This is a genomic window from bacterium endosymbiont of Pedicinus badii (genome assembly GCF_002075085.1).
Lineage (GTDB): Bacteria > Pseudomonadota > Gammaproteobacteria > Enterobacterales > Enterobacteriaceae > PRUG.
In genome coordinates this window covers 1-57,671 of sequence record NZ_LKAS01000001.1, presented here as the reverse complement: position 1 = coordinate 57,671, position 57,671 = coordinate 1, and the positions used below count along the sequence as shown (strand labels likewise).

General features: G+C 24.3%; 50 protein-coding genes, 5 tRNA genes, 3 rRNA genes, 1 other RNA gene and 1 pseudogene (1 of these 60 running past the window's edge). 23 read left to right on the top strand and 37 right to left on the bottom strand.

Annotation, left to right across the window (positions count from 1 at the left end):
• The 9 genes from tolB to AOQ89_RS00265 form a co-directional block, all read right to left on the bottom strand.
• A protein-coding gene (tolB, locus tag AOQ89_RS00305; protein ID WP_195909747.1) for a Tol-Pal system beta propeller repeat protein TolB crosses the window boundary here: on the bottom strand, positions 1 to 1,203 show its 5' portion. Its footprint begins 132 nt before the window's first position; the window shows 1,203 of its 1,335 coding nt (coding positions 1-1,203); the start codon lies at positions 1,201 to 1,203; its stop codon lies off the left edge, out of view.
• Positions 1,184 to 1,468, bottom strand: coding sequence for a cell envelope integrity TolA C-terminal domain-containing protein (locus AOQ89_RS00300; RefSeq protein ID WP_080872160.1), 285 nt, complete (start codon positions 1,466 to 1,468; stop codon positions 1,184 to 1,186). The genes tolB and AOQ89_RS00300 overlap by 20 nt, the downstream gene beginning before the upstream one ends.
• A 298-nt stretch (positions 1,469 to 1,766) precedes the next feature.
• Positions 1,767 to 2,150, bottom strand: coding sequence for an ExbD/TolR family protein (locus AOQ89_RS00295; RefSeq protein WP_080872157.1), 384 nt, complete (start codon positions 2,148 to 2,150; stop codon positions 1,767 to 1,769).
• 35 nt (positions 2,151 to 2,185) lie between these two features.
• A complete protein-coding gene (locus AOQ89_RS00290; RefSeq protein ID WP_080872154.1) occupies positions 2,186 to 2,839 on the bottom strand; it encodes a MotA/TolQ/ExbB proton channel family protein in 654 nt (217 codons plus the stop codon).
• A gap of 119 nt (positions 2,840 to 2,958) precedes the next feature.
• A complete protein-coding gene (gene cydB / locus AOQ89_RS00285) occupies positions 2,959 to 4,071 on the bottom strand; it encodes a cytochrome d ubiquinol oxidase subunit II (protein WP_080872152.1) in 1,113 nt (370 codons plus the stop codon).
• A gap of 5 nt (positions 4,072 to 4,076) precedes the next feature.
• Positions 4,077 to 5,618 carry a cytochrome ubiquinol oxidase subunit I gene (locus tag AOQ89_RS00280; protein WP_080872150.1) on the bottom strand — a complete coding sequence of 514 codons (1,542 nt, stop codon included), beginning with the start codon at positions 5,616 to 5,618 and terminating at the stop codon, positions 4,077 to 4,079.
• Between the two features lies 1 nt (position 5,619).
• Complete coding sequence (sucD, locus tag AOQ89_RS00275) at positions 5,620 to 6,513, bottom strand: succinate--CoA ligase subunit alpha (protein WP_080872148.1); 894 nt, start codon at positions 6,511 to 6,513, stop codon at positions 5,620 to 5,622.
• Complete coding sequence (locus tag AOQ89_RS00270) at positions 6,497 to 7,669, bottom strand: ATP-grasp domain-containing protein (protein ID WP_080872146.1); 1,173 nt, start codon at positions 7,667 to 7,669, stop codon at positions 6,497 to 6,499. Before AOQ89_RS00270 ends, sucD begins: the two co-directional genes overlap by 17 nt.
• Before the next feature lies 1 nt (position 7,670).
• Positions 7,671 to 9,080 carry a cryptochrome/photolyase family protein gene (locus AOQ89_RS00265; RefSeq protein WP_080872145.1) on the bottom strand — a complete coding sequence of 470 codons (1,410 nt, stop codon included), beginning with the start codon at positions 9,078 to 9,080 and terminating at the stop codon, positions 7,671 to 7,673.
• Between the two features lie 127 nt (positions 9,081 to 9,207).
• Between AOQ89_RS00265 and fldA the strand changes: the two genes are divergently transcribed.
• Complete coding sequence (fldA, locus tag AOQ89_RS00260; RefSeq protein WP_080872612.1) at positions 9,208 to 9,729, top strand: flavodoxin FldA; 522 nt, start codon at positions 9,208 to 9,210, stop codon at positions 9,727 to 9,729.
• Here the strand turns inward: fldA and glnS are convergent.
• On the bottom strand, positions 9,726 to 11,345 hold the full coding sequence (gene glnS / locus AOQ89_RS00255; RefSeq protein ID WP_080872143.1) for a glutamine--tRNA ligase: 1,620 nt from the start codon (positions 11,343 to 11,345) through the stop codon (positions 9,726 to 9,728). The genes fldA and glnS overlap by 4 nt on opposite strands.
• 112 nt (positions 11,346 to 11,457) lie before the next feature.
• Here glnS and AOQ89_RS00250 point away from each other — a divergent pair.
• The 3 genes from AOQ89_RS00250 to AOQ89_RS00240 all read left to right on the top strand — a co-directional run bounded on the left by AOQ89_RS00250 (position 11,458) and on the right by AOQ89_RS00240 (position 11,704).
• Positions 11,458 to 11,531, top strand: a tRNA-Met gene (locus AOQ89_RS00250).
• A 3-nt stretch (positions 11,532 to 11,534) separates the two neighbouring features.
• Positions 11,535 to 11,620 (top strand) — tRNA-Leu (locus AOQ89_RS00245).
• A gap of 12 nt (positions 11,621 to 11,632) precedes the next feature.
• Positions 11,633 to 11,704: transfer RNA gene (locus AOQ89_RS00240), tRNA-Gln, on the top strand.
• 6 nt (positions 11,705 to 11,710) lie between these two features.
• On the opposite strand, the gene AOQ89_RS00235 is transcribed toward AOQ89_RS00240, so the two are convergent.
• Positions 11,711 to 12,862, bottom strand: coding sequence for an FAD-dependent monooxygenase (locus AOQ89_RS00235; protein ID WP_195909746.1), 1,152 nt, complete (start codon positions 12,860 to 12,862; stop codon positions 11,711 to 11,713).
• A 75-nt stretch (positions 12,863 to 12,937) separates the two neighbouring features.
• On the opposite strand from AOQ89_RS00235, the gene ybeY reads away from it, so the two are divergent.
• The 11 genes and pseudogenes from ybeY (at position 12,938) to lipA (ending at position 24,843) form a co-directional block, all read left to right on the top strand.
• A complete protein-coding gene (ybeY, locus tag AOQ89_RS00230; protein WP_080872140.1) occupies positions 12,938 to 13,423 on the top strand; it encodes an rRNA maturation RNase YbeY in 486 nt (161 codons plus the stop codon).
• A 27-nt stretch (positions 13,424 to 13,450) separates the two neighbouring features.
• A complete protein-coding gene (locus AOQ89_RS00225; protein WP_080872139.1) occupies positions 13,451 to 14,311 on the top strand; it encodes a transporter associated domain-containing protein in 861 nt (286 codons plus the stop codon).
• Positions 14,308 to 15,834 (top strand): apolipoprotein N-acyltransferase, encoded by a 1,527-nt coding sequence (gene lnt / locus AOQ89_RS00220; protein WP_080872137.1) that lies wholly within the window; start codon positions 14,308 to 14,310, stop codon positions 15,832 to 15,834. Before AOQ89_RS00225 ends, lnt begins: the two co-directional genes overlap by 4 nt.
• Positions 15,831 to 18,236, top strand: coding sequence for a class I tRNA ligase family protein (locus AOQ89_RS00215; protein WP_080872135.1), 2,406 nt, complete (start codon positions 15,831 to 15,833; stop codon positions 18,234 to 18,236). The genes lnt and AOQ89_RS00215 overlap by 4 nt, the downstream gene beginning before the upstream one ends.
• A 14-nt stretch (positions 18,237 to 18,250) precedes the next feature.
• Positions 18,251 to 18,757, top strand: a complete 507-nt coding sequence (locus AOQ89_RS00210) for an LPS-assembly lipoprotein LptE (protein WP_080872133.1) — start codon at positions 18,251 to 18,253, stop codon at positions 18,755 to 18,757.
• Positions 18,754 to 19,734: a DNA polymerase III subunit delta gene (gene holA, locus AOQ89_RS00205; protein ID WP_080872131.1), complete on the top strand. Its 981-nt coding sequence runs from the start codon at positions 18,754 to 18,756 to the stop codon at positions 19,732 to 19,734. The genes AOQ89_RS00210 and holA overlap by 4 nt, the downstream gene beginning before the upstream one ends.
• 6 nt (positions 19,735 to 19,740) lie before the next feature.
• Complete coding sequence (nadD, locus tag AOQ89_RS00200) at positions 19,741 to 20,346, top strand: nicotinate (nicotinamide) nucleotide adenylyltransferase (protein WP_080872129.1); 606 nt, start codon at positions 19,741 to 19,743, stop codon at positions 20,344 to 20,346.
• 10 nt (positions 20,347 to 20,356) lie between these two features.
• The gene (mrdA, locus tag AOQ89_RS00195) at positions 20,357 to 22,240 is read left to right on the top strand and encodes a penicillin-binding protein 2 (protein WP_425356348.1); all 1,884 of its coding nucleotides are present in this window, start codon (positions 20,357 to 20,359) and stop codon (positions 22,238 to 22,240) included.
• Entirely contained in the window at positions 22,221 to 23,366 is a 1,146-nt protein-coding gene (gene rodA, locus AOQ89_RS00190; RefSeq protein ID WP_080872125.1) for a rod shape-determining protein RodA, read from the top strand. Before mrdA ends, rodA begins: the two co-directional genes overlap by 20 nt.
• Positions 23,359 to 23,999, top strand: a pseudogene (lipB, locus tag AOQ89_RS03090) (lipoyl(octanoyl) transferase LipB). The gene rodA and the pseudogene lipB overlap by 8 nt, the downstream one beginning before the upstream one ends.
• Positions 23,965 to 24,843 (top strand): lipoyl synthase, encoded by an 879-nt coding sequence (gene lipA, locus AOQ89_RS00175; protein WP_080872119.1) that lies wholly within the window; start codon positions 23,965 to 23,967, stop codon positions 24,841 to 24,843. The pseudogene lipB and the gene lipA overlap by 35 nt, the downstream one beginning before the upstream one ends.
• Here the strand turns inward: lipA and AOQ89_RS00170 are convergent.
• Positions 24,838 to 25,803: a DMT family transporter gene (locus AOQ89_RS00170; protein ID WP_080872117.1), complete on the bottom strand. Its 966-nt coding sequence runs from the start codon at positions 25,801 to 25,803 to the stop codon at positions 24,838 to 24,840. The genes lipA and AOQ89_RS00170 overlap by 6 nt on opposite strands.
• Positions 25,804 to 25,823: 20 nt before the next feature.
• Positions 25,824 to 25,896, bottom strand: a tRNA-Arg gene (locus AOQ89_RS00165).
• A gap of 58 nt (positions 25,897 to 25,954) precedes the next feature.
• Here AOQ89_RS00165 and folD point away from each other — a divergent pair.
• Positions 25,955 to 26,806: a bifunctional methylenetetrahydrofolate dehydrogenase/methenyltetrahydrofolate cyclohydrolase FolD gene (gene folD, locus AOQ89_RS00160; protein ID WP_080872115.1), complete on the top strand. Its 852-nt coding sequence runs from the start codon at positions 25,955 to 25,957 to the stop codon at positions 26,804 to 26,806.
• On the opposite strand, the gene cysS is transcribed toward folD, so the two are convergent.
• Positions 26,778 to 28,043, bottom strand: coding sequence for a cysteine--tRNA ligase (gene cysS / locus AOQ89_RS00155; RefSeq protein WP_143715363.1), 1,266 nt, complete (start codon positions 28,041 to 28,043; stop codon positions 26,778 to 26,780). The genes folD and cysS overlap by 29 nt on opposite strands.
• Here cysS and AOQ89_RS00150 point away from each other — a divergent pair.
• Positions 28,033 to 28,740, top strand: coding sequence for a UDP-2,3-diacylglucosamine diphosphatase (locus AOQ89_RS00150; protein WP_080872109.1), 708 nt, complete (start codon positions 28,033 to 28,035; stop codon positions 28,738 to 28,740). The two genes, cysS and AOQ89_RS00150, sit on opposite strands and share 11 nt — an antisense overlap.
• Here the strand turns inward: AOQ89_RS00150 and AOQ89_RS00145 are convergent.
• The 9 genes from AOQ89_RS00145 to clpP form a co-directional block, all read right to left on the bottom strand.
• Complete coding sequence (locus tag AOQ89_RS00145; RefSeq protein ID WP_080872105.1) at positions 28,733 to 29,380, bottom strand: nucleoside monophosphate kinase; 648 nt, start codon at positions 29,378 to 29,380, stop codon at positions 28,733 to 28,735. The two genes, AOQ89_RS00150 and AOQ89_RS00145, sit on opposite strands and share 8 nt — an antisense overlap.
• A gap of 2 nt (positions 29,381 to 29,382) precedes the next feature.
• Complete coding sequence (gene htpG / locus AOQ89_RS00140) at positions 29,383 to 31,260, bottom strand: molecular chaperone HtpG (RefSeq protein WP_080872103.1); 1,878 nt, start codon at positions 31,258 to 31,260, stop codon at positions 29,383 to 29,385.
• 25 nt (positions 31,261 to 31,285) lie between these two features.
• Positions 31,286 to 31,594 carry a YbaB/EbfC family nucleoid-associated protein gene (locus tag AOQ89_RS00135; RefSeq protein WP_080872102.1) on the bottom strand — a complete coding sequence of 103 codons (309 nt, stop codon included), beginning with the start codon at positions 31,592 to 31,594 and terminating at the stop codon, positions 31,286 to 31,288.
• A gap of 10 nt (positions 31,595 to 31,604) precedes the next feature.
• Complete coding sequence (gene dnaX / locus AOQ89_RS00130; protein WP_080872101.1) at positions 31,605 to 32,696, bottom strand: DNA polymerase III subunit gamma/tau; 1,092 nt, start codon at positions 32,694 to 32,696, stop codon at positions 31,605 to 31,607.
• 1 nt (position 32,697) lies between these two features.
• An RNA gene (ffs, locus tag AOQ89_RS00125) (signal recognition particle sRNA small type) lies at positions 32,698 to 32,784 on the bottom strand.
• A 20-nt stretch (positions 32,785 to 32,804) separates the two neighbouring features.
• Positions 32,805 to 34,613, bottom strand: coding sequence for a SurA N-terminal domain-containing protein (locus AOQ89_RS00120; RefSeq protein ID WP_080872099.1), 1,809 nt, complete (start codon positions 34,611 to 34,613; stop codon positions 32,805 to 32,807).
• A gap of 29 nt (positions 34,614 to 34,642) precedes the next feature.
• Entirely contained in the window at positions 34,643 to 36,979 is a 2,337-nt protein-coding gene (gene lon, locus AOQ89_RS00115) for an endopeptidase La (RefSeq protein ID WP_080872098.1), read from the bottom strand.
• Positions 36,980 to 37,056: 77 nt separating this feature from the next.
• Positions 37,057 to 38,307, bottom strand: coding sequence for an ATP-dependent Clp protease ATP-binding subunit ClpX (clpX, locus tag AOQ89_RS00110; protein ID WP_080872096.1), 1,251 nt, complete (start codon positions 38,305 to 38,307; stop codon positions 37,057 to 37,059).
• Positions 38,308 to 38,327: 20 nt separating this feature from the next.
• Entirely contained in the window at positions 38,328 to 38,948 is a 621-nt protein-coding gene (gene clpP / locus AOQ89_RS00105; protein ID WP_080872094.1) for an ATP-dependent Clp endopeptidase proteolytic subunit ClpP, read from the bottom strand.
• Positions 38,949 to 39,185: 237 nt separating this feature from the next.
• Between clpP and AOQ89_RS00100 the strand changes: the two genes are divergently transcribed.
• Positions 39,186 to 40,082, top strand: coding sequence for a ketopantoate reductase family protein (locus AOQ89_RS00100; protein ID WP_080872092.1), 897 nt, complete (start codon positions 39,186 to 39,188; stop codon positions 40,080 to 40,082).
• Between the two features lie 23 nt (positions 40,083 to 40,105).
• Positions 40,106 to 41,914 carry a 1-deoxy-D-xylulose-5-phosphate synthase gene (gene dxs / locus AOQ89_RS00095; protein ID WP_080872090.1) on the top strand — a complete coding sequence of 603 codons (1,809 nt, stop codon included), beginning with the start codon at positions 40,106 to 40,108 and terminating at the stop codon, positions 41,912 to 41,914.
• Here the strand turns inward: dxs and AOQ89_RS00090 are convergent.
• The 8 genes from AOQ89_RS00090 to yajC all read right to left on the bottom strand — a co-directional run bounded on the left by AOQ89_RS00090 (position 41,907) and on the right by yajC (position 48,438).
• Positions 41,907 to 42,404 carry a phosphatidylglycerophosphatase A family protein gene (locus tag AOQ89_RS00090; protein ID WP_080872086.1) on the bottom strand — a complete coding sequence of 166 codons (498 nt, stop codon included), beginning with the start codon at positions 42,402 to 42,404 and terminating at the stop codon, positions 41,907 to 41,909. The genes dxs and AOQ89_RS00090 overlap by 8 nt on opposite strands.
• Positions 42,385 to 43,278 (bottom strand): thiamine-phosphate kinase, encoded by an 894-nt coding sequence (thiL, locus tag AOQ89_RS00085; RefSeq protein ID WP_342585750.1) that lies wholly within the window; start codon positions 43,276 to 43,278, stop codon positions 42,385 to 42,387. Before thiL ends, AOQ89_RS00090 begins: the two co-directional genes overlap by 20 nt.
• A 64-nt stretch (positions 43,279 to 43,342) precedes the next feature.
• Complete coding sequence (nusB, locus tag AOQ89_RS00080; protein ID WP_080872082.1) at positions 43,343 to 43,747, bottom strand: transcription antitermination factor NusB; 405 nt, start codon at positions 43,745 to 43,747, stop codon at positions 43,343 to 43,345.
• Between the two features lie 8 nt (positions 43,748 to 43,755).
• A complete protein-coding gene (ribH, locus tag AOQ89_RS00075) occupies positions 43,756 to 44,214 on the bottom strand; it encodes a 6,7-dimethyl-8-ribityllumazine synthase (protein WP_080872080.1) in 459 nt (152 codons plus the stop codon).
• A 22-nt stretch (positions 44,215 to 44,236) separates the two neighbouring features.
• Positions 44,237 to 45,361, bottom strand: a complete 1,125-nt coding sequence (gene ribD / locus AOQ89_RS00070) for a bifunctional diaminohydroxyphosphoribosylaminopyrimidine deaminase/5-amino-6-(5-phosphoribosylamino)uracil reductase RibD (protein ID WP_080872078.1) — start codon at positions 45,359 to 45,361, stop codon at positions 44,237 to 44,239.
• 17 nt (positions 45,362 to 45,378) lie between these two features.
• Complete coding sequence (gene secF, locus AOQ89_RS00065) at positions 45,379 to 46,293, bottom strand: protein translocase subunit SecF (protein WP_080872076.1); 915 nt, start codon at positions 46,291 to 46,293, stop codon at positions 45,379 to 45,381.
• Positions 46,290 to 48,083, bottom strand: a complete 1,794-nt coding sequence (gene secD / locus AOQ89_RS00060) for a protein translocase subunit SecD (protein ID WP_080872074.1) — start codon at positions 48,081 to 48,083, stop codon at positions 46,290 to 46,292. The genes secF and secD overlap by 4 nt, the downstream gene beginning before the upstream one ends.
• Positions 48,084 to 48,102: 19 nt before the next feature.
• Positions 48,103 to 48,438: a preprotein translocase subunit YajC gene (gene yajC, locus AOQ89_RS00055; RefSeq protein ID WP_080872072.1), complete on the bottom strand. Its 336-nt coding sequence runs from the start codon at positions 48,436 to 48,438 to the stop codon at positions 48,103 to 48,105.
• A gap of 151 nt (positions 48,439 to 48,589) precedes the next feature.
• On the opposite strand from yajC, the gene AOQ89_RS00050 reads away from it, so the two are divergent.
• Positions 48,590 to 49,192, top strand: a complete 603-nt coding sequence (locus AOQ89_RS00050; RefSeq protein ID WP_080872071.1) for a peroxiredoxin — start codon at positions 48,590 to 48,592, stop codon at positions 49,190 to 49,192.
• 41 nt (positions 49,193 to 49,233) lie between these two features.
• Positions 49,234 to 50,196 (top strand): magnesium transporter, encoded by a 963-nt coding sequence (locus AOQ89_RS00045; RefSeq protein WP_080872066.1) that lies wholly within the window; start codon positions 49,234 to 49,236, stop codon positions 50,194 to 50,196.
• Positions 50,197 to 50,200: 4 nt separating this feature from the next.
• Here the strand turns inward: AOQ89_RS00045 and AOQ89_RS00040 are convergent.
• The 3 genes from AOQ89_RS00040 to dnaQ form a co-directional block, all read right to left on the bottom strand.
• A tRNA-Thr gene (locus tag AOQ89_RS00040) sits at positions 50,201 to 50,274 on the bottom strand.
• Between the two features lies 1 nt (position 50,275).
• Positions 50,276 to 50,860, bottom strand: a complete 585-nt coding sequence (gene lpcA / locus AOQ89_RS00035) for a D-sedoheptulose 7-phosphate isomerase (protein WP_080872062.1) — start codon at positions 50,858 to 50,860, stop codon at positions 50,276 to 50,278.
• A gap of 30 nt (positions 50,861 to 50,890) precedes the next feature.
• Complete coding sequence (gene dnaQ / locus AOQ89_RS00030; RefSeq protein ID WP_080872059.1) at positions 50,891 to 51,592, bottom strand: DNA polymerase III subunit epsilon; 702 nt, start codon at positions 51,590 to 51,592, stop codon at positions 50,891 to 50,893.
• A gap of 50 nt (positions 51,593 to 51,642) precedes the next feature.
• Here dnaQ and rnhA point away from each other — a divergent pair, with 50 nt between their 5' ends.
• Positions 51,643 to 52,086, top strand: a complete 444-nt coding sequence (rnhA, locus tag AOQ89_RS00025) for a ribonuclease HI (protein WP_080872056.1) — start codon at positions 51,643 to 51,645, stop codon at positions 52,084 to 52,086.
• Positions 52,083 to 52,820 carry a hydroxyacylglutathione hydrolase gene (gene gloB / locus AOQ89_RS00020; RefSeq protein WP_080872053.1) on the top strand — a complete coding sequence of 246 codons (738 nt, stop codon included), beginning with the start codon at positions 52,083 to 52,085 and terminating at the stop codon, positions 52,818 to 52,820. Before rnhA ends, gloB begins: the two co-directional genes overlap by 4 nt.
• 23 nt (positions 52,821 to 52,843) lie before the next feature.
• On the opposite strand, the gene rrf is transcribed toward gloB, so the two are convergent.
• The 3 genes from rrf to AOQ89_RS00005 all read right to left on the bottom strand — a co-directional run bounded on the left by rrf (position 52,844) and on the right by AOQ89_RS00005 (position 57,583).
• Positions 52,844 to 52,959: ribosomal RNA gene (gene rrf, locus AOQ89_RS00015) — 5S ribosomal RNA — on the bottom strand.
• Positions 52,960 to 52,994: 35 nt separating this feature from the next.
• Positions 52,995 to 55,922 (bottom strand): 23S ribosomal RNA (locus AOQ89_RS00010).
• Between the two features lie 84 nt (positions 55,923 to 56,006).
• A 16S ribosomal RNA gene (locus AOQ89_RS00005) occupies positions 56,007 to 57,583 on the bottom strand.
• The 16S, 23S and 5S rRNA genes sit together here, the layout of an rRNA operon.
• Between the last annotated feature and the right edge of the window lie 88 nt (positions 57,584 to 57,671).

The following is a 57,671-nucleotide window of genomic DNA, read 5'->3' as shown; positions in this document are numbered from 1 at the left end:
ACTACAAATAGCTACCGAATTATTTGGAGCTATGCTTGGGCTTTCATTAAGAGAATTTTCTGTAATTTGTACAATAGATTCTGTTTCCAAATTAATTTTTGTAATACTTTGTAAATTTTTATTTTTACTTACTAAAACAATAAATTTACCGTCTTTGCTAACTTCTGCATTTTGGTTTTGAATGTATTCATTCCAAGAGATTCTTTTAGATTTTTTGTTTCTAATACTAATAGAATAAATTTGAGGTTTTCCTCCTTGATCTGAAGTATAAACTAATCTTTCACTATCAGGAAACCATTTAGGTTCTGTATTAGTGTTTCTATTATTAGTAATTTGTGTTATTTTTTTTTCCTGTAATTCTATTACATATATATTTAAATTTCCATCTTTAGATAAAGAACATGCAATTTTTTTTCCATCTGGTGACCAAGAAGGAGATCCATTGTGCCTTGTAAAATTTGATACTATTTCTATAGATCCATTAGATAGATCTTGTACTACTATCTTTGATCCATTTTCTGAAAAAATAGAATAAGCTATTTTTTTTCCATCTGGAGACCAAGAAGGAGACATAATTGGATATTCAGATTTAAATACTTCTGATTTATTGTATCCGTCATAGTCACAAATTTTTAAAGAATAAAAGTATTTGTCTTTATATTTCATTTGCATAACATACGCAATTTGGTTACAAAAAATTCCTTTTTTACTAGTAATTTCTTGAAATATTTCATTACTTATAGTATGTGCTATCTTTCTAATCATTTTTTTATTCATTTTTATCTGATTAGCTAAAATAGTTTCTTTTTTTTTATTAATTAAATTAGTAAGTTGATAGAAAATTGTTATATTTTCATCATAATTTTCATGCACACTACCTGTTAGTACTAATATACTATTTAAATTTTCTGTTTTATTTAAATTATTTAGATATTTTTCTGTGTTAAATTCACCGGATACTTTTGGGATAAATCTAGAACTATTTAAGAAGTCTTCGTATATAATTTGACATATTTCTTTTCCGTATTGCGAATCCTTTTTACTTTCTTCATAAGAAAAATGTACTATTTCTATTGGATAAATAAATTTCTCTCCTTCTTCTATTTTGATTAAAGTACTAGAATAAGAATCAAAAAATAAGAAAAATAGTATAGTAGTAAAAAAGAATTTATAATTTTTACATTTATTTTGGAGAAAATTCAATAGTTGTATTTTCAAAAATTTTATATATTTCTTCATTATTTGGTATAGGAATATTAGCTGATTTTATAGATTGTAATGCTGATACGCATAAAGAAGATTTTTTCGGTTCAAATTGTACAATAAAGATCTTTCCATTTTTTGAAATTCTTATTTTTACTATACAAGTTTTTCCTAAATGTTTTTTATAGACATAAAAATTCTTTTTTATAGAATTGTACAATTTTTTTTTATAAATTTCTGATTCTTTTCTTAAAGTAGAATTCATTTCTTTCTTAGTATAATGATCTTTTTTATTTTTTTGTTTTATTTCTGATTTTTGAATTCTATTAGAGTTTTTTATTTCTTGTAGGATTTTATTTTTTTCAGTAAAGTTTATGTTTTCTTGATAGTATGTATTTGTTAAATCTATTTTTCTATGCTTATTTTGAATAAAAAAAACTTTAAAATTTTTTATTCTATTTTTAGAAAATATTTTTTCTTCTGAAAAAACATAAAAAAATAAAATAACATGCAGTACTAAAGAAAAAAAAAATCCAAATTAGTTTTTTTATAATAATTAAATTTCATTTATTTTCTGTTTTAGTAACTAAACTAACCGATTGTATTTCAAATTCGTTTATAAAATTTAAGACTTCTATTATCTTATTATAATAAATTTTTCTATCTGCTGCTAATAAAATATTTATTTTTTTTTGATTCTTTATAATATCATTTATTTTTTTGCGTATTTCTTCTAAAGAAATTTTTTGAAGATTTTCTTTTTTATAATAAAAATTGTATTTTTCTTCTAAAAGAATTTCTATTGTAATAAATTTTTCTGAATCTTCATAGAATGTATTTAATTTATTAGAATTTGGCAGATCTACTTGAAATTTTTGCAAATTGAAAGATATACTGGTAAACAGTACGAGAATTAGTACTAAAAGAATATCTAAAAAAGGAATCATATTAATTTCGGAAAATATTTTTTTTTTTTCATATTTTAATTAGAATTTTTGATTTTTCTTTTTATAGCTAAGAGAAATTCTTCTATAAAAAAACTATAAATTTTTTCTATTGTTTCTATTTTAATACTAAAATAATTGAAACCTATAACAGCAGGAATTGAAACAAATAGACCAAAAGCGGTAAATATAAGAGATTCAGCAATATGAGGAGCGATTTCTTTTAGATTAAGTTCATTTTCTAATAAAAAGAAAGTATTTATTATACTAATTACAGTACCTAATAGTCCTATATATGGACTAATTGTACCTATAGTTGCTAAGAAATCTATTTTTTCTTTCATAATTTCTATTTCTTGTTCTGCAGATAATTGCATGTTTTTTTTATATTTACACAAATCAAATGTATTTTGTTTTTTGAAAGAGTAATAGAAATCTTTAAATCCAGAAAAAAAAATTTTATCTATACTATTTAGAGCATTCTTATTTTTTCTAATTTCTTCGTACAAAAAAATTAATTTTTTTTGAGAAAAAAACTTTTTTCTAAAAATTTTTATTTTTTTTTTTACAAATACTAAAATTATTATCTTTTTTATTATAATTGACCATGAATAAATAGAACAGAAAAATAGAATTAGTATATTAATTTGTACAAAAAAATTAGAATTAATAAAAAAATTAAAAAAATTCATACTATTTTAAATATAAAAATTCTCTATTTTTTTTTAATCTTTTTATCTATTCTAAAGAATAAACGTATACTACACAAATTAGAAAAAAAAATTTGAATATTCAAAATAAATTCCACATTTTAGTATAAGGAATTTTGGTTTTTTTTGATGTATTTTTTTGTAATCTTTCTAAACATTTTTTTATAAGACCAAAAAGTATATAATAAAACTAAAGGAAATAATATGCAAGATATTATCATCATATTAAATAAAGTTTTTTGACTTGAAGTAGCGTTCCAAACAGTTAAACTACTATTTGGATATATTTTTGAAGGCATTATAAATGGAAATAGAATGAGAGAAATTGTAAAAATTAAAAAAAATATTGCTAAGCAAGAAAATAAAAAAGAAACTTTATTTTTATTTTTTTTAGAAAAAAAATAAGAAAAGTACAAAAACAAAATAAAAAAAATAGGAATTATACAAAAAATTTTATAATTTTTTAAAGATTTAATCCAAATTCCTTTTTCTATAATAAAAAATTCTTTATTTAAAATTTTATATATAGAAAACCCTAAAATATTTTCTTTTAGTAAAATTCCTATTGCAACAAATACCACTAATATTATTGGAAACAAAAAATTTACAATTTTATGCATTCTATTTTGTATATTTTTTTCAGTATATATTTTTAAAAGTATTGATGCATGAAAAATAAACATACAACAAAATAAAATTCCAAAAAGTACGCTAAAAATACTAAAAAGTTGAAAAAATTTTCCAAAATGCAAAAATTTATTTTCTTGAATTGTAAAAGAGACTCCATTAAATATGTTTCCAATTATTAGTCCTATGGAAAAAGTAGGGAAAAAACTGCTGAAAAAAATTCCGAAATCAAAAAATTTTTTCCAAATTTTACTTTCTATTTTAGATCTGAAATCCAAACTTATAGGCCTTAGAAAAAGAAATATAAGAGAAATCATAACCAATAAGTAGAAATTAGATAGTAAAATAGAGTAAAAAATAGGCCAAGCAGCAAATATAGCTCCTATAGATGTTATCAACCAAACTTGATTTCCATCCCAATGAGGTCCTATTACATTTATCATTATTCTTTTTTCTATTTCTTTATTTTTAGGATGTTGTATGAGCATTCCAACTCCCATGTCAAATCCATCTGTAATGCAAAATCCAAAAAATAGTATATTTATTGTCACAAACCAGAAAATTTTTAGATATTCATATTTAATCATCGTACTTAAATTTTTTTATTTTTTTCAAAAAATTTTGGAGAATTTTTAATTATTTTACATACTACATACAGAACAGCAAAAAAAGAAATAAAATACAGTAAAGAAAATAGTACTAAAGTTGTTAGAACTTCGTATTTTTTGACATTTGAAATTCCTAAAAATGTTGGTAAAATTTCGAAAATAATCCAAGGTTGTCTTCCATACTCTGAAACGAACCATCCAGATTCTGATGCTATCCAAGGAATAGGTAGAGAAAAAATACAAACTTTTTGTAAAAATTTTGCATTTTCTATTTTTCTCTTGATGCATATTGCTAGACAAAATGTAAATAAAAAAAGCATGTAAAATCCACATAGAACCATAATTCTAAAAGAAAAAAATAAAGGTAGTACATTTGGAATTGTATCATTTGCAGCCATTTCAATATCAGTATCTTTCGCTTGTTCTATATTTTTTGTATATTTTTTTAAAAGTAGTGCATATCCTAAATATTTTTTAAGATTCGTAAATCTTTTTTCTTCAAATTCACTAATTTTTTGTTTTTCTTTAATTTTTTTTAGTATTTTATAAGCTACAATTCCTTTTCTAATTTTTACTTTATTATTTTCTATAATATCTTGAATTCCCAAAATTTTTTCTTTTGTAGATCTAGTAGCTATAATTCCCAATAATTTAGGAATTTCAATAGAATAATAATTTTTTTGTTCTTTTTGATTAGGAATAGCAAAAACTTTTAGACTTGAAGGAGGTTTTTCAGTTTTCCATTCTGCCTCTATTGCAGATAATTTGGATTTTTGTAATTTATTAATTTCAAAACCAGATTCATCTCCTAAAAAAATAGCAAATATTATAGCAAAAAATCCAAAGATAGCAGATACAGAAAAAGAGTTTTTTGCAAAATTTACGCATTTCTTTTTGACTAACAAATACGAACTTATACTTAAAATAAAGATAGCAGCTGTACAGTATCCTGAAGAAACAGTATGTAAAAATTTTACTTGCGCATAAGGATTAAAAATAACTTTTGAGATATCTAACATTTCCATACGCATAGCATTGTGGTTGAAATTATAAGATATAGGATTTTGCATCCAACTATTTGCAATTATAATCCATAAAGCAGAAAAATTAGAACCTAAAGTTACCATCCAAGTGACAAATAAATGCTGTAGTTTTCCTAATTTTTTCCAACCAAATAAAAATAATCCTATAAATGTAGATTCTAAAAAAAAAGCCATAAGCCCTTCTATAGCTAGAGGTGCTCCAAAAATATCTCCTACATAATTAGAAAAATATGACCAATTCGTTCCGAATTGAAATTCCATAATAATTCCTGTTGCTACTCCCATAGCAAAATTTATAGCAAATAATTTTCCCCAAAATTGCGTCATATCTCGATACAAAATGTTTCCTCTAATTACATAAATTGTCTCCATAATTGCTAATATTAAAGACATACCTATAGTTAGAGGTACAAATAGAAAATGATACATTGCCGTAAGAGCAAATTGTATTCTTGATAAATCTACTGTATTTAGTATTTCCATATTATGTATTTGTATTAGGTTGTTTTTCTATTGTATTTAAAATAGTATTTTGAATATCAAAAATGTTTTTTACTACAATAATTCCACAAGATTTTAGATTTTTACATTTTTCTTTCCATGTTTCTTGCGATTTTTTAATTATAGCACCTGCATGACCTATAATTCTATATTTTGGTACTTTTTTTCCAACTATATAAGAAATAGTTGGTTTTTTAATTTTATTTTTTTTGTAATATTTTACTACTTTTTCTTCTAAATTTCCTCCGATTTCACCAATTAAAAAAATAATTTTTGTATTTTTATCTTTTTCAAGAAATTTTACTATTTCTAAAAAATCTATTCCAACTATAGGATCTCCTCCTATTCCTATACAAATAGATTGTCCAAGATTCATATTTGTTATTAAATTAGATATTTCGTAAGATAAAGTACCAGATCTAGATACAACTCCTATACTACCTTTTTTGTATATTTGAGAGGGCATAATTCCAACTTTAACTCTTCCTGGAATAATAAATCCTGGAGTATTTGGACCAATCATTTGAACGCATCTTTTTTTTAAATGACTCTTTATAACTAAAATATCCAAAATAGGTATTCCTTCAGTTATACAAACAATTAGTTTAATTCCTGAATAGATTGCTTCAATAATAGCATTTTTACAATTTTTTGCAGGTACGTACACGATAGAAACATTTGCACCAGTTTTTCTAACTGCTTTTTTTATAGAAGAAAAAATTGGAATACCTAAATATTTCTTAATTTTCTTTTTTTTTGAAATTCCAGCTACAATATTTGTTCCATATTTTATACAACTAATAGTATTTATTGTTCCTTGTTTTCCAGTAATACCTTGACAAAGAACTCTTATTTCTTTTTTAAATAGTATTTCCATATTTAGAAAATTTTATGCATTTTTGAATTGCTTTGCTAAATTTCGAAGTAACATATATTTGATTTTTATATTTTTTTATAAGTATTTCTTTTCCTATTTTACAGTTATTTCCAGAAAATCTTACAACTATTGAAGTGTTAATAAAAATATTTTTTTTTTCAAATTTTAAAATACATTTTGCAATAAAATCGCATTTTACAATTCCTCCGAAAATATTAACTATTACAACTTTTATTTTTGTATTTTTTACAATTTCTTCCAAAATTTTTAAAAATTCTTCTTCTTTAATACCTCCTTTTAAATCTAAAAAACTTCTTACTTTTCCTCCAAAAAACATTATGGTATCTATAGTACACATAGCTAAACCAGCTCCATTAGCAATTACTGATATATTTCCACTTTTAAAAAAAATACTTTTTTTTCTTTCTATTCTCCTTTTATTCAATTTTTGAAAGATTCTTGTATGCCTAAAGATAAGTTTTGTAATTTTTTTCTGTCTAAAAAAAGCATTTTCATCTACAGAAGATTTTGCATCCAAACAGAAAAAATTATTTTTATTATCTATAGCTAATGGATTAATTTCTAAAAATAAAAAATCCCTTTCTAAAAAACATCTAATAATTTTTTTTAAAAAATAAAAAAATTTGCTTTTTTGCTCGCTAGAAAAATTTAAATATTTTTCAATTTTTTTTAAATTAAATTTTTTCTTTTTTGTAGGGAAAATTTCAAAAATTTTTACTTTTGTAAAAAAATTTTTTTTTTCTTTTAATTTGTTACCTCCAAATTTACTAAACATGTAAAAAATTTTTTGTTTTTCTCTACTAAAAAAAATGCAAAAATAGATTTCTTTCTTAATTGTTATTTTTTTTTCTACTAAAATAGCACGCACCTTTTCTTCATAGTTATTTATTTTGATATTTCTATCAATCCAAAAGGAGACAAATCCTTTTATTTGATCTAAAGAATGTATTTCTTGTACTGCTTTAATTCGATTTCTACTCTTTAGTAAAACTTGACATTTTGCGACTAATTCTAGTTTTTTAAATTTTTTAAGTATTTTTTTAATTTCATACTTATTTTTAATGACATAGCCTTTTGGGATGCTAATTTTATACTGAGATAATATTTTTTTTGTTTGGTACTCTTGTAATTCCATACTAGATTTTTATTTTATTTTTTTCGTATAAATCAATTATTTCTTCTTTGGAATATTTATCTTTTTCTGGTATTTTAGAATAATTTTTTATTTTTTTTAAAAAATTTTCTTCATGTAAGTGCTCAGTTGAAATTTGATTTAATTCAGGAATCCATTTTTTAATAAATTTTCCTTTTTTATCTATTTTCTTAGATTGATAGTAAGGATTAAAAATCCTATAATAGGGAGAAGAATTAATTCCTGTAGAAGCAATCCACTGCCAATTTCCATTATTCAAAGCAACATCTCCGTCAATTAATTTAGACATAAAGTATTTTTCTCCCATTCTCCAGTCTATAAATAAATTCTTAACTAAAAAACTTGCACAAATCATTCTTAGTCTGTTGTTTATCCATCCCTTTTTTTTAAGCATTCTCATAGAAGCGTCTACAATAGGACATCCTGTTTTTCCATTAGTCCATGATTTAAATATTTTTCTATTTTTTCTCCATCGAATATTTTCTGTCCAAGAAATGTAGTGTTTTACAAAAAAAAATTTTGGATAAAAAAATAGAGTATGCTTATAAAACTCTCTCCAAATTATTTCTTCAATCCATTTTTTTTCTCCTTCTGATAATTGAGAATATTTTTTTCTTTTAGTAACTTCATATAGGCATTTTCTAGGGGAAATAACTCCAATAGATAAAAAAGCAGATATTTGACTATTACGTTCATCATTTACTGTTTTATTTGCTTTATGATAATGTTTTATTTTATATCTGCAAAAATTTTTTAATTTTTTTATAGCTTCTTTTTCTCCAAAATTTTGTAATTTATATCTATTTTTTTGAAAAGATTTATAAAAAGGAGGTATACAATCAGAAAAAAATATTTCTTTTTTCATCTTTGGAACAGGAAAACAAGATATTTTTTTCTTTTTTACTAAAGATATAAAAGATTTTTTAAAAAAGTAGTATTTTTTATAAGGAATATTTTTTTTGCTTAAAATTTTTCCAGGAGAAAAAATTAAATTTCCTCTTAAATCTATTATTTTAATTTTTTTTCTTTTTAAAATTTTTTTGATTTTTTGGTCTCTTTTAATTTCATTCACTGAATATTCTTTATTATAAAAAATTTTTCCTATTTTTTTTTTTAAGCAAAAATAGTAGATTATTTTAATTTGATCTCTATATTTTTTACAAGAAAAATAATTTAATTTTATTCCTATTTTCTGCAAATTTTTGGAGAAAATTTTTAAATTTTTCCATATAAAAAAGCACTGAATTTTACTCATGTTGTGTTCTTTCCATTGCTCTATAGGAGCAATATATACAGATTCTACCTGTGCATTTTTTTCTTGACATGCAAGAAATAAAGCGGGATTGTCGTGTATACGAAGTTCATTTCTAAACCAAACTAAAATTTTTTTCATACTTTATAAATTTTATAATATTTTAATAGATGCAAAAAATATAAAAATTTTATAATTCTAAAATTTTTTTTTATTATAAAAATTTGTTATATTTATAGCATATATGATTAAAATTTTTATTAAATATATGAAAAAAAAAAAAATAGGTATTTTTTTTGGTAGTGATACTGGAAATACTGAAAAAATTGCAAATATTATAAAAAAATTTTTAGGAGAAGAAAAAACAAAAATTTTTGATATATCGGAAACTTCTCAAGAAGACATAGAAAATTATGAAAAAATTATATTTGGCATACCAACATGGTATTATGGAGAATCTCAATGCGATTGGGAAGATTTTTTTCCAACTCTAAAAAAAATAAATTTTTCTAATAAAAAAGTAGCTATTTTTGGCTGTGGAGATCAAGAAGACTATTCAGAATACTTTTGTGATGCTATGATGGAAATATATAAAATAGTAAAAAAAAATAAAGCTAGACTAGTAGGTAAATTTTCTTCCACTGGATACCATTTTGATTCTTCAAAATCTTTAATAGATAAGAATTATTTTTTAGGACTTGCAATTGATGAGGATAGACAACCAGAATTAACAGAAAAAAGAGTAAAATTATGGGTAGAGCAAATTATTGAAGAAATGAAGAAAAATTAAAAAATTTTTTTTTTTATTCCTACAATTTTTCTAAAAACTAATGTTTTATTAATTTTTGAAAGACTTTTATCAAAAATAAAGTAGCCTATTCTTTCAAATTGAAATCTTTTTTTTCTTAAAATTTTACTAGAGATGTCTATAAATCCAAGTTTCTTTACTAAGGAGTTTTTTTTTATTTGCGAACATAAATTTTCTTTATATTCTGGAAATTTTTTGTTGAATAAATTTTTATATATATAAAAAATTGCTTTCTTAGCATATTTTTTTGAAATCCAATGTATTATTCCTATATTTTTTATAGATTTTAAGCTTTTATTTTCATAATGTTTGCATAATATAGTTACTATATTACCAAATTTGTCTTGAATTATCTTTTTTGCTTTAATGATGTAAGAGTATCTTAATTTTACTTTTTTACCTAATACTAATCTCTTATAATTCTTTTTTTCAATAGTAGAAAAATCTGATTTTTCTATGTATATTTCTTTGGTAAAAATTATTTTTCTTTTTCCAAAATCTTTTTTTTTAGGATGGTTGTATACTTCTATAACTTTTACAAAATTATCTGGTATGCTTTCTATAACAACTTTAATAGGATTAATAATCGCCATAACTCTAAAACAATTTTCTAATTTTTTTCTTGCACAATTTTGTAGAACGGAAATGCTAATATTTTTTTCTTTTTTTGTAATTCCTATTTTCTTACAAAATTCTATGATTGTATCAGAAGTATATCCTCTGTTTTTTAAAGAACTTATGGTTAAAATTCTAGGATCTTTCCAATTTTGAATAATTTTATTTTTTATCAATTTTTTGATAAATCTTTTTGAAGTAACGTTATATTCTATATTTAGTCTAGAAAACTCATACTGTTTTGAAAAATTTTGAATTTCTAAATTTTTTAGTATCCAATTGTACAAGTATCGATTTTCTTGAAATTCTATTGTACATAATGAATGTGTAATTCCTTCTATTGCATCAGAAATACAATGAGAAAAATCATAAGTAGGATAAATTATCCAATCTTTTTTTGTTTTATAATGTTCTTTAAATCTTATTCTGTATAAAACAGGATCTCTTAGCACTAAAGAAGGAGAGTGCATATTAATTTTTGCTCTTAAACAAGCTTTTCCTTCTTGTATTTCTCCCATTTTCATTTTTTCGAACATTTGAAGATTTTTTTTTACACTTCTATTTCTGTATGGACTAGCAATTCCTTTTTCTTTTATAGTTCCTCGGAATTTTTTTATTTCTTCTTTTGATAATTCATCAACATAAGCTAGATTTTTTTTTATTAACTTTACTGCATAGTAGTAAAAAATATCAAAATAATCAGATGCATATTTCTCTTTATCATCCCAAGTAAAACCTAACCAATTTATATCTTTTTTTATTGAATTTATATATTTTTTACCATTTACATTTGGATTGGTATCATCAAATCTTAAATAGCATTCTCCTTTAAAATATTTTGCTATTTCAAAGTTTAAAAATATTGATATTGCATGTCCAATATGAAGATAGCCATTTGGTTCAGGAGGGAATCTAGTCTTTATTTTGTGAATTTTTTTATTTAGTAGATCTTTTTTTATAATTTTAGTGATAAAATTTTTCAATCTGTAAAATTTTTTTTAATACTGCATTATATTATTTTATGATACAATAATTATAACAAATAAAATCTATTTTATGAAATTTTTATTTTTAAGAGTTTTATAATTTAATTTCGGCTACGTAGCTCAGTAGGTTAGAGCACAGCACTCATAACGCTGAAGTCGCAGGTTCGAATCCTGTCGTAGCCAAAAGCGGGAATGGCGAAATAGGTAGACGCACCAGATTTAGATTCTGGAGCTTTTTTTATAGCGTGCGAGTTCAAGTCTCGCTTCCCGTACTACAAAATTTTTGGGGTATAGCCAAGTTGGTAAGGCAGCGGGTTTTGATCCCGCGATCCTAGGTTCGAATCCTAGTACCCCAGATAAAATTAGTAAATTCCAGAAAAAAACTTTAATAAAAATTTTTTAGCTTTTTTCTTTTTTTTTAGTACAAAAAATATAAAAAATTTCAAAAAATTAAAAATACCAGATTTTTTATTAAACAAAAAGTACATTGAATTTATAAAAAATTGCATGAATATAGTTTTTTTCCTTTGCATTTTTTGGTAAGTATTTAAAATTTTTTTTTGGTTTATACTATAATTTGATTTTTTTTTCAGTATTTTTGAAATGTTTTGAATTTCTTGAATACTAAAATTTAATCCTTGACCAAAAAAAGGATGAAATGTATGTGCAGCATCTCCTATTAAAAAAATTCCATTTTTTATAAAACTTAAAGAATTTTGAAAATATAAATTATGAAAAGATATTTTTTTTATAAAAAATTTTTTATTTTCCAAAAAAAATTTTTTAGAAATTTTTTTTTTAAAAAAAAGAAGGCTTTTTTTCTTAAAAATTTTAATTTTCTTTCTATCTGTATAAAAAATTAATAAAAAATAATTTTTTCTTATTGGTAAACAAGCATATATTTCACAATAATCAAAAAATTGCCATATTTTTTTTTTATAATTTCCATAAATACGTACAGTAATTAGTATACAACATTGTTTGTATTGAATTTTTACAAAATCAAAGTTAAAAAAATCTCTTATATAAGATTCTTTTCCATCAGCTCCAACAATAATATTAGAAAAAATTTTGAGTTTTTTATGTACTAGAATTTTCCAAAAATTATTTTTTTTATATATTTTTCTTATAGAATGGAAATTAAAAACAAAAAAATTTTTTTGTTTCTTTAGAATTCTTTTAGCTGCTTTCTTAATTTTATTACTTTCTATAAGAAAACCTAAGTGACTAATTTTTAGCAATTTTGCAGAAAGAGAAATATTTATTTTCTCAAAAATAATTTCTATTTCTTTGTAAGTTTTATAATATTTCGGATCAATTTTTTGTAAAATTCCTAAATTTCTTAAAAATTTTTCTGATTTATAATTAATAAATAGTATCTGTTCTTTACTAGTATTTTTTTCTTCTGTACTTTCTACTAAAGCTACTGAATATCCTATTTTTAATAAAGAAATTGCTAGTGTATATCCAATAATTCCGTTTCCAAAAATCGTAATATCAATATTTTTTTTCAAAATTTTTTTATACAATTTTATTAAATAAATTATAATGAATTATTACATACAAAAAATACATAAATTAAATATTAAATAACCTTTTTAATAACAATCTGCTTCAATGAAAAAAAAAAAATAAGAATTTTTATAAATTTACAAATTTTTTGTAAAAATGTTCAAAAAATTCCAAATAAAAAATACTTTGCAAAAATTGCAAATCATGTTAACCCTTTTTTCAAAAAAAATATAGAAGTGAATATCAGATTTGTAGAAGAAAAAGAAATAAGCAAATTAAGTAGATCATACAAAAAAAAGAGTAAAAATGTGCTGACTTTTTCGTACGATAGCACTTTTCCAATAAATCAAGGTGATATTGTAATTTGTCCCAAAATTTTATTTAAGGAATCTAAAGAGCAAAATAAGTCTTTTTTAAATCATTTAACACATATTTTTATACATAGCATGCTTCATTTATCTGGATTTACTCATGAAGAAAAAAAAAAAAGAGAAAAAATGGAAAAAATAGAAATTAAAATTATGAAAAAAATAGGATATCCAAATCCTTATGAAATTTTATAAAATTTGATATAGCAGTTTTAAAAAAAAATGATTCAAAAAAAAATAAAGAATAGTAAAATTTTGAAAAAAAAAAAAATATTAAATTTTATTTCGCAACATTTAGTGTATAAGAAAATTAAGGATAGAAAAAATTTTCTAGAAATTATAAATTATTGTGCTAAAAAAAATCTTATTAGTTTAAAAACTAAAAGAATGATTCAAGGAATTTTCAATATTAACACACTTAAAGTGCGTGATATAATGGTTCCGAAATTAAATATGATTTTTATAAAAAAAAATTTTAGTTTATTGGATTGCTTAAATATAGCTAATAAATTTCTTTATTCTAGATACCCAGTACTTTCTAAAAAAGAAAATCAAGTCGAAGGTATTCTAATACTTAAAGATATACTGCATTTTATAAAAAATACAAATTCTTTTTTTGATATAAAAAAAATTTCTAGGAAACCTATAATAGTACCTGAAAGTACTAGACTAGATAGAATTCTAAATAAATTTCAAATTACTCATAATCACATGGCAATAGTAATTAATGAATTTGGTAATATTACTGGACTTATTACTTTAGAAGATATAATAAAATTAGTTTTTGACAACATAGAAGATGAACATAAGAAAAAAATCAAAAAAAATATAAAAAAACTTAATAAATATACTTTTATAGTTCAAGGATTGACTTTAATAGAAGAATTCAATAATTTCTTTAATACTAAATTTAAAAGTTTAGAAGTTGATACAATAGGTGGATTGATAATGAAATCTTTTGGATATCTTCCTTCTATTGGAGAAATTATACGAATAAAAAATTTTTTATTTACTATTTCAATTTCGGATAGTAAAAGGATTATACAAGTTTTAGTAAAAAAAATGAAAAGTAAGATTTTATGAAAATTAAAAAAATAGAGATTTTATTTGCATTTTTCTCTGGTTTATTAGGAACAATATCATTTTCTCCGTATAAAATATGGATATTTTCTATTTTTTCCTTATTTTTTTTGATTTTGCAACTTAAAAACAAATCAAAAAAAGAATCTTTTTTTATAGGATTTTTATGGGGATTAGGATTTTTTTCTTCTGGAATTAGTTGGTTATATATAAGTTTAAAAAATTTTAGTAATTTATCTCTCTATGTTGGTTCTTTTCTAATTCTTTTTTTGATTTCTTACTTATCTATATATCCCGCAATTTTTTCTTTCTTAATTAAGTATTTTAACGTGTATCAAGAAAGAAAAAAAATAATATTTCTTATCCCAACAATTTGGTCATGCGTTGAATTTTTAAGAGAAAAAATGTTCACTGGATTTCCTTGGATGCAAATTGGTTATGCTCATACAGAAAGTCCTATAAAAAATATTATTCCTATTTTAGGAATTAAAGGAGCAAATTTTTTTGTTTTATTAGTTGCTAGTATACTATTTTATGGAACAATTAAAAAAAAGTATCTTTTTTTAGCAATTGTAGTACTATATTTTCCTAGTATTTTTGAATTTTTACAAAAAAAACAAAATCAAATAAAAAATATCCAAATTACTTTGGTACAAGGAAATATAGAACAAGATACTAAATGGAATAAAAAAAAAATAAAAGAAACTTTACTTAAATATTTTCAAAAAAGCGAAATGTTTTTTGGAAAATCAGAAATTATCATTTGGCCTGAATCTGCAATAGCCGATTTAGAGGAAAATCAAATAGAATTTTTAAAAAAACTAGATGAAAAATTAAAATTTTTTGGTACTAATTTAATTACTGGAATAATTACTCAAAAAAATAAAAAAAAAAATGAATACTATAATAGTATTATTACGTTAGGAAAATTTAAAAAAAAATACCAGTTTCCTATAGAACAAAAATATAAAAAATATAATTTAGTTCTTTTTGGAGAAAAAATACCTTTCAAAAAATTTTTAAAATACTACTTTTATTCAGGAGAATTTTCTGATTTTCATAAAGGTGAATACTTACAAAAACTAATACAAATTTCTAAAATAAATATACTTCCTACCATTTGCTACGAAATAATTTTTGGAGAAAGAATAAGAAAAAATTTTTCGCAAAAAGTAGATTTTATACTTAATATTTCTAATGATGCTTGGTTCGGATCTTCTATAGGTCCTTGGCAGCATATACAAATTTCACAAATAAGAGCCATAGAAATGGGAAGAACCATAGTAAGATGTAGCAATAGTGGAATAACTGCTATTATAAATCCAAGAGGAAAAATTATTTCGATTCTTCCTCAATTCTATAGAGGATCTTTGACATGCAAAGTTCCTATAATCAAAAAGAAAACCATTTATTCAGTATTCGGAAATATACCTATAAACATAGTACAATTTACAATTTTTTTCTTTAGCATAAAAATAAAAATAAGAAAATTTCAATTTTTTTTTAAAAGGTTGTATAAAAAATGAAAAAAGAATACAAAGTGAACAAAATAGAAAAATTTGTACAAAATTTTTGGAAGAAAAATAAAGTTTTTCAGGTTAAAGAAGATAATACAAAAAAAAAATACTACTGTTTATCTATGATTCCTTATCCTTCTGGGGAATTGCACATGGGTCATGTTAGAAATTATACTATAGGAGATGCCATAGCTAGATATCAAAGAATGATAGGAAAAAATGTTTTGCATCCAATAGGATGGGATGCATTTGGATTACCTGCAGAAATCGCTGCTATAAAAAATAAAACTAATCCAAAAATTTGGACGAAAATTAATATTTCTCAAATGAAAAAACAACTGCAAAAACTAGGATTTTCTTATGATTGGAGTAGAGAAATTACTACTTGTGATTCAAATTATTATCGTTGGCAACAATGGTTTTTTCTAAAATTGTACGAAAAAGGTATTGCCTATAAAAAAAAATCTTATGTTAATTGGTGTAAAACAGATCATACTGTTTTAGCAAATGAACAAGTTATCGATTCTAAATGCTGGAGATGCGGTACAAAAATAGAAAAAAAAAAACTATCTCAATGGTTTTTAAAAATTACTAAATATGCACCTAAATTACTCTTAGGATTAAAAAAATTAAAAAATTGGCCAAATGAAGTAAAAGAAATGCAAAAAAATTGGATTGGAAAATACCATATTTTTCAAGTAAAGTTTAAGATTTTTAAAACTTATGAAAGTATTTCCATAGAAATCAATAAATTAAGAGAAATTCAAAAAATTTATTTTATCTGCATAAACAGAAATTCTTATATTTTTCAAAGAATAAAAAAAAAAAGAAAAGAAAAGATCAAATTTTTTGATGAAATAATTTTTTCTAAATTATATGCTATCGATACAATTAACAAAAAATTTATACCAATACTTTTTACAAATAAATCAGAAAAAAAATCTATTTTTATCATTTTTAAAAAAGATGTAAAAAATTCTATTTTTCTAAGAAATTTAAAGAAAAAACTGCAATTTGAAAAAAAAAGAGATTCTATAACATTTTTTGATTCAAACTTTATAGATTACGAAAAATATGAAACTACACTGAAAAAATCAGAAAAATATAAAATACATGATTGGTGTATATCAAGACAAAGATACTGGGGAGCTCCTATACCTGTATTAACAGATAAAAATAATAATATTTTTTTAGAAAAAGAAGAAAATTTACCAATTAATTTTCCAAAAAAAATTAATAAAAAGAGTATAAAAAAATGGAGAAAAAAGAATTCAAAAAAATTTTTACTTAGAGAAACAGATACTTTTGATACTTTTGTAGAATCTTCTTGGTACTATGCAAGATATACTAATCCCTCATATCAAAAAGAAATGTTAGATAAAAAAAGTATGAAGTATTGGATGCCAATAGATCAGTATATAGGAGGAATTGAACATGCTAATATGCATTTAATCTACTTTAGATTTTATCATAAACTGCTCAAGGATTTTGGATTCACTAAATTTTCAGAACCTGTAGATCATCTTTTATGTCAGGGTATGGTTTTGAATGAAGCATATTATTATCTTGATAAGAATAGGAAAAAAATTTGGATTTCTCAAAATGAAATAAAAAAAGAATACAAAAAAGAAAAAAAAATTTCTGATACTTCTAGTAAAAATCTTATATACTATGGAAAAATAAAAATGTCTAAATCAAAAAATAATGGTGTTTCTCCAAATAAAATACTAAAGAAGTACGGAGCCGATGTATTAAGAATGTACATTATATTCGCTGCTCCTACAAGAATGGATATTATTTGGGAAGAATCAGGATTGATAGGTATGCAAAGATTTTTACAAAAATTATGGAAATTCGTGTATGAATATTTGTCTATTAAAAAATGTCATCAAGATAAAGAAAAAAAAATTACAAAAAAACAACTAAAAATGAGAAAAATAATTTATACTACTATTTTGCAAATTACTGAAGATTTTGAAATAAAAAAAAATTTTAATACTTCAATTGCTAAAATTATGTATCTAGTAAATAAATTAATTGAATTCAAAAAAAAAGAAAAAAAATTTATTTCTATTATAGAAGAAGGAATATCTGCAGTTATTAGAATGCTGTATCCTTTTGCGCCTCATATTTGTTTTTTTCTATGGTACAAAATATATAATTCAAAAAATATAGATTTTGTAAGTTGGCCAAAAATTGATAAAAATGCACTAAAATTTTTAGAATATAAAATTATTGTACAAATAAATGGAAAATTTAAAAAACTCATAAAAACTGAAAAAGATATACAAAATAATGAAATAATCGAATTTATATCAAAAATTGAAAAAATTAAAAAGATACTAAAAAAAATAAAAATTAAAAAAATTGTATATATAAAAAACAAACTAATAAACCTAGTTACTTATTAAATTGGAGAAATAAATTGCATATTAAAACTATAATCGCACTATTCTTTTTATCTGTTACTACTTCTGGTTGTAATTTAATGCTTAGAGGTATTGATTCCAAAAATAGACAAAAAGTGGAGTATATTTTTTTAGAAAGTTACGAAAAATACGGAAAATTTACAAAAATATTAACAAAAAATTTAAAGAAATTTTCTATTTCAGCAAAAGATACAAATGAAAAATTTGATAAAACGATTCCTATTATCAAAATATTAGATGTATCTGAAAAAACATTTCCTTCTCTAATTTTGGATAATGGAGAAGTTGGTGTAAAAAAAATGGTAGTATCTGCCAAAATAGTGATTCAATTAGGAGAAAAAAAAATGCCTTATACTATTAAAACAAGCAGATCTTTTCTAACCGAAGAAAATCATCCTACTGGATCTGAATCAGAAAAAGATATACTAAGAGAAGAATCGTATCAGTATATTTCTGAAAAAATAATAAACCAAATTTTTGCTCTTTACTCTTTTAATAGATAAACATTTATGAACTTAAAAAATATAAAAAAAAAATAGAAAATTCTGAATTTGATATATATTTATTATATGGAAGAAATTATTTTTTACTTCAAAAGATAGTACACTTAATTCTTAGAAAATTAAAAAAAAATTATTTTTCTTATAGAAGTTTTTTTATTTTGGAAAAAGCTTCACAATTTAAAAAAATTTTTATAGAAAAAAAAAATTTAGGTCTATTTGAAAAAAAAAAAATAATTCTTGTTCTTCTAAAAAATATAGATGTTTTTTTACAAATTTTTAAATATATAAAAAAAACGAACAAATCTACAAAAATTATTTTTTATTCTTATGAAACTATATTTTTAGATAAAAAAATAAAAAATATTTTCATAAAAAAAGAAAATTTTTTTTTGATTAGTTGTGAAAAATTAAAAAAAAATGATTTTTTAGATTTTATTAAAATAAAATTTAAGGAAAAATCAATTAGTTTAAAAGAAACTATACTGAATAAGATTTGTTATTTTTATGAAGGAAATTTGCAAGAATTTGAACAATTTTTTAAACAAATTATTGTTTTAAAAAATAGAAAAAAAAAAGTAAATTGTTTAGAAATTCTTTCTTTAGCTAAAGATTCAGCAATTTTTACAATTGAAGACTGGATTTTTTCTGTTTTGAATAAAAAATACTACGAAAGTTTAAGAATTTTAAAAAGTTTGTATACGCAAGACATAAATCCTATGTCCATAATTTATTCTTTGCAAAAAATTATTTTGCTTTTTATAAAATTTATGAAAAATCAGTCTAATTTTTATGAAAAATCTTATCTCAAAAATGTACTATTAATTGAAAATGAATCGTCTATACATTCTATTTTAAAAAGAATTAAAATTAAAAAAATAAAAAAAATTATTAGAATCTTAATTAAATCTAATTTACTTTTTAAAAAAACAAATGATAAAAAAATAATTTGGAATCTAATTACAAAAATAGTATTTTAGAAAGGAATAATAATAAAAAAAGAATATATTGGAATATATGGTGGCACTTTTGATCCAATTCATATTGGACACATAAGTTGTCTTCTAGCTATAAAAAATATCAAAAAAATAAAAAAAACATTTTTAATTATTAATAAGAAGTCTTGGTATAAAAAAAAACAATTTTTTAGTTTTTCAGATAGAATAAAAATGTTAAAAATTGCACTATCCGAAATTAGTACAAAAAAATCTGATTTTTTTACAATCTATCAAAAAAATATTTATGAAAAAGAAAGAGAGTATACGATTAATATAGCTAATTATTTACAAAAAAAATATAAAAATAAAAAAATTGTTATATTTATTGGGTTAGATTCTTTTATAAACATAAAAAACTGGTATTTAGGAAAAAAAATTGTCAAAAATTTTGAAATATTTATTTTTAATAGAATCGGATACAAAAAAAATTTTTATAATTTTTACGAAAAAAAATACGAAAAAATACGTATTATAAAAATGTACAAAAATGTCTCTTCTTCTGTGATAAGAAAGAAAATTCAGAAAAAAAAAAATTATAAAAAATTTTTAACACCATCTATTTATAAATATATTAAAAAATTGCTTAAAAAATAGAATTTTTAGTATATTCTTTTATTATAAAAATGAAAAAAAAAATTCTACAGATATCTATTTCTATAATCAAATACAGGAATCAAAAAGATTAGTAAAAAGAATTTTTATATGCTTATTTATAATAGTAATCTTAACTATTTTTTTGATTTTAAATATACTTTATCTGCAAATAATAAAATTTAAAAAATACGAAAAACTTTCTAGCATAAATTCTAGAAAATTGATTTTTATACCACCGAAAAGAGGAATTATTTACGATACAAATGGCATTCCTATAGCTGTAAATAAAAATTCCTATTACTTGGAAGTACTTCCTCAAAAAATACAAAATTTAGAAGAAACTATCAATACTTTAAGAAATTTTCTAAAAATTACAGAAAAGGAATTAGAAATTTTAAAAAAAAATATAAAAAAAAATAAAAATTTAGATAGTATTCTAATCAAAAAAAATTTAACAGAAATTCAAATAGCAAAAATTTTTGTTAATCAGCATAGACTTCATGAAATAAGAATTAAAAAAATGCAAAAAAGGTACTACCCCTATGGTTCTTTTTTATCGCATGTTTTAGGATACGTTTCTAAAGTAGAAAAACAAGATTTAGAAAATTATTTTAAAAAAAACTACAGTATATCGAAAAACTATTTTTCTAATGCAAAGATAGGAAAATCAGGTATAGAAAGATACTATGAAAAATATCTACATGGAATTCCTGGATATCAAGAATTAGAAATTAATAATAAAGGAAAAGTTATAAGAATTAGAAGAGAAAAAGAACCAGAAAATGGAAGTAACATATTTTTGACAATAGATTTAAATTTACAGATGTACATATCTAAGCTATTAGAAGGAAGTAGATCTGCTGTTGTAGTTACCGATCCTAGAGATGGCAGCATAAAAGCTCTAGTTTCCAGTCCAGGATATGATCCAAATTTATTTGTGAAAGGAATTTCTAAAATAGAGTACGAAAAACTTACAAATGATCGTAATCTTCCTTTAATTAATAGAGCAACGCAAGGAATATATCCTCCAGCTTCTACAGTTAAACCTTACGTTTCTGTATCTGCATTAAGTTTAGGGATTATTGATAAAAAATATTCTATGTTTGATCCAGGTTGGTGGAAAATACCTGGATCTAAAAAATGCTATAGAGACTGGAAAAAAATAGGACATGGAAAAATAGATATCATAAAAGCTTTAGAAGAATCTGCAGATACTTTTTTTTATCAAATAGCATATTCTATGGGAATAGAAAATCTTTCTAACTATATGAAAAAATTTGGATACGGGCAGTATACTGGAATCGATCTTAAAGAAGAAAAATCTGGAATTATGCCAAATAAATTTTGGAAAATGAAAAAGTTTAAAAAACCTTGGTATATAGGAGATACTATTCCTATCGGTATAGGACAAGGATATTGGGTAGCTACTCCATTACAAATGATAAAATCTCTAATGATACTAATTAATAATGGAAAAGTACAAACTCCACATTTTTTAAAACATGTACAAAAAAATTCCCTTATTATGCCATATGTTAGTAAAAATATTTTGCAAATTGATAATCCAAAATCTGAAAATTGGATAATTGCTAAAAAAGGTATGTTTGGAGTCGCAAATAAAAAAAATGGAACTGCACATAAAAATTTTTTTGATGCACCTTATAAAATTGCAGCAAAAACAGGTACAGCTCAAGTTTATAGTATTAAATATAAAGAAAAGTATAACGAAAAAAATATATCTGAAAAATTAAGAGATCATAAATTAATGGTAGCTTTTGCTCCTTTTCACAATCCTACAGTAGCTGTAGTAGTAGTACTAGAAAATGGAATAGGAAAGAATAGTGTAGGATTCATAACTAGAAAAATTTTAGACTATGTACTTATTAAAAAATAAAATATATTTTAATAAAAAAAAAAGCACAAATTTTTTTAAAAATTTGTACTTTGATAAGATTTTACTATTTTTTATTTTTTTAGTCTTAATATGTAGTATTTTTATAATATGGAGCGCAACTGGAAAAAGTATTTCTATTGTAAAAAAAAGAATCTTACATATTCTTTTTGGAACATTTGCAATGTTTTTCTTTACAAAAATTCCATCTAAGTTTTACAAAATTTTTTCTTTTCACTTGTATATTGTTTTTATAATTCTACTAATACTAGTAGAATGTTTTGGTAAAATTAGCAACGGAGCAAAGAGATGGATAGAAATAGGAATCATAAAATTTCAACCTTCAGAATTTGCTAAAATAATAGTACCTTTTACAGTAGCAAAAATAATATATAAAAAAAATCCTAAAAATCTTATTAAAAAAGTTATCTTTTCTATTTTTTTAACTATTATTCCAACAATTTTAATAGCAAATCAACCAGATCTAGGAACCGCAGTACTTACATTTTTTTCTAGTTTTTCAATCATATTTTTGTCTGGAATAAATTTCTTTATTATATTTATTATTTTGTTGCTAACTATACTTCTAATTCCAATTATATGGATTTTTTTTATGTACGAATATCAAAAAGCTAGGATTACTAGTATGATATATCCAGAAAAAGATATTCTAGGATCTAGTTATCATATAATACAATCAAAAATTGCAATTGGTTCTGGAGGTATAACAGGGAAAGGATGGCTCAAAGGAACGCAATCGCAACTGGATTTTCTTCCGGAAAGACATACAGATTTTATATTTGCAGTACTAGGAGAAGAATTTGGATTATTAGGAATTTTATTAGTTATTTTTTTATATATGGGAATTATTATGCGATGTCTTTTTATAGCTCATAATACAAGTGACTCATTTAAAAAGATAGTTATTGGAAATACTGTATTAGTATTCTTTATTTATATTTTTACTAATATTAGCATGGTAATAGGAATTTTTCCTGTTGTAGGAATTCCTTTGCCTTTAGTAAGTTATGGAGGTTCAACTTTAGTAGTTTTTATGATAGAGTTTGGTATAATTATGTCTATGCAATCGAAAAAAAAATTTTTACAAGATTTAAAAAATAATGCCTAAAAAAAGTTTTTTAGTAATTAAAAATTTGGGAATACGTTGTTATAAAGAAGTTTTTTACTCTATGAAAAAATTTAATGAAAGAAGAAAGAAATATACTAATGATGAAATTTGGATACTACAACATTTTCCAATATACACTACAGGTATTTCAGATAAAAAAAAATATCCATTTTTCGTATTTAAAAGCAATAGAGGAGGAAAAATTACTTTCCATGGTCCAGGTCAACAAATTATTTATTTTATGATAGATTTAAAAAGAAATAGAATCTCTCCAAAAGTTCTTATGAGAAAAATATGTAAAATCGTAATTTCTACTCTATTTTTCTTTAATATCAAGTCTTATTTTAATAAAAAAATTCCAGGAATATATGTAAAAAAAAAAAAATTTGTTCAATAGGTTTAAATATAAAAAATGGATATTCTTCTCATGGAATAGCTTTGAATGTTGATACAAATCTTACAAATTTCTTTTGCATTGATCCTTGTGGTAGTAAAAAAATGATAATGACAAATATGTCAGATTATACTACTAATAGTTTAAAAATTTCTTATATAACAAAAATTTTAAAAAAAAATTGTATTAATCAATTTCAAAATTATGAAAAAAAAATTTATCAATCAAAAAAGACCTGACTGGATAAAAATTAAACTTTTTAGTAATTTTTCTAATATAAATTTTTTAAAAAATGAAATTCAAAAAAATAAGCTAAATTCTGTATGTCAAGAAGCAAAATGTCCAAATTTACAGGAATGTTTTAGCAGAAAAATAGCAACTTTTATGATATTAGGTAATATTTGTACAAGAAAATGCAAATTTTGCAGTGTTTCAAAAGGAAAACCAAATACAGTAGACGAAAAAGAACCAATAAAATTAGCTAAACTAATTAAAAAAATAAAACTTCAATATGTCGTTATTACCTCTGTTAATAGAGATGATTTAAAAGATGGAGGCGCCAATCATTTTTTAAAATGTATACAAAAAATTAGAAAATACAATTCTAAAGTTAAAATAGAAATTTTAGTACCAGATTTTCGAAATTGTGCAAAAAAAGCAATAAAAATATTTGGGAAAAATCTTCCAAATGTTTTTAATCATAATATAGAAAGTATACCTAGGATACACAAAATTGTTAAACCTGATAGCAATTACGAAAATTCTATAAATTTACTTAAAGATTTTAAAAAGCAGTATCCAAAAATACCAACAAAATCTGGAATAATGGTAGGAATGGGAGAAACAAAAGAAGAACTATATTCTGTATTTTTAGATTTATTCCGTGTTGGTGTAGAAATTTTAACTATTGGTCAATATTTGCCACCTGAAAAAAATAGTTTTCCTGTATACAAATATCTTAGAGATGAAGATTTTATTGAAATTAAAAAACAAGCTCTTTTTATTGGATTCAAACATGTGTATAGCGGAACTTTCATAAGATCTTCATATCATGCACAAGAACAATTTTATGGTCTTCTATAGTTTATTTTTCTTTATTTTACTAGTGATGAATACTCCTAAAAGAATGAATATTATTCCTAAAGAAAAAAGTATACTAGGAAATTTTTTTTTTAGTAAAAAAGCGTATATTATACCAAATATTACTTCAAAAATTATCATAGATCCCATTTTAGAAGATGGAATTATTTTACTAGCTTTATTCCAAAAAAGAAGTCCTAAAAAAGAACAAAATATTCCTAATGTTAGCATTAAAAAAATAAATAAATAGGGATTTGGCCCAAATGGTAAAGGAAAATTCTTTTTATTAACATAAATATTTATACAAACTAAAAAATAGACTAACAAAGATAATGGAAAAGTAACAATACCTTGAGCAGTAGTCCAAGTAGAACTTTCAATTTTTGAATTTTTTTTCAACCAGTGCAAGTTTTTTATTGGATACCAAGTCCAGCAAAATAAGGCAATATTAGCTAATAAGAATCCATAAAAATACTCAAAAAAACTTATTTTTGAAGAATAAGAAGAAAAAGATCTAATTTCATGTAAATTTATCAAAATCAGTCCAAATACAATACATAGTATAGATAGAAAAAGACTTTCATAAGAAATAATTTCAAAATTATTATTTTTTTTTGTATTTTTTGAATGCCATATAGAATATAAAGATATTGTTAGAGGTAAAATTCCTATTACTATAGTAGAAATTGGAGCTCCTATTTTTTGTATAGCTCCGGAAAGACATGCATAGTATAAAATATTTCCTACAAATGATAATTTAGTTGCTGTAATCCAGTCTTTTTTTTTTAGATACTTTAATTTTTTTATTTCTTTCCAAGAAAGTATTATAGAAAAAAGACCAAAAGACATATATCTTCCACAAGATTGCATTAATCCTGGATATTCTGGTATAAAAGTAGGTATTATAAAAATAAAACCCCAAAAAAAACCTGCGATTATTGCAAAAAATATTCCCATTGTCATATAATGTGCTATTTCAAATATACGCCCTGCAGGATTTGAACCTGCGACCTATGGCTTAGAAGGCCATTGCTCTATCCACTGAGCTAAGGGCGCTAAACAGTATAAATATATATTATTTAGATAAATTTAGTCAACATTTAAAAAAAATAAAATGATAGCAAATCTTCTAAATGGAAAAAAAATAGCAAATAAAATTAAAAAAAAAATAAAAAAAAAACTTTTTTTTAAAAATAGAAGAAGTCCAGGACTTGCAATAATTTATATAGGAAATAATAAAAATTCTGAAATTTACATAAGAAAAAAAAAAGAAATCTGTGAAGAAATAGGAATAAATTTCTTTCTCTTTTCTTTAAAAAAAAATTGTAAAAAATTAGAAATTATTTCTTTGATTAAAGATTTAAACATCAATAGTAAAATTGACGGTATTGTACTACAAACTCCTATAGAAAGTAAGTATATAAAAAATGTTTCTAAAATATTTGAAGAAATTCATCCAAGTAAAGATGTAGATGGACTACATCCCTATAATATAGGTAGACTATTTCAAAAATCTCCTATTTTAAGACCTTGTACTTCATACGGAATAATACAATTACTAGAACATTATAAAATTAAGATTCCTGGTCTAAATGCAGTTATTATAGGATCTTCTAATATTGTTGGAAAACCAATGGCATTAGAATTACTTATGCAAGGAGCTACAGTGACTATAACACATAGTCTAACAAAAAATTTAAAAAAACATGTTAGTTCTGCAGATTTATTAATTGTTGCTGTAGGAAAACCCAACTTTATTACTTCGAATTGGATAAAAAAATATTCAATAATTATAGATGTAGGAATCAACTATACTAAAAATCAAAAAATAGTAGGAGATGTTAAAATAGACAAATTTATTTTAAATAAAGCATCTTATATTACTCCAGTTCCAGGAGGAGTAGGACCTATGACTGTTATTGCTTTAGTTCAAAATATTATGCTTTCTTATCAGATGCATTTGTAAAATTTTTATATTTTTTTAAAAAAATTTTTGGATCTTGTTGTAATATTCCGAAAAATTTACCTAACATTTTTAATGTACAAGCTAAACCATGAAATTTTTGATTTTTTGTTTTTTTCATTTTATTAATTTCTTTAGAAATACTAAAAAGTACTGCATATGCTTTAGGAGTATTAAAATCGTCACTCATGCTTTCAATAAATTTTTTAATGAAATTTTCCCCCCATTTAGGTTTAAGAAAAAGATTTGCCCCTAATAGGGAATTATACAATCTTCTAATAGAAGATCTAGCTTGTATCAAGTATTTTTCTTCAAACTTAATATTTTTTCTGTATTGACTAAATGATAAGAAATATCTTATTGATTCATAATCGTACGATGAAAGAATCTTTTTTATGCTTACTGAATTATTTAAAGATTTTGACATTTTTTCGTTTTGCACTTTAACCATTCCAGTATGCATCCAAAATTTAGGGCAATTTTTTTCACTCACACAATAAGATTGTGCTATTTCATTTTCATGATGAGGAAAAACTAAGTCTATTCCTCCTCCATGAATGTCAAATCCATTTTTGAAAATTGTTGAACTCATAGTTGAGCATTCTATATGCCATCCTGGTCTTCCTTTTCCCCATGGAGAATTCCAATTCGGATATTTTGAAGAAATTTTCCATAATGTGAAATCCAAGGAATTTTTCTTATTAATATTGTATTTTTTAATTAATTTTTGTGTATTTTGTCTAGATAGTGATCCGTATTTTTTATAGCTCTCTATACAAAACATAATATCTCCATTCTTTCCTATATATGCATGTTTTTTTTTTACTAGTATCTCAATTATATTAATAATTTCTTTAATATAACTAGTAACTTTAGGCTCTAAATTAGGTGAAGATATTTTTAAATTTTTAAAATCAGTATGCATTTCTTCAATCATTCTATTTGCAATTTCATTCGTAGATACATTTTTTTTTTGTGCAATATTGATAATTTTATCATCTATATCTGTAATATTTCTTACATAAAAAACTTTATATCCTAGAAACTTTAAAAATTTTTTAAAAATATCAAAGAATATAAAAGTCCTAGCATGTCCTATATGACAAACATCGTAAACAGTTACTCCACAAACATATAAAGTAACTATATTTTTTTTAATAGTTTGAAATTTTTCTTTTTTTTTTGTTAAAGTATTAAATATTTTTACCATAATTTTTTTTAAGTAATTTATGAAAACCATATTTGTATCAGATGTGCATCTTTCCGAAAATTTTCCTAATCTAGTTAAGAAATTTTTAAATTTTTTATCAAAAAATAAAAAAAATTTAAAATTTTTATATATACTAGGAGATCTATTTGATTTTTGGATTGGAGACGACAACCAAACTGAACTTAGTAAAAAAATTTCCTTATTTATAAAAAATTTAGTTAAAAATGGTACCTCCTGTTATTTTATTAGAGGAAATAGAGATTTTCTTATTGGAAAAAAATATGCCAATTCTTGTGGTATGAAAATAATACCAAACAATAGTGTACTAAAAATACAAGGATACTCTATAATTGTAATGCATGGAGATCAACTCTTAAAAAAAGACAAAATTTATAAAATTTTTTCAAAGTTTTCAAGAAATAGAATAATAAAAAATGCATTTCTTAAACTTCCTTTAAAAATACGAATAAAAATTGCAAAAATTTTGCGTAAAATTAGCATATCACAAAAGAAAAAAAAAAAAATATTTCTAATAGATAAAAAAAATGTAGAAAAAATTATGAACAAAAATAAAGCTTCTATTTTAATTCATGGACATACTCATATTTGTAAATCCTACAGAGTTTCTAAAAAAAAAATCTGTATTTCATTAGGATCATGGGAAAATTTCGGATCCATGGTTAAAATTGAAAAAAAAAGAATTTCTTTATTTAAGTTTTCTATATAAAATTTTTATAAAAGTCTATGATTTTTTCAATTTTTTTTGAAACTACTTCTATTTTTTCTGATGCATCTACAATAAAATAACTAATATTATTTTCAGAAAAAAAATTTTTTATCTTTTTAGATTCTTGTAAGTATCTTTTAATTCTATAATTAATTGTTTTTATGTTATCATCTTTTCTAACTACTAGATCTTCACCAGTATAATCATCTTTATCCTTAATTTTTGGAGGATTAAAATCAATATGATAAACTCTTCCTGATTTAGTATGCACTCTTCTTCCTAATATCCTATTTTTTATAGTTTCATCTTTTGCTTTTAATTCTATTACGCAATTGAATTTTATTTTAATATTTTTTAACATTTTTGCTTGTTCTAAAGTTCTTGGATATCCTTCTAAAAGAATACTTTTTGATGAATTTTTTTTTAATTCTTTCTTTAGAACGTCAAAAACTATCTTATTGTCTATTAAAATTCCTTTATCTAAATTTTTTTTTATTCTTAATAAAGTATTTTTTTCTAAAAAATTTACTTTTTTTAGTAAAAGTCCTACAGAAATATTTCTTAATTTGTATTTTTTGGAAATAATTTCACTTTGTGTTCCTTTCCCACTTCCTGGAGAACCTATCAAAATAATATTCATATTTATTCAATCTTTATATTTTTAGATAAAATCTGATTTATTTTTTTCACAAAAAAATTAGGATTTTCTAAAGTATTTTGTTCTACCAGCATAGATTCTTGGAATAAAAGATTAACCCAGTCAGAAAAATCTTTTTGATCAGAAATTTTACTTATGTACTTTATAATTTTATGTTTTGGATTAATTTCAAATATGTATTGAATTTTAGGTACATTTTGTCCTGCTGCTGAAAATAATTTTGCCATTTGTGTAGTCATTTCATTTTTATCTGTTACTAATATTGAAGGAGTATCAAGTAATTTATTAGTCAATCTAACATCTTTAATTTTATCTTTCAAAACGGATTTTATTCTTTCCAAAAGATTTTTGGATTCTGTATTTTTATGTTCTGATAATTCTTTTAAATTTTTAAATATTTTTTCTTTATCTAAATTTGTTTTATATACAGATTCTATTTTTTTTCCATCAAATTCTTTAAGAGAATTCATCATCCATTCATCTATTCTGTCGTATAACAAAAGAACTTCTATACCATTTTTATAAAAAATTTCTAAATGAGGACTATTTTTTGCAGATTGATAACTTTCAGAAGTTATATAGTATATTTTCTTTTGTTCTTTTTTCATATTTTTTAAATACGATTTTAAAGAGACTTTTTGTTTTTCAAAATTTGTAGAAGAAAATCTTAAAAGTTCAATAATTTTCTCTTTATTTTGATAATCTTCTGTTATTCCTTCTTTTAAAATAATTCCAAATTGGTTCCAAAAAATACTGTATTTTTTTTCATCTTGAGATAATTTTTTTAACTCAGATAGTATTTTTTTCGTAATTCTATTTTTAATTTTTTTAGTAGCTATACTATTTTGAAGAATTTCTCTAGAGATATTTAGAGGAAGATCACTAGAATCAATTAAACCTTTTATAAATCTTAAATACGTTGGTAAAAATTGTTCAGAATGTTCCATAATAAAAACTTTTTTTACGTACAATTTTAATCCGTATTTTTGTTCTCTATTCCATAAATCCAAGGAAGATTTATAAGGTATATATAAAAGACTTATATACTCTTGAGATCCTTCTACTTTATTATGCATCCAATGCAAAGGTTCATGGAAATCTTGAAAATTTTTTTTATAAAATTCTTTATATTCTTGATTCGATATTGTATTTTTATTTTTTGTCCATAAAGCAATTGCTTGATTTACTTGTTCCCAAATTTTTTTGGAATTTTCAGATTTTTTTTCTAATAAAATTTCTACTGGAATAGATATATGTTCAGAATATTTTTGCACAATACTTCTAATTTTCCATTCATCTAAGAATTCTTCTTCTGAATCTTTTAAAAATAAAATTACTTCTGTACCTATATTTGATTTTTCTATTTCATATATAGTATATTTTCCAGTTCCATCAGATTCCCAAAGTACTCCTTTACCCTCATTTTCTTGTACATGCCTAGTTTTTATAATTACTTTTTTTGAAACTATAAAAGAAGAATAAAATCCAACTCCAAATTGTCCAATAAAATTTTCTGTAGTATTTTCTTTATTTTCTACCAAACGTAAAAATTCTCTAGTACCAGATCTTGCAATAGTTCCTATATTATCGATAACCTCTTTTTTAGTCATTCCTATTCCATTATCTTGTACTGTGATAGTTTTTTCTTCTTTATTATAAGAAATTCTGATTTTAAATTCTTCATCTTTTTCATAAAAATCAGTATTAGAAAGTAAAAAAAATTTAATTTTTTCAATTGCATCTGCTGAATTGGAAATTAACTCTCTTAAAAAAATTTCTTTATTAGAATATAAAGAATGGATCATTAGTTGAAGTAATTGTTTTACTTCAGATTGAAAAGAAAAAACTTCTTTTTTTTTCATATTTTTTGTACCATTTAAAATTTTATTAAAAAGGAATTTTTAAATTTCTTACGGTTAAGTTAGTAATGTCGCTATTTTTTTTTTCGTTAATTTTGTAGTTTGCGTGATTAATTGCAGCCATAACAAGACCTTCTATAACTTCTACTTTTTCTTTTAATAAAGAAGGGTCTATAGTAATTTTTTTACAAATATTTTCTCCATTAAAAACTACTTTAACTAAACCAGCTCCTGATTCTCCAGAAATTTGCATTTTTTCTATGTCTCTGTTCATTTCTTGCATTTTTCTTTGCATTTTTTTAAGATTTTTAATTAAATTAAATATATTATTTGTCATTTTAAAATTCTCAAAGTTCTATTTTTTTAAAGTATATTATTTCTAAAAAAATCATTTCAATTCCTAGTTTCTTATTTTTTAGATAAGAAATATATTTTTTTCTTTTTAAAATTGTTTTATAAATATGTTGTAGTTCAAAAATATCAGCATTTTTTATAGTGTTTGAAATTTTTAGATTAATTAATTTTTTTTCATTACTATTTTTAAAGAAAATTTTTTTTACTAATATTTTGTATAATAAATTTAAAAAATCATCAAGAAAATTTTCTAAATTAATATTTTTTTCAAATAAATTTTGTATTTTTTCTAAAACTTTTTCTCCTTTTTTTTGAATTGTATATTTTAATAAAGAGATAGTTTCTTTAGTACTAGATAAACTGAGAATTTTTCTTACATGCTTTGATTTTATATTTCTATTTGTTAAAGCAGAAGCTTGATCCATAATATTAATGGATTCTCTCATATTTCCATTAGAAAATTTAGAAATTAAATCTAATGATTTTTTATCAATTGCAATATTTTCCTTTTTTGCAATAATTTCTAATTTTTTAAAAATTTCTTTCTCAGAAATTTTTCCTAAATAAAAATGCAAACACCTAGAAAGAATTGTAATAGGAACTTTTTTTGGTTCCGTAGTAGCAAAAAAAAACTTAACATGCTTTTTTGGTTCTTCTAAAGTTTTTAATAAAGAATTAAAACTATACTTTGATAACATATGAACTTCATCTATCAAATAAATCTTAAAGTTTCCTTTTGAAGGATAGTATTTTGTGCTTTCTAGTATTTCTCTTATATCTTCTACTTTAGTATTAGTAGCTCCGTCTATTTCTATAAAATCTAAAAAACGATTTTCTTCTATTTCTATACAATTGGAGCAAATTTGACAAGGGTAAAAAGAAATTCCATTTTTGCAATTTAAAGATTTTGCAAATATTCTTGCAATAGACGTTTTTCCACAACCGCTTGATCCGGAAAACAAAAAAGATTGATGTAATTTCTTATTTGATAAATGATATTCTAAAATTTTTAAAGTACTTTCTTGTCCTAAAATATCAGAAAATTTTTTAGGTCTCCATTTTTGGGATAAAATTATAGTCTTCATAAGATTTGAGGCTAAAAAAAGTAACGAACTATTTGACTGCTTTCTTCCGAACCTGACCAAATTACTTCGTTAAATTTTCCGCCTCGCATTTATTTATTATTGTAAGAATCAGTTTTTAAAAAATTTTATTTTTGCAGAATTTCGTAAATTAGATAGCAAAACTTTCATATATATATTATGCATATTTTTATTCATTTTTTCGATAAAAATTTTCTCTTCTCTTTCATCAATATCTCTATATTTAATTTTTTCTAGAACAATTAAAAAATAATTGTCATTTTTATCGTAAGAGAATGTATAAGAATTTTTTTCTTTTAATAAAGGAATACTGAATACACTATTTGCAATGGGATCATAGTATTTTTCTGAAAATTCAAATTCTTTTCTATATAATTTATTTTTATATTCTTTTTTAATGCTTTCTAGAAAACTTCTATTATTGTCAAAATTTTCTAGTATTTTTTCAGACTTTTTTTGATTTTTTTCAATGAATTTTTTTCTTTTTATTTTATTTTCTATTATATTAGATACAGAGTCTATTGATAAAAGTTTTTTTCTTTCAAAATTTACTTTTGTTAATACTTGTAATTTTTCTTTTTCTTGATTCAAAAAAGGTAATTGATTTTTTTGAAAAAATAGTTTTTCCAGTATAAACTCTTTAATTCTATAATTACTGATATCTATTGGAAAATTTCTAGAATCGAACCAATTACTTTTTTTAGAGTATAAAGAGATATAATTTTTTTCTTCTTCATTTATGCTATTCTTGAATACTATTTCTAGTATCTTTTTCTTAATTTTTTCGTATTCTTTTTTAGATTTTTCTTCTTTTAAAAATTTTATGATTTTTTCTTTTACTTTATTAAATGAAACATAGTAAGAAGGAGTAATTTTTTTTAAAAATATAATATAGTACTTTTTATCTAAATAAAAAATTTTAGAAATTTCTCCTTCTTTTTTTAAATTTGATTGTTCAACAAATTTTATCCAATTCTGATCTTCTTTTTTTTCTATTACTTCATTTTCTGTATCTAAATTGTATATTTTATAATAATTTTCTAAATCTAAAAAATTTCTTTTACGTATTTTCTCAGAAATTTTTTTAAATTCTTCTTTTTCTTTAAATTCTATTATGTTGTATAATTTTCTTTCTGAAGTATAAAAATTTTTTTTATTTTCTTCGTACCATTTAAGTACTTCTTTATCTAAAATTTCTATTTTTTTTCTTATATCATTTAGATTTACTTCCACGTACTCTACAAAAAATTTTTCTGGAACAAAAAAATCTTCTTTATTTGTGTTGTAAAAAGATAAAATTTCTTTTTTTTCTACAATCTGTTCATCTATTTCCTTATTATTGCTAATTTCTAAAAAAGTTGCTATTCTTTTTTGAAAAAAAATCTTTTTTAAATTTTCTATTTCTTTTGGTAATAGATAAGAAAAAATTTCTATCATTTTTTCTAATTTTTCGAAAATTATTCTGTTTTCTACAATTTTATAGTATTCTTCTATACTTAGATTAATTCTATTTAGAAAATCAAAAAACTTAGATTTGCTAAAAACTTTGTTTTCTAAAAATATTTCTTCGGAAAATACTTTTTTTTCTACTTCTTCATTAGAAGCTTGAATACCATTTTTTTTTGCGAATTGTCTTAGCAAAGACTCATTAATAAGTTGATTTATAGATTCTAAATGTATATATTCTTTTGATGTTTCTCCTTTAGTATGAAAGGTTTTATTCTCTTTTTCAAAGAAATTCTTAACTTTAAGATAATCAGAATACGGAATATATTCTTCGTTAACTTTTGCTAGATATTTTTTTTCTTTTTCTAAAAGAAAACTTCCTAAAATACCTAAAAAAGAAGAAAGTATAAATATTAATAAAAATAATTTACAGAGAAAATTTTTGTATAGCAAATTACGTTACCGAATGATAAATTTTATATTTAAAAAGTAAGTTTATTTAGTAGAATAATTTTAAAAACTTCCTTAATATGTGTAACAAAATGGATTTTTGTATTTTGTAAAATTTTTTTAGGAATTTTAGAAATTTCTTTCTTATTTTTTTTTGGTATTATTATAGAATAAATATTTCCTCTTTGAGAAGCAAGTATTTTCTCTTTTATACCTCCAACTGGAAGAATATTTCCAAAAATAGTAATTTCTCCTGTCATAGAAAATTGTAAATTTACTGGATTATTTACTATAGAAGAAAAAATTGCAGTACATATAGAAATACCGGCACTTGGGCCATCTTTTGGTACTGCTCCTTCCGGAAAATGAATATGAATATCATGATTGGAATAAAATTTTGAAGAAATACCAAAATTTTTGCTTTCGTATTTTAAAAAAGTTAGTCCTGCTTTTACGGATTCTTGCATAACTTTTCCTATTGATCCAGTACAAATCAAATTTCCTTTTCCTTTCGTGATTATAGATTCTATGTATAGTAATTCCCCTCCTAATTCTGTCCATGCTAGTCCAATCACTTTTCCTATTCGAGAAGTTTCCTTAACTTTTTCGTATTCAAATTTTTTTTCTCCTAAAAATCTTTTTAAATTTTTCTTTGTAATTGTTATTTTTTTAGTATTTCGTCTTGTTAGAAATATTTTGATAGACTTTCTATATATCTTAGAGATTTCTCTTTCTAAACCTCTAATTCCTGATTCTTTCGTATAATTAATAATTATTTGTTTTAGTATTTTTTTACTAATTTTCACTTCTTTTTTTCGAATTCCATTTTTTTGCATTTGCTTAGGAATCAAATGCATGCTTGCAATATTGATTTTCTCTTCCTCTGTATAACCTGATAAATTTATGATTTCCATTCTATCCAAAAGAGGATAAGGAATTTCTAAAGTATTTGCAGTAGCTATAAACATGACTTCAGACAAATCATAATCTAATTCTAAATAATGATCGTTGAATGCAAAATTTTGTTCTATATCTAGAACTTCTAGTAATGCAGAAGATGGATCTCCTCTTATATCAGAAGAAATTTTATCAATTTCATCAAGTACAAATAAAGGATTTTTGACTCCAATTTTAGAAATTTTTTGTATTATTTTTCCAGGCATAGATCCTATATATGTTCTTCTATGTCCTCTAATTTCAGCTTCATCTCTTAAACCTCCTAAAGAAATTCTAATATATTTTCTTCCGGTAGCTTTAGCTATAGATTTTCCTAAAGAAGTTTTTCCTACCCCAGGAGGTCCAACCAGGCATAATATAGGACCTTGTATTTTATTTTTTCTATTTTGTACTGCTAAATGTTCTAGTATTCTTTCTTTAATTTCGTACAATCCATAATGTTCTTGATCTAAAATTTTTTTAGCTTCCAAAATATTTTTTTTAATTTTGGTTTTTTTTTTCCAAGGTATAGATAAAACAGTTTCTATATAACTTCTAACTACTGTAGCTTCAGCAGATATAGAAGGCATCATTTTTAATTTATTTAATTCACATACTAGTTTTTTTCTTACTATACTAGGAGTTTGTGAAGAGTACATTTTATTTCTTATTTCTTGATATTCTTCTTTATTGATTTCATTTTCTCCTAACTCTTTTTGTATAGCTTTCATTTGTTCATTTAGATAGTATTCTCTTTGGCTTTTTTCCATTTGTTTTCTAATTCTATTTCTGATTTTTTTTTCTATTTTTAAAATTTCTATTTCTGACTCCATAAACTTCATTAGATTTTCTATTCTTTTTTTAAGATCAATTTCTTCTAAAATTTTTTGTTTTTCTTTAAGCCTAAGAGGTATATGCGCAGCTATAGTATCTGCTAATCTAGAAGTATTTTTTATATTGTTTAAGGTTACTAGTACTTCTCTAGGAATTTTCTTGTTTAATTTAATATAAACTTCAAATTGATTAATTATTGTTCTAATAAATATCTTATTTTCTTTCTCTGGAATTTTACAATTTTGTAAATAACAAATTTCTGCTACAAAATGTTTTCCGTTATCTATTATTTTTAAAATTTTTGCTCTTTTCTTACCTTCTACTAGAACTTTTACAGTTCCATCTGGAAGTTTTAGCATTTGTAAAACATTAGAAATAGTGCCTATAGAATACAAATCTTCTGGATTTGGATTATCTTTAGAAGGTTCTTTTTGTGCTACTAGCATAATTTTTTTTTTATCTTTCATAGAAGTTTTTAGACACCTAATAGATTTTTCCCTTCCAATAAATAAAGGAATAATCATATAGGGATATATAACTACATCCCTCAATGGTAATACTGGTATATTTGTAGATTCAAAACACTCAGTATTATTCATAAAATTCTCTCTTTTATATTAAATGCAATTAGTATTTATAAAATTAAAGTTGATAAACAAGAAGAAATAATATTTGTCTATCTATTTTTGTAAAATAACAAAGGTTTTGATTTTTTTAAAATAGCATTTTTATCTACTTTTACTTCTTTTACTCCAGATATAGAAGGTAATTTGTACATTGTATCTAAAAGAACATCTTCTATAATAGATCTTAATCCTCTTGCTCCAGTTCTTCTTCGAATTGCTTTTTTAGCAATTTCCAGTAATGCTTTTTCACAAAATTCTAGCTTTATTCCTTCCAAACTAAATAATTTTTTGTACTGCTTCGTTAAAGAATTTTTAGGTTTTGTTAAAATTTCTACTAAAGAATCTCTATCTAATTCTTCTAATGTACTAATAATTGGTAATCTCCCTACAAATTCTGGTATTAGTCCAAATTTTATTAGATCTTCTGGTTCTACTTGCTTAAGAATTTTTTCTTTTTTAATTCTTTTTTTTTGATTAAATTTAGCATGAAATCCTATATTTTTTTTATTTATTTTTCTTTTTTGAATAATTTTATCTAATCCAGAAAATGTGCCTCCGCAAATAAATAAAATTTTTGTTGTATCTATGTTTATAAATTTTTGATTTGGATGCTTTCTTCCTCCATGAGGAGGTATAGAAGATATAGTTCCTTCTATGAGCTTTAATAAAGCTTGCTGAACTCCTTCTCCAGATACATCTCTAGTAATAGAAACGTTTTCAGATTTTTTAGCAATTTTGTCAATTTCATCAATATAAACAATTCCTTTTTGTGCTTTTTCTATATCAAAATCGCATTTTTGTAAAAGTCTTTGTATTATATTTTCCACATCTTCACCAACATATCCAGCTTCTGTTAAAGTTGTAGCATCTGCTATAGAAAATGGAACTTGTAAAAATTTTGCTAATGTTTCTGCTAGTAAAGTTTTACCACTACCGGTAGGACCTATTAGTAATATATTGCTTTTTCCAATTTCAGTTGTATCTTTTTTTATTTTTTCAGAATATTTAATTTTTTTGTAATGATTGTATACAGCTACTGAAAGAATTTTTTTTGTTGTTTTTTGACCTACAATGTACTCATTTAACTCTTTATAGATTTTTTTTGGAGTTATTTCTTTCGTATTTACATTTTTTGAAAAATTTTCTAATTTTTCTTCTTTAATAATTGTATTGCATAATTCTATACATTCATTACAAATGTATACAGAAGGACCTACTATCAATTTTTTTACGCTATTTTGATTTTTCCCGCAAAAAGAACAGTATAGTATATCTGGTACTTCTGTATTTTTCTTTTTCATTTTAAACTCCAATTATTTTTTTATTTTCTTTTTGTAAATATAGAATCTACTATACCGTATTCTATAGCTTCTGAAGAAGACATAAAAAAATCTCTTTCTGTATCTTTTTCAATTTGTTTTATTTTTTTTCCTGTATGAAAGGCAAATAATGCATTCATTTGTTTTTTAATTTGTGAAATTTCTTTGGCTTGTATTTGTATATCAGTTTCTTGGCCTCTAAAACTACCAATAGGTTGGTGAATCATAATACGAGAATGTTTTAGACAAAATCTTTTACCTTTTTGACCAGAAGATAGTATAAATGCAGCCATAGAAGCAGCTTGACCAATACATAAAGTACTTACTTTTGGTTTTATAAACTGCATAGTATCGTATATAGACATTCCAGAATTTATGCATCCACCAGGAGAATTGATATACAAAAAAATATCTTTTTCTGGATTTTCTGATTCTAAAAAAATCATTTGTGCTATAACTAAGCTAGAAATTCTTTCTTCTATAACACCATTTAAAAATATAATTCTTTCTTTAAGTAGTCTGGAATATATATCATAAGATCTTTCTCCAAAAGAAGTTTTTTCTACTACAATTGGAATAATGCTAGAATAACTTTTTTTTTCTTCATCAATATTGTTAAACATATATTCTCCAGATTTATTACTTAAATAAACTAAAATAAATAAATAATCCGCAAATACCTAAATTTATCAAAATTTTTGTTTTATACTTTGTATTTGTCAAAAATTTTTGTAAAATATTAGAAATTAAAACTTATAATTTTTATACTTTTTCGTTTTTTCATAATATTACCAAGTATTTTTTAAGAAATCAAAATTAGATTAAAAAATACTTCTACATTTATAAAAAATTAAAATTTTATGAAATCAATGAAAGCAACTGTAGTAGGATGTGGAGCTATTGGAAAATTTTTAATGATTTTATTATCAAAAAAAAGTATTTTTGTACAGGGTTGGACTAAAAAAAGAGAAAAATTTTTAAAATTCTTTTTTACTGAAAAATCTTTTGTTTTTCAAATAAATAATAAAAAACATTTAAAAAATAGTAAGATAGTATTTTTTTGTACAAAAGCACAAGATTCACATCTTGCTATATTAAATATAATAAAATACATTAAAAAAAGTGCTTTCATATTTTTACTAAGTAATGGATTAGGAATAGTTGAAAAAATTTCTAGGATAAAAAATCCTATAGTATTAGGATTTACCACACATTCTGTAACAGAATTACATAAAAATACTATTAAAGTAAATTATTTTGGAGAATTTAATATTGGTCCAAGTACAAAAATGAAAAAAGAGCAAGAAAGATTAATTATCAGAATTAATCAAAAATACTTAAATTTTATTTGGCACAAAAATATACAGATTCCAATATGGAAAAAATTTACAGCTAATTGTGTTATAAATCCTTTAACAGTATTGTACAATTGTAAAAATGGAAAACTAATAAAATTCAAAAAAAAAATTTCAAAAATATGCAAAGAAATTTTTAATTTGATAAAAGCACAAAATATTTCTATAAAATATAAGAATCTTTTTTTTTATGTAATTCAGATTATTGAATATACTAAAGAAAATACATCATCCATGCTACAAGATATAAAAAAAAATAAAAAATCTGAAATAGACTATCTAAATGGATATGTTTTAAAAATTTCCAAAAAATATCATTTTTCTTGTCCAAATAACGAAAAAATTTTTAAAAAAATTAAAAAAATAGAAAAAAAAATTAAAATTAAAAATCGTAATTTTTAAATTAAAATTTCTATAGCACTAATATGTATTGCAATAATCAAAAATACAAAATACTTCCTTTTATAAAAAATCCGAAACAATTAAAAAAGATTTCTGAACAGGAATTATCTAATTTATGTGAGGATATAAGAAATTTTCTATTAAGTACATTTAGTTCTAATCCAGGACACTTCGCTTCTGGATTGGGAGTAGTAGAACTTACTGTAGCACTACACTATATTTATGAATCTCCTAAGGATAATATAATATGGGACACTGGTCACCAAACTTATCCTCATAAAATATTAACAGAAAGAAAAAATTTAATACATACTATAAGAAGAAAAAACGGTTTGCATCCTTTTCCTAATATATATGAAAGTAAATATGATTGTGTTTCTGTAGGACATTCTTCCACATCTTTAAGCTATGGGTTAGGTATTGCTGTAGCAGAAAATTTGCAAAATACGAAAAGAAAAACAATTTGTGTTATTGGAGATGGTGCTATTACTGCAGGTATGGCTTTTGAAGCTATTAACCATACTGGAATTACAAAATCAGATATACTAATAGTTTTAAATAATAATAAAATGTCTATTTCAGAAAATGTAGGTACCTTAAGTAAAGTATTAACAAAAAAAAATTTTAAAAATTTTTTTTCCGGTTCAGGAAAGGAAATATACTATAAAAAAAGAATCTTAAAGAATATATTTTTACAATTCGGTTTTTCTGTATTCAATTTGTACAATGGAAATGATGTTGCAAAAATAACTAAAAAGCTAAAAAAAATTAAAGATATTCCAGGTCCTAAATTGTTAAATATTTTTACAAAAAAAGGATTCGGATACGTGCCTGCAGAGAAAAATCCAATTAAATGGCATTTTGTAAAAAAATTTAGTATTAAAAAAGGAGAATTTCAAGAAACTGCATCTCAAAAAACCTATTCTACTATTTTTGGTAATTGGCTTTGTACTACTGCTAAAATAGATAAAAAATTGATAGCTATAACTCCAGCTATGAGAGAAGGTTCAGGAATGACAAAATTTGCTAAAGAATTCCCTAAACAATATTTTGATGTAGCTATAGCTGAACAACATGCTATAACTTTTGCTGCAGGACTAGCAATTAAAAAACATAATGTTATAGTTGCTATATATTCTACTTTTTTACAAAGAGCATACGATCAAATTATTCATGATGTTGCATTACCAAAACTTCCAATTTTATTTGCTATAGATAGAGCTGGAATCGTTGGAGAAGATGGATCTACTCATCAAGGAGCTTTTGATTTATCATATTTGAGATGTATACCTAATATTATTATAATGACTCCTAGTAGTGGTAAGGAACTAAAAATGATGCTGAATATAGGACATTTGTACAAAGATGGTCCAGTAGCTATTCGATATCCTAAAAAAGAAGTACAAGAAATTGATTTTATAAAAGAATCTTCTATAAAAATTGGAAAAGCAAACATTATTAGAATAGGAAAAATTTTTGCTATTTTAAATTTTAGCACTTTAATAAAAGAATTGTATTTTATTTCTAATAAACTAGATGCAACTTTAGTAGATATGAGATTTGTTAAACCAATAGACGAAGATTTAATTAATAGAATATCTGAAGAATATAAGTTTTTAATCACAATTGAAGAAAATACTGTTTTAGGTGGAGCTGGAAGTACAGTAAATGAAATTGTCGTAAAAAAAAGAAATAGAGCCTCTATACTAAATATAGGACTTCCTGATAAATTTATACCGCATGGAACACAAAAAGAAGTTCTTTCAGAAATTGGATTAGATACTAAAGGAATTATAAAAAAAATTTCTAATTGGATCAAAAATACTAATTAAAAAAATTAATAAAGTATACAATTATAGCGGATAGTAATCCTGCAGTTATATCATCTAATACTACACTTACTCCACCTTTAGTGTTTTTTTCTACGAAAGATATAATACAAGGTTTATAGATATCTAAAAATCTGAACAATATAAAAACAAATACAATTGTTTTGTTATCATAATTTCTACAAAATAGTAATGCAGTCCAAATTCCTATGCATTCGTCTAAAATAATTTTTCTATTGTCTTTTATTCTAGTTTTTTTTTCTACCAATTTACAACAATAAATTCCATAAAAAATTAATGAAAATAAAAAAATAGTGTACAAAAATACATTCAAATTTTTTAGATAAGTTTTCCAAAATATGGTAGCGAATATTGTACCTAATGTTCCAGGCATATAAGGAAACAATCCAATGTAGAATACAGTTGCAATCATAAAATGCAATCGAAATTTTATTTTTTCTCTATTCTTTTTTTTAATTTTCAAAATGTTCATATCCTTTCCAAGGATAATTAATAATTTTCTTATTTTTTACAAAAATAATTTTTCTATTCATAAGTATCTTACCTATGTTAGTACATTTTATTCCAGTATCAAAAAAAAATTTTTCTATTTTTTCTTTATATTTTTTCTTTATTGTAAAACAAATTTCTTGATCTTCACCTCCATTAATAGCATAGTATAAAGATTTTTTTTTACCAAAAATTTTTGACATTTTTTTAGAAGTAGGAATTTTATCTAAAAATATTTTAGCTCCACAATTACTAAAGTATAGTATTTTATCTAAATCTTTTATTACTCCATCAGAAATATCAATTGCAGAATTAATAAAATTTCTTATTTTATTCATGCAATAAAGTCTTATTTTTGGTTTTATATGTTTATTTACAAAGTATTCTGAATCTTTTTTATTATTTAAAAATATTTGTTTTTCTAAAATTTTTAGTCCTACTAAACTATCTCCTAAATTTCCTGTTACATATATTAGATCTTTATTTCTAGCTCCAGAACGCATCATTCTACTCTTTCTTTCTACATACCCTATGGTAGTAGCATTAATTGATAAAGGACCTCTACTTATATCTCCTCCAATTAGATCTATTCTGTATTTTTTTAAACACAACAAGAATTTTCTACTGAATTCTTTTATCCAAATTCTTTTTATACTAGGCATAGTAATTGATAAAAGAATATAATTTGGTATACCCCCCATGGCAGCAATATCACTAACACTAGTTCTAAACAATTTTTCTGCTAAATTAGAAGGAGATATACTTGAAAAAAAGTGTATTCCGCAAACCATTAAATTTGTGGTAATTATGATATCTTTTTGGTTTTCTGGTCTAATAATAGCACAATCATCTCCAATTCCTTTAATAAGATTTTTGGAAAATATTTTTTTCTTAAAAAAAAATTAATAATATTTTTTTCTTTCATTTTAGTATTAAATGTATTTTATCTAAAACACCATTTATAAATGCGTAACTTTTTTCAGAACCAAATATTTTTGCCAATTCTATTGCTTCATTTATAACAATTTTATAAGGTATTTTCTTTTGCATAAATTCAAAAATTGCAATTCTAAGTATATTTTTTTCTATAAAATCTATATTTTTGATACTTCTTGAAACATATGGTTTCATTATGGTATCTAATTTGTCGGTATTTTTTGAAACTTCGTAAAATAAAAATCTAAAATAAGCAATATCTGTATACAAAAGTTTATTTTCTAAAAAGAAATATTTTTCAATTTCATATATACTATTTTTGGATATTTGCCAGGAATACAAAGCTTGTATAGCATTTTTTCTCGCATTTCTTCTAGAAGAATGATTCAAAATTTTTCCTATTTTATTTTTTCAATTGTATCTATCATTTCTAGTACAGAATATGCTGCTTCAGAACCTCTATTTCCAAATTTTCCTCCAGATCTTTCAAAAGCTTGATTCAAATTTTTCACAGTTAGTATCGCACAAGAAATTGGAATTTGGTATTTAACAGAAATATTAGATATTTGTAAAAAACATGATTGAGCTATATATTTAGCATGCTTAGTTTCTCCTTCTATTATAGAAGCAATTGCTATAACTGCAGAACTTTTTTTCTTTTCAGAAACAATATCACAAATTAATGGTATTTCATAAACTCCTGGAACCCAAATTTTTTTAATATTTTTATTAGAAATTTTTCCTACATTTATTAGTGTATTTTTAGCACCATCTATTAATTTTTCATTAATAAATTTATTGAATTTTGCCGCAATAATTGTAATTTCAAAATCTTTTTGATTTAAATAGTATTTCATATTATTTTTTTAAGATTGTTTATTAGATTTTTTTCATTATAATTCTAATATCTTTCCCAATTCTTTTAATACTTTTGTAGCTAAATAGAATAGCATCTTCTAATTTTTTTATTTTTGGTAAATTGAACATTGGTATTGCATATTTTCCAAAAAATTTAGGAGACTGATACAAAATAATTTCATCTAATAAATTTTTTTTCAACAAAGCACTAGAAAAGATTGAACCAGATTCTACTAGTACATTATTAATTCTTTTTTTTCCTAAATATTTCATTAAAAATAGGAGATCAAATTTATATTCTTCATTTTTATCAACTTTTTCAGTAGGAATAACTATCTGTTTTACGAAATATGGCCATTTTTTTTTGTCCTTATTAGTTTTAATTATCCAAATTTCGCTATTTTTTTCAAATATTTTTTTATTTTTATCGATTCTATTTTTTGAATCTAAAATGATCCTTATTGGATTTCTAAACATATTTTTAGAATATATTTTTTTTACTCTACTAGATAAAGAGTTCCATCGTACAGTCAAATTTGGATCATCTTTTATAATAGTATTTGAAGTAGAAAGTATAGCGTCACTTTCTGCTCTGAATTCTTGAACATCTCTTCTAGACTTTTCGCAAGTTATCCATTTACTTTCTCCTGAATTCATAGCTATTTTTCCATCTATAGAAATTGCTAACTTTAATCTAATCCATGGAATTCCCGTACGCATTCTTTTCAAAAATCCAAAATTTATTTCTTCTGATTCTTTGATCATATTTAAAACTTTTACTTCTATTCCAGATTCTTTTAAAGTTTTTATCCCTTTTCCGGATACTTTTGGATTTGGATCAATCATAGCAATTACTATTTTAGTAATTTTAGCTTTTATTATTTCTTTAACGCATGGAGGAGTTTTTCCGTAATGAATACAAGGTTCTAAAGTGACATAAATAGTCGATCCTATTGAGTATTTTCCAGCTTTCTTAATTGCTGAAATTTCTGCATGCGGTCCTCCGTATTTTTTATGATATCCTTTTCCTACAATTTTACAATTTCGTACTATTATACAACCTACATTCGGATTAGGAGATGTAGTGAATCTTCCTTTTTTAGCTATTTGAAATGCTTTAGAAAGGTAAAATTTATCTTTTTCCATAAAGTTTTATATTTAATTTATAAAAATTTCTTTTTAAAATCTTGTTTTTTTAATTTCAGTTTATATAAAATAAATGGAATTACATAGATAGAATTTACAGTACCTATAAAAATACCAAAAATTAGCAAAAAAGAAAACTTTCTTAGGAAAAAAGATCCAAAAATAATAAGTATCATTAAAGTAAATACAGTAGTTAAAGAAGTTAAAATAGTCCTTTTAGAAACTTGTTTAATAGACACTATAAAATTTTTACTATTACAATTTTTATAAAATTTAAAATTTTCTCTAATTCTATCAGATACTATAATATTATCATTTAAGGAATATCCAACAATTACCATAAAAGAAGAAATTGTATTTATATCAATTGGAATTTTAAAAAAAGCAAAAATTCCTAAAATAATTGTTATATTATTCAATAAAGAATATAGTATACTGATGGCTGTTTTTAATTCAAAACGTACATATATATAAAAAAATACAGAAAAAATAGAAAATATTATTGCTAAAATACTTCTATTAAGAGAATTCTTTCCTATTAATGGACCAATATACTCATTTTTCTTAATATAAAAATTTTTGTTTTCAATACTCTTAATTTTTTTTAGAATTTTCTGAGATATTTTTTGTTTATTTTGTAAATTTTTTTCTATAATACTAATTGTCATAGTATTATTTTTGAATGTACTTATATTTTTAATAGGGAATTCTTTTTCTAAAATTTTTTTTATATTTTTATGATTAAAATCAGATTCTGAGTATATTTCTAAAAAAATTCCTCCAGTGAAATCTATTCCAAAAGTCAATTTTTTATTTATGATTACTAAAAGTGATAAAAATACTAGGATAAAAAAAAATATAAAAAATACTTTTCTTATTTTGAAAAAATTTAGAAGATAAAAATTTTTTTTTAAAAATAAATTTGTATTCATTTATAAAACTTCTTCAAAAATTTTTTGTAGATCAAAAATTTTATTATATATTTCGTAAATATAAACGAATTTATAGTAGAAATTAGAGTGCCTATTATTGTAGCATAAGAAAAAGATTTAATTGTTTCGTTTCCTAAAAAAATTAAAATAATTGAAGCAATTATAGTAGTTATACTAGAATCTATAATGCTAGAATATACTTTTTTATAACTTTTTTTAATTATTTTTATAAAATCTTCTTTTTCTTTCTTGCTTTCTTCTCTAATTCTTTCATTAATTAGTATATTTATGTCTACAGAAATTGCTGTAATTAGCAAAATTCCTGCTAATCCATAAATATTTAATGTGATTTCTGGAATAATAGAAAAAATTGATATTATTAAAAATAAAGTAAATACTAAAGAAAATGCAGCTATTACTCCAAAGAATTTGTAGTGTATTGTAATAAACAACATTGAAAATAGTATTCCAATAGCACAAGATAAGATACTTTTTTTAATGTTTTCTTTTCCTAAAGAAGGCTCTACTATTTTTTCTTCTATTATTTGTATTGGAAGCTCGAATTGTCCGGATCTAAATAGGTAAGAAATCTTCCTAGCTTCTTGAACATTTTTGACACCTAAAATACGAAAATTATTTGATATAACAGATTGAATTTTAGCAATACTTATAGTATCTTCTACTTGGTAATTTTTATTTCCAATTTTATCAAATTTAATAAGTACTACAGAAAGTAAGCTTCCTATATTTTTTCTTGTAAAATTTTCTATTATTCTTCCTCCTAGATTATCTAAAAAAACATTTATTTGTGGATCTCCGTACTCATTTATACTTACATTTGAATCCAAAATATGATTTCCATCTAATATAGGAATTGATTCAATGTACAAATCTGAATCTTTACTAAAAAATAATTTGTTTTTTTCTTCAATATTTTTATATACAATCTTTCTAAATTCTACTCTAGTATTAGAAAATATAGTTTTTTTAAATTTTTCTATATTTTGTAATTTGGGAATTTCTATAGAAATACATTCGTCTCCTTTTTTTCTTACGTAATATTCAGATATACCTATTTTTTTAATTCTGTTTTTTATTATATTGATATTTTTTTCTACCAAATTGCTAATTTTTTGTTCCATAGATTCTAAAAATTTAAATTCTAAAGATTTAGAATTTTTTTTAAAATTGAGTATTTTAATATTATTTTTTTGTAAAAAAGATACTGTTTTTTTTTTTGAAAATTCTTCATAAAAAAGTATCTCTATTATGCCATCATTCTTTTCTATAATTTCTTTATAAGGAAGATTTTCATTCTTTAAAAAATTTTCTATAGATTTTCTTTTTTTTTGATTAAATTCTTTTAAAAATTCGTTTTTATTGACTTTAACTACTAAATTTATCCCCCCAACTAAATCTATACCTAATTTTATAGAATTGGCTCCAATTTTTTGCATCCAAATGGGTGTAGATATGTTTTTAGAAGAAATTTCAATAGCATCGATTAAATATTTTGAAAGAATTTTTTTTGCTTTATTTTGTAATTCAAAATTTTTGAATTTTATAAAAAAAAAATTCTTGTATTTTTTTATAGATTTGAAATAAATTTTATTTTTTTTAAGAATATCTGAAATAAACAAAAATTTTTTGTTAGGATCAGATATTTCTGTAAAGGAAACCTGTAAATAAGGATGAGATTTTAAAAAATTCGGTAAAGAATATATTATAGAAAGAAAAAATACAATAAGTAGAATAGAATTTTTCCAAAAAAAATTTTTTTGAATTTTCATTTTATATTATACTGCAGTTTTAGAGTAATTCTATAGTACCTTTTGGTAAGACAATAGATATGAAATCTTTTTTTATTAAAACTTCATTAGATTTATTTAAAGAAACTAAAACGTATCCAGATTCTTTTATCTCCACTACTTTTCCAATTAGTCCACTATTCGTAAGAATTTCATCTCCAGCAGATATCGAATTCATCAATTTTTTATGTGCTTGAACTCTTTTTTTTTGAGGTCTAAAAATAACTAAATAGAAAACTAAGAATAAAACTAATAGCATAATTAGTAAAGAATAAGAACTATTTGTAGAATTCATACTATCTGTGCTTCCAAAAACATAAGAATATAAGATATTCATGCTGATATTTTTAGGTGAATTGTTTTTTATAATACATATAGTTTTTATAAATCGCAATAAAAAATTTTATAAAATTATTTTCTAAAAATAATCTATATTTTTGTATCTTTTTTATATATACTAAAAAAAAATAACTTGGATAATCGTACTTATGACATTAGTATCACAATTGATTCCTGACTTTACTGCTTCTGCTGTTCTAAAAGATGGGAAAATTATAGATAATTTTAATATAAAAAAATATTTGAAAAATAAATACGGAGTAATTTTCTTTTGGCCAATGGATTTTACTTTTGTTTGTCCTTCTGAAATTATTGCTTTTAATAAAAGATATAAGGAATTCAAAAAAAGAAATGTAAAAATTGTTGGAGTATCTATAGATTCTGTATTTGTTCATCATGCTTGGCGTAAAACTAGCATTTCAAATGGAGGAATAGAAAATGTTGAGTATCCTATGATTTCTGATATAGATAGAAAAATTATGAAAAAATATGATGTAATTCATCAAAAAGAAAAAGTTGCACTTAGAGCAGTTTTTATAATTGATAAGAATGGTATAGTAAGAAGTGAAATTATTAATGATTTACCTTTTGGAAGAAATATAGAAGAAATCATTAGAATTATTGACGCAATTCAATTTTACGAAAAACACAAACAAGTTTGTCCTGCTCAATGGAATTTAGGAAAATCAGGAATTGTTCCAAATTCTAAAGGAATTTCTGAGTACTTATCAAAAAATCTTAAAGATTTATGAAATTTTAGATCCAAAATTTGGTTTTATAAAATGAAATAGTAATGAAATTTTTCTACAGAAAAAGTTTAGTAGTGAACTATATAAATAGGAAGTATATAACTATTTTAGATTCTACTTCTATCAAAGAATCAAAAAACTACATACTTAAAAAAATATCTGATGATTTTGTACCTATACAAATTTATGTTGTAAATTATAAAAACTATTTAGTAGGAGTAGTACCACTAAAATTTATTTTTTTAGAAAAAAATGATTCTCTACCTATTTTTAAAATTGCAAAAAAAAATTTTTTCTCTTTAGATATCACAGAAGTATGTAAAAAAGATTTAAGTTTTCCTTATGGAATAGAGAATTGTATTCCAATTACAAAAAAAAAAAAAATTATTGGAGAATTCAAAAAAAAAAAAGTACTACAAATCTTAAAGGAATCAAATTTTTGTGGAAAAAATAAAAAAAGAACTTATTTAGAAACGTCTTTCTTAAAACTTTGGAAAAAAAGAATTATTTGGTTAATGCTTTTATTTGTAACAGAATCTTATACAAGTCTAGTTTTAAGACATTTTTCTTATGAATTAGAAAAAGTGATTTCTTTATCTTTTTTTATACCACTTTTGATAGGAACTGGAGGAAATGTAGGATCGCAAATAGTAAATACGATAACAGTTGCCATGTCTCAAGAAAAATTGGAAATAAATAAAGTATTCTTTGTTTTAAAAAAAGAAGTTTTAGCATCTTTTTTAGTAGCCGTTTGTATGGGATCTATATCAACTATCAGAGTTTTAATGCTAGGAATAAACTACAAAGTAGGAATAGTAGTTTTTGTATCCTTATTCATTATAGTAATTTGGACTTCCATTATATCGACAATTATTCCAATTTTTCTAAAACATCTAAAAATTGATCCAACAAATGTATCTAATCCATTTGTTTCTACTTTAATAGATGGAACTGGATTGATCATATATTTTGAAGTAGCTAAAATATTTCTCTTAAATTATTTATAAGTAATGCCGATAATAGGATTTGAACCTATGACCATTGCATTACGAATGCATTGCTCTTCCTTTCTGAGCTATATCGGCATTATTTTTGGAGTATTTTCTCTATTATCAGAACTAAAATATGTATAATTTTAATATGAATTTCTTGTATTCTATCAGAATAAAATGAATATGGAGTTTTTATTGTTACATCAGATAATTTACATATTGATTCATTTTTATTTTTTTTACTAGTAAGAAAAATAATTTTCATTTTTTTTTCTTTTGCAAAAAAAATAGATTCTTGAATGTTTTTTGAATTTCCAGAAGTAGAAATACAAAATAAAGTATCATCTTTTTTTGCAAAGGCTTCTAAATATCTAGAAAATACCTTATCATATCCAAAATCATTAGATACACAAGTTATATAACTTGGATCTGTAACAGTCATAACTGGATAAGGATTTCTGTTATTTCTATATCTTCCTGTTAATTCTTCTGCAAAATGCATCGCGTCACAATGAGATCCTCCATTTCCTAAAGAAAAAACTTTTTTTTTATTCTTTATACAATCTGAAAGAATTATTGCAGATCTTTCTATATCTAGTATATTTTTTTCTTCTTTTATAAATTTTTCTAAGGTGCTTTTAGATTCTTTTAATTCTTTTAAAATAATTTTTTTATACATTTTATTTTTAAAATAATTAATTAACAAAATTTATCTATTCCAATAACAAAATCCAGAATTTTTTTGTATAATATCCATACTTTTTTTGTGTTCTTTTTCTTCTTCTATACTAGGAAACAGAACCCTTATTTTTCTATTTTTTTTTTGATAAATAATTTTTTTATTTTCGTATTTTTTTCTAAAATCCATTAAAGTTTGTCCCCCAGTCATTTTAAGAAATATATTTGCTAATATTTTAGCATCTAGTATAGCACTATGAATTTTTCTTTTTTCTTTTCCAATAGAATATCTAGAACATAAAGCATCTAAATTATTTGGTTTTCCAGGAAATAAACTTCTAGCAATTTTTAGAGTATCCACTATTTTGCATATTTCTTCTATTTTTTTTATTTTATATTTTAAAAAACTTAACTCATAGTTAATAAATCCTACATCAAATTTTGCATTATGTATAATTAGTTCACTATTTTGAATAAAATTGATAAATTTTTCTGCTATCTCATGAAATTTTGGTTTATTCTGCAAAAATTTTTCATCAATTTTATGTATCAAGAAAGCTTCTTTTTCAATTTTTCTATTAGGATTTATATAAGTATGAAAAATATTATTTGTAATTTTTCTATTAACTATTTCAACAGCTCCTATTTCTATAATTCTATGTCCTAAATAGTGTACTCCAAATTTATTCATTCCTGTAGTTTCTGTATCTAATATAATTTTTCTATCTTTCATTTCTTTTATAGTATAATTAAAAATATTGATACATAATTATACTATAACAAATGTACAAAAAAGTTGAAATCTTTATAGATGGTTCTTGCTTAAATAATCCTGGTCCTGGTGGATTAGGTATACTTTTTAAGTACAGAAATTATAACAGAACCTTTAGTAAAGGTTTTAAAAATACAACTAATAACCGTATGGAACTTACCGCTGCTATTTATGCTATAAAATTTTTAAAGTTTCCTTGTAAAATTAGTATTAGTACAGATAGTAGATACCTATACGATGGAATTACAAAATGGATTTATGTATGGAAAGAAAAAAATTGGAAAAATAGCAGAAAAAAATTTATAAAAAATGCAGATCTTTGGAAAAATTTATTATCTTGTAGCAAAAATCATATTCTTTGTTGGAATTGGATCAAATCTCATAATAGAATAAAAGAAAATGAGATATGTGATAAAATTGCAAAAAATGCTGCAAAAAAATACAGAATAAAATGAAAATTATTCAAATACCTTGTTTCTCTGATAATTATATTTGGATTGTACAAAATAAACATGAATATCTTATTATAGATCCAGGAGAATCTAAAAAAATTATAAAATTTTTAGAAAATCAAAAAATAAAAAAAATATCTATATTTTTAACTCACCATCATATCGACCATACAGAAGGAGTGCATGGTATTTTAAAATTTTTTCCAAAAACTACCGTTTTCGGTCCTAAAGAAATTTTTTTAAAAAATATTGATATAATAACAAAAAAATATTCAATAAATATTTTCCAAAAAAGTTGTAAAATTTTACAAATTCCAGGACATACTAAATATCATGTAGGATACTACTTAAAACCTTGGTTATTTTGTGGAGATACTTTATTTTCTGGTGGATGCGGAAGAGTATTTGAAACAAATATGAAAACTATGTACTCTTCCTTAAATAAAATTAAGGAACTTCCTGAAGAGACTATCATCTTTCCTAGTCACGAATATACACTAAATAATATTTTTTTTTCTAAAAGTCTTTTTCCAAAAAATAAGGTTTATCAAAAGTTTTATGAAAAAGTTAAAAATTTAAGAAAAAATCAAATAAGTACCTTACCTACAAATTTAAAAATAGAAAAAAAAATTAATATTTTTTTTCATTGCGCAAAAAACATTATGAAAAAAAAATTTAGCACTAATGATGAATTAGAAATTTTTTCTATTATTAGAAAAATGAAAGATAATTTTTAATTTTTATTATTTGAATAAAAATTGTCCGGCAATTTCCTACCCTCGCATAAAAGAAATTTACACTACTATCGGCACTACGATATTTAACTTCTGAGTTCGGAATGGTTTCAGGTGGATCAATCGCGTTATATTTACCAAAACAATTTTTATTCGATAAACAATTTATATATTCACGAGGTTAAGCCTCACGGATCATTAGTATCGGTTAGCTGAACACTTCGCAGTGCTTACACATCCGACCTATCAACGTCATAGTCTTTAACGTTCCTTAAGAAAACTTAAAGTTTTTGGGAAGACTTATCTTGAAGTAAGTTTCCCGCTTAGATGCTTTCAGCGGTTATCTTTTCCGTACATAGCTACCGGGCAATGCCATTGGCATGACAACCCGAACACCAGAGGTACGTCCACTCCGGTCCTCTCGTACTAGGAGTAGCTCTTCTCAATCTTCCAACGCCCATGGCAGATAGGGACCGAACTGTCTCACGACGTTCTAAACCCAGCTCGCGTACCACTTTAAATGGCGAACAGCCATACCCTTGGGACCTACTTCAGCCCCAGGATGTGATGAGCCGACATCGAGGTGCCAAACACCGCCGTCGATATGAACTCTTGGGCGGTATTAGCCTGTTATCCCCGGAGTACCTTTTATTCGTTGAGCGATGGCCCTTCCATACAGAACCACCGGATCACTAAGACCTGCTTTCGCATCTGCTCGAGCTGTCGCTCTTGCAGTTAAGCTAGCTTATGCCTTTACACTAAACTCGCGATTTCCAAACGCGATTAGCTAACCTTTGTACTCCTCCGTTACTCTTTAGGAGGAGACCGCCCCAGTCAAACTACCCACCAGACACTGTCTTCAATCCGGATAACGGATTAGAGTTAGAATATCAAATGTTAAAGGGTGGTATTTCAAGGTTGACTCCGTACGAACTAGCGTTCGTACATCACAGTCTCCCACCTATCCTACACATTAAAATTCAATACTCAATATCAAGCTATAGTAAAGGTTCACGGGGTCTTTCCGTCTTGCCACGGGTACACCGCATCTTCACGGCAAATTCAATTTCACTGAGTCTCAGGTGGAGACAGTCTGGCTATCATTACGCCATTCGTGCAGGTCGGAACTTACCCGACAAGGAATTTCGCTACCTTAGGACCGTTATAGTTACGGCCGCCGTTTACCGGGGCTTTTATCAAAAGCTTTTTCTTTCGAATAACTTCATCAATTAACCTTCCGGCACCGGGCAGGCTTCACACTGTATACTTCCATTTTCATGTTTGCACAGTGCTGTGTTTTTAATAAACAGTTGCAGCCAGCTCTTATCTTCGACTGGTTTCAGCTTAAAAAGTATATTTTCTTACTTACTTCCAGCGTGCCTTATCCCTAAGTTACGGCACTATTTTGCCTAGTTCCTTCACCTGAGTTTTCTCAAACGCCTTAGTATTCTCTACTTAAATACCTGTGTCGGTTTGGGGTACGATTAAATATAAATTGTGCTTAGAGGATTTTCTTGTAAGCATAGCATTAATTCCTTCATTACTTTTTTAAAGTAACTCGTATTTGCGTCTCAATGTAGTAAAATACGGTTTTTCCTATATTTTCATCTACTCGCTTAAACTGGGTAGTCCAAAACCCAGAGAATCTAGCTTTCTTCGTCCCCCCATCGCATTTATACTTAGTACAGGAATATTAACCTGTTATCCATCAACTACGCCTTTCGGCCTCATCTTAGGATCGACTTACCCTGCTTCGATTAACGTTGAACAGGAACCCTTATTCTTTCGGCGAGCAGGTTTTTCACCTGCTTTATCGTTACTTATGTCAGCATTCGCACTTCTGATACTTCCAATATATTTTTCAATATATCTTCTACAGCATACAGAACGCTCCCCTACCCAACAAATAGATTGTTGTCACAGCTTCGGTGTATAATTTAGCCCCGTTATATCTTTCGCGCAAGATGACTAAACCAGTGAGCTATTACGCTTTCTTTAAATGATGGCTGCTTCTAAGCCAACATCCTGGCTGTTTTTGCCTTCTCACATCGTTTCCCACTTAATTATAACTTAGGGACCTTAGCTGGTGATCTGGGTTGTTTCCCTTTCCACGACGGACGTTAGCACCCGACGTGTGTCTCCTATAATAGCATTCTTTGGTATTCGAAGTTTGCATTGGATTGGTAGTCCAGTATGAACCCCTAACCAAAACAGTGCTCTACCCCCAAAGATGAATTTATAAGGCGCTACCTAAATAGCTTTCGGGGAGAACCAGCTATCTCCCGGTTTGATTGGCCTTTCACCCCTAACCACAAGTCATCCGCTAATTTTTCAACATTAGTCGGTTCGGTCCTCCGATTGGATTTACCCAATTTTCAACCTGCTCATAGTTAGATCACCGGGTTTCGGGTCTATATCCTACAACTTATACAACATACATCGCCCTTTTAAGACTCGGTTTCCCTACGGCTTCCTTTTTTATAAAGTTAACCTCGCTATAGAATATAAGTCGCTGACCCATTATACAAAAGGTACGCAGTCACGCTAAAAAAAAAGCGCTCCTACTGCTTGTACGTATACGGTTTCAGGTTCTATTTCACTCCCCTATCAGGGGTTCTTTTCGCCTTTCCCTCACGGTACTTGTTCACTATCGGTCAGTCAAGAGTATTTAGCCTTAGAGGATGGTCCCCCTATCTTCAAACAAGATTTCTCGTGTCTCGTTCTACTCTTTTGAGAAAGAAATACAAAAATTTTCGAATACAGGGCTATCACCTTTTTTAGCTAGATTTTCCAAGTCTATTCTTCTAATTTTTGTACTTCTTATTTCTCTGGGCTGTTCCCTTTTCACTCGCCACTACTAAGGGAATCTCAAATTTGATTTCTTTTCCTCAGGTTACTAAGATGTTTCAGTTCTCCTGGTTAGCTTTACTAAACTATTTTTTCATTTAGTAATAATACTTTTTTTAAAGTATTTGGTTTCCCTATTCGGAAATCACCGGATAAATATCGTTTCTTATCAACTTTCCGATGCTTATCGCAGATTAGCACGTCCTTCTTCGCCTTTGACTGCCAAGGCATCCACCATATACGCTTATTCACTTAACCTCGTAATATATAAATTGTTTTATTAGAATTTGCTAGTCAATTAAATTGTGTAGACAATAATTTTTTTCGTATCTTTTAAAAATGTAAGGAGGTGATCCAACTGCAGGTTCCCCTACAGTTACCTTGTTACGACTTCACCCCAGTCATGAATCACAAAGTGGTAAGTGTTTTCCAAGTAAATGGTTAAACTGCTTGCTTCTTTTGCAACCCACTTCCATGGTGTGACGGGCGGTGTGTACAAGGCCCGAGAACGTATTCACCGTGCCATTCTGATACACGATTACTAGCGATTCCGACTTCATGGAGTCGAGTTGCAGACTCCAATCCGGATTACGACATATTTTATAAGTTTTGCTAATTCTTGCGAATTCGCTTCTTTTTGTATATGCCATTGTAGCACGTGTGTAGCCCTACTCGTAAGGGCCATGATGACTTGACGTCATCCTCGCCTTCCTCCGATTTATCACCGGCAGTCTCTTTTGAGTTCCCGACTAAAAAAAATCGCTGGCAACAAAAGATAAGGGTTGCGCTCGTTGCGGGACTTAACCCAACATTTCACAACACGAGCTGACGACAGCCATGCAGCACCTGTCTCAGAGTTCCCTAAGGCACTAAAGCATCTCTGCTAAATTCTCTGGATGTCAAGAGTAGGTAAGGTTCTTCGCGTTGCATCGAATTAAACCACATGCTCCACCGCTTGTGCGGACCCCCGTCAATTCATTTGAGTTTTAACCTTGCGGTTGTACTCCCCAGGCGGTCGATTTAACGTGTTAACTTCGAAAGCTACAGTTTTAAAAACATACTACAACCTTCAAATCGACATCGTTTACGGCGTGGACTACCAGGGTATCTAATCCTGTTTGCTCCCCACGCTTTCGTGCATGAGTGTCAGTATTCGTCCAGGGGGTCGCCTTCGCCACTGGTATTCTTCCAGATATCTACGCATTTCACCGCTACACCTGGAATTCTACCCCCCTCTACGATACTCTAGTTTGTTAGTTTCAAATGCAGTTCCTAAGTTAAGCTTAGGGATTTCACATCTGACTTAATAAACAACCTGCGCACTCTTTACGCCCAGTAATTCCGATTAACGCTAGCACTCTCCGTATTACCGCGGCTGCTGGCACGGAGTTAGCCAGTGCTTCTTCTGTAGGTAACGTCAAGTTTTTAGCATTTTTAGTACTAAAAACCTTCTTTCCCACCGAAAGTGCTTTACAACCCTAAGGCCTTCTTCGCACACGCGGCATAGCTGCATCAGGGTTTCCCCCATTGTGCAATATTCCCCACTGCTGCCTCCCGTAGGAGTCTGGACCGTGTCTCAGTTCCAGTGTGGCTGATTATCCTCTCAGATCAGCTAGAGATCGTAGCCTAGGTAAGCCATTACCTTACCTACTAGCTAATCTCGTCTGGGTTCCTCAAAAGGCATAAGGTCAAAAAATTGATCCCCTACTTTAATCATTTTAAAAAATGATTTTATTCGGTATTAGCTATCGTTTCCAATAGTTATCCCAATCCTTATGGCAGATCCCCAGATATTACTCACCCGTTCGCCGCTCGCCGGCAAAAAAAGAAATAAATCTTTTTTTCCGCTGCCGCTCGACTTGCATGTGTTAGGCTTGCCGCCAGCGTTCAATCTGAGCCATGATCAAACTCTTCAATTTGAAATTTCGTACTAACAAACAATTTTTGTAGATACAATAGCAGTATTGTCTACACGAAAATTTTATATTTTAAAGAACTAAAAATATT

Bases quoted from the DNA above. Each gene is read 5' to 3' on its own strand.
- AOQ89_RS00300 (WP_080872160.1), bottom strand. From the start codon at position 1,468: ATGAATTCTACTTTAAGAAAAGAATCAGAAATTTATAAAAAAAAATTG.
- AOQ89_RS00295 (WP_080872157.1), bottom strand. From the start codon at position 2,150: ATGATTCCTTTTTTAGATATTCTTTTAGTACTAATTCTCGTACTGTTT.
- AOQ89_RS00290 (WP_080872154.1), bottom strand. From the start codon at position 2,839: ATGAATTTTTTTAATTTTTTTATTAATTCTAATTTTTTTGTACAAATT.
- cydB (WP_080872152.1), bottom strand. From the start codon at position 4,071: ATGATTAAATATGAATATCTAAAAATTTTCTGGTTTGTGACAATAAAT.
- AOQ89_RS00280 (WP_080872150.1), bottom strand. From the start codon at position 5,618: ATGGAAATACTAAATACAGTAGATTTATCAAGAATACAATTTGCTCTT.
- sucD (WP_080872148.1), bottom strand. From the start codon at position 6,513: ATGGAAATACTATTTAAAAAAGAAATAAGAGTTCTTTGTCAAGGTATT.
- AOQ89_RS00270 (WP_080872146.1), bottom strand. From the start codon at position 7,669: ATGGAATTACAAGAGTACCAAACAAAAAAAATATTATCTCAGTATAAA.
- AOQ89_RS00265 (WP_080872145.1), bottom strand. From the start codon at position 9,080: ATGAAAAAAATTTTAGTTTGGTTTAGAAATGAACTTCGTATACACGAC.
- fldA (WP_080872612.1), top strand. From the start codon at position 9,208: ATGAAAAAAAAAAAAATAGGTATTTTTTTTGGTAGTGATACTGGAAAT.
- AOQ89_RS00225 (WP_080872139.1), top strand. From the start codon at position 13,451: ATGATTCAAAAAAAAATAAAGAATAGTAAAATTTTGAAAAAAAAAAAA.
- lnt (WP_080872137.1), top strand. From the start codon at position 14,308: ATGAAAATTAAAAAAATAGAGATTTTATTTGCATTTTTCTCTGGTTTA.
- AOQ89_RS00215 (WP_080872135.1), top strand. From the start codon at position 15,831: ATGAAAAAAGAATACAAAGTGAACAAAATAGAAAAATTTGTACAAAAT.
- rodA (WP_080872125.1), top strand. From the start codon at position 22,221: ATGTACTTATTAAAAAATAAAATATATTTTAATAAAAAAAAAAGCACA.
- lipA (WP_080872119.1), top strand. From the start codon at position 23,965: ATGAAAAAAAAATTTATCAATCAAAAAAGACCTGACTGGATAAAAATT.
- AOQ89_RS00170 (WP_080872117.1), bottom strand. From the start codon at position 25,803: ATGACAATGGGAATATTTTTTGCAATAATCGCAGGTTTTTTTTGGGGT.
- folD (WP_080872115.1), top strand. From the start codon at position 25,955: ATGATAGCAAATCTTCTAAATGGAAAAAAAATAGCAAATAAAATTAAA.
- AOQ89_RS00150 (WP_080872109.1), top strand. From the start codon at position 28,033: ATGAAAACCATATTTGTATCAGATGTGCATCTTTCCGAAAATTTTCCT.
- cysS (WP_143715363.1), bottom strand. From the start codon at position 28,043: ATGGTTTTCATAAATTACTTAAAAAAAATTATGGTAAAAATATTTAAT.
- AOQ89_RS00145 (WP_080872105.1), bottom strand. From the start codon at position 29,380: ATGAATATTATTTTGATAGGTTCTCCAGGAAGTGGGAAAGGAACACAA.
- htpG (WP_080872103.1), bottom strand. From the start codon at position 31,260: ATGAAAAAAAAAGAAGTTTTTTCTTTTCAATCTGAAGTAAAACAATTA.
- AOQ89_RS00135 (WP_080872102.1), bottom strand. From the start codon at position 31,594: ATGACAAATAATATATTTAATTTAATTAAAAATCTTAAAAAAATGCAA.
- dnaX (WP_080872101.1), bottom strand. From the start codon at position 32,696: ATGAAGACTATAATTTTATCCCAAAAATGGAGACCTAAAAAATTTTCT.
- lon (WP_080872098.1), bottom strand. From the start codon at position 36,979: ATGAATAATACTGAGTGTTTTGAATCTACAAATATACCAGTATTACCA.
- clpX (WP_080872096.1), bottom strand. From the start codon at position 38,307: ATGAAAAAGAAAAATACAGAAGTACCAGATATACTATACTGTTCTTTT.
- clpP (WP_080872094.1), bottom strand. From the start codon at position 38,948: ATGTTTAACAATATTGATGAAGAAAAAAAAAGTTATTCTAGCATTATT.
- AOQ89_RS00100 (WP_080872092.1), top strand. From the start codon at position 39,186: ATGAAATCAATGAAAGCAACTGTAGTAGGATGTGGAGCTATTGGAAAA.
- dxs (WP_080872090.1), top strand. From the start codon at position 40,106: ATGTATTGCAATAATCAAAAATACAAAATACTTCCTTTTATAAAAAAT.
- AOQ89_RS00090 (WP_080872086.1), bottom strand. From the start codon at position 42,404: ATGAACATTTTGAAAATTAAAAAAAAGAATAGAGAAAAAATAAAATTT.
- ribH (WP_080872080.1), bottom strand. From the start codon at position 44,214: ATGAAATACTATTTAAATCAAAAAGATTTTGAAATTACAATTATTGCG.
- ribD (WP_080872078.1), bottom strand. From the start codon at position 45,361: ATGGAAAAAGATAAATTTTACCTTTCTAAAGCATTTCAAATAGCTAAA.
- secF (WP_080872076.1), bottom strand. From the start codon at position 46,293: ATGAATACAAATTTATTTTTAAAAAAAAATTTTTATCTTCTAAATTTT.
- secD (WP_080872074.1), bottom strand. From the start codon at position 48,083: ATGAAAATTCAAAAAAATTTTTTTTGGAAAAATTCTATTCTACTTATT.
- yajC (WP_080872072.1), bottom strand. From the start codon at position 48,438: ATGAATATCTTATATTCTTATGTTTTTGGAAGCACAGATAGTATGAAT.
- AOQ89_RS00050 (WP_080872071.1), top strand. From the start codon at position 48,590: ATGACATTAGTATCACAATTGATTCCTGACTTTACTGCTTCTGCTGTT.
- AOQ89_RS00045 (WP_080872066.1), top strand. From the start codon at position 49,234: ATGAAATTTTTCTACAGAAAAAGTTTAGTAGTGAACTATATAAATAGG.
- lpcA (WP_080872062.1), bottom strand. From the start codon at position 50,860: ATGTATAAAAAAATTATTTTAAAAGAATTAAAAGAATCTAAAAGCACC.
- dnaQ (WP_080872059.1), bottom strand. From the start codon at position 51,592: ATGAAAGATAGAAAAATTATATTAGATACAGAAACTACAGGAATGAAT.
- rnhA (WP_080872056.1), top strand. From the start codon at position 51,643: ATGTACAAAAAAGTTGAAATCTTTATAGATGGTTCTTGCTTAAATAAT.
- gloB (WP_080872053.1), top strand. From the start codon at position 52,083: ATGAAAATTATTCAAATACCTTGTTTCTCTGATAATTATATTTGGATT.